This window comes from Curvibacter microcysteis (genome assembly GCF_028649455.1).
Lineage (GTDB): Bacteria > Pseudomonadota > Gammaproteobacteria > Burkholderiales > Burkholderiaceae_C > Curvibacter > Curvibacter microcysteis.
This window is the reverse complement of record NZ_JAQSIO010000001.1, coordinates 959,207-1,014,561: the sequence shown is the minus strand read 5'-3', so window position 1 is coordinate 1,014,561 and position 55,355 is coordinate 959,207. Positions and strand designations below refer to the sequence as shown.

Here is a 55,355-nt window from a genome sequence, read left to right as displayed (position 1 = left end):
GGGGGGCGGCCGCTATGCGGCCGCCCCTGAATATGGTGGCGAGGACACGGTGTCGCGCTTCACGTTGGAGCGCTTGCGCTACGCGGCGCTGCTGCAGCGCCAAAGCGGCTTGCCGATCTTGGTCACGGGGGGCTCGCCCGAAGGGGGGCGGCCGGAAGCGGCGCTGATGCAAGAGGCCCTGGAGCGTGACTTCCATGTGCCGGTGCGCTGGGTCGAGGGGGCGTCGCTGGACACGGCAGACAACGCCAGGCTGTCGGCCGCGATGTTGAAAGCGGCGGGGGTGGATCGGGTGGCGCTGGTCAGCCAGGCCTGGCATTTGCCGCGGGCGCAGCATCAGTTCGAGCTGCAGGGCCTGACGGTCATGCCGGCGCCGACGGGGTTCAGAACCCGGCCGCGGGTGAGCGCTTGGTACTGGTGGCCTTCGGCCGAGGCTTTGTACGCCAGCCAGATCGCCCTGCGCGAATGGCTGGGGCGCCTGGCGGCGACGGTGGGACAAAAAACGGGGCCGTCCTGAGGCCCGGGGAACACAGTGCTCGGACGGCCCGTTTCAAATCCGACGCTCAGAACTTGTGCACGATGCCGACTTGGAAGCCGTTGATCGTGCGGCCGTTCACGTCGGTACCCGCAAAGTTGGGCGACAGACCGGCCGAGCCCGAGGGACGGAAGCCGGCGTTCTTGTCGTTGCGCAGGGTTTCCCACATCGCCGACACCGTGGTGCGCTTGGACAGGGCGTAGTACGCACCGATCGAGCCACCGTTGGCGTTCTGGCCGGCACCCGACTTGTCGTTGATGCGACCCCACAGGGCGCCCACGCGCAGCACCGGGGTGACGTTGTAGTCGGCCGAGACTTGCAGGATGTCAAAAGTGCGGTTCACGCTGGTGCTGTTCCAGGACACGGCGCCACCCACATTGCCCAGCACGGTGCCGGCATTGGTGCCGTTGGCGTTGGAGGCGATGTTGTTGGAACGCACGTAGACCGCGTAGATCTTGCCCTTGCCGTAGTCGTAGTTGCCGTACAGGTTGTGATAGAACACATTGGCGTTCAGGGCCGCGTTTTGCGGGGCCTTGGCTTGCAGGCCGGCATAGCCCACGCGGAACGGGCCGTTCAGGTAGTCGGCGGCCAATTGGGTGATGGGCGTGCTGACTTGGGCCGTGCTGGCGCTGGCTTGCTGCTGCGCGAAGTGGCCTTCGAGTTGCAGGCCGGCCATGCGCGGCGAGATGTAAGCCAGGTCGTTGTCAAAGCGCGAGGGCACGCCGAAATTGTTGACCATCGAGCCCAGGGTGCGCGAGCTGTAGTCGATGTAGTCACCGCGGTAGAAGATGGCGGTGTTCTGGCGACCGATGCGCACTTCACCCCAGTCCTTGTCAGCGAGGCCGACCCAGGTTTGGCGGTCGAAAGCGCGGGTCGCGTCAGCGGTGGCGCCGGAGGCGCCATTGATGCCCATTTCCATCTGGAACTTGGCCGACAGGCCACCACCCAGGTCTTCCACACCGCGGAAGCCAATGCGGCTGCGCAGGTCCTTGCCGTCTTGCAGCGTGTTGAGCTTGGCGCCGCTGCTGCTGGTCATGTGGTTGAAGTACTGGTCAAAGCTGCCGTAAATGGTGACGCTGGATTGCGCTTGCGCAGCGCCAGCGAAGCCGACGGCCATGAGGGCGAGGCTGAGGTTTTTGATCTTCATGGGTTTCTCCTGTTCGATTTGGGGACGGTGCGTGGTCAATCTCGGCGTGGCGCGTGCTCCCACCTGTTTGCGTGGACAGGTGGACAAAACAGGATTCGCAGTGCGCGGCGCCTTGTGCAGCGAGCGCGCCTAGCGAATCCCTTTTGTCATGGACAGACCTTCAGCAGTGGCACCGGTGACGGCGCGGCTCCGAAGGCTCTCTGGATGGGTTCAAAATGTACGAACTCGTACGTTTGTTGTCATGGGGGTAAACCCGTGGCGTGTGGTGGCCAGCCCACAGGCTCGTGCTACGCTGAAGGGATGGACGAAATCGTACGAACAGAACAAGAGACACCGGCCGCAGGCGGTGGGAGACAGAGCCGGACCAACGACCCCGAGCGCACCATGGCCGACATCCTGAAGGTGGCCACGGCTGAATTTGCCGACAAGGGTTTGAGCGGCGCCCGCATCGATGAGATCGCCGCCCTCACGCGCACCAGCAAGCGCATGATTTACTACTACTTCGGCAACAAGGAAGGCCTGTACCTGGCCGTGCTGGAGGACGCCTACCGCCGCATCCGCGTGGTCGAGGCGCAGTTGCAGCTCGAAGACCTGCCGCCCGCCCAGGCTTTGCGCAAGCTGGTGGCTTTCACGTTTGACTACCAGCACGAGCACGAGGAGTTCATCCGCTTGGTGATGAACGAGAACATGCAGCGCGGTGAGTTCCTGGCGCAAAGCCGGGTGATTCAAGAGCTCAACACGCCGGTGATCGATGCGGTGCGCCAGATCTACGAGCGTGGCGTGAGCGAGGGCGTGTTCCGCCCGAACGTGGACCCGGTGGACATCCACCTGGCGATCTCGTCACTGTGCTTTTTCAGCGTGGCCAACCGCCACACCTTTGGCCTGATTTTCAAGTCGCAAATGGGCTCCGCGCCCGATCTGGCCAAGCGCCGCGACAACGCCTGCGAGATGCTGCTGCGCTTCGTGCAGGCCTGATCGGCAGCTTCAGCGCAAGAACGTGGCCGCCTGGGCCACGGCAGCCGCATCGGCCTGCACTGCACCGGGCGCGCCACCCTTGCCCCACAGCTCGCCACCCCAGGCCATGCCCAGGAATTGCGCGCACAGGCGATACGAGTCGAACATGGGTTGGGCCTTGGCGCGGTCGCCGCTGGTGCTGACCACGCGCAGGGTCTTGGCGGCCATCTGCTCCTTGAAGGCCACGCCCGGCGTGCGCATCCAGCCACTCCAGTGGTCCAGGTAGGTTTTCATGGGCGCCGGGATGCTGAACCAGTAGACCGGCGACACGAACACGATCTCGCTGGCCGCCAGCGTGGCGTCCAGCAGGGTTTTCAGGTCGCCTTCGGGCGCTGGGTACTGGCCCACGGTGTGGCGCAGGTCCACAAAAGGCGGCACGGACAGTTGCTGGAGTTGCAGCCAGGTTTGCTGCACGTCGCTGGGCAGGGCGGCGGCGGCCTGGCGGGCCAGCCACTCGCTGTTGCCTTGGTGGCCGGGTTCGCGGCTGGAGGTGACCAGGAACAGGATGTGACGGGACTCTGCGCCCGAAGTGGACGCTGGCGTGGAGGAGGGGGTTGGCGTGCTCATGGCCGCATGTTAGCGGCGCACGCCCCCCAACGCGGCCTCACGGCCTAGATGGGGGGTGAATCGAAGGACTGAACTCAGGCCAGCGCGGCTTGTGCGCGCGGCGCGCTCTGGCCCAGGAAGCCAAAGCGGTCGGCGATGCTGGGCAGTTCACCATGGATCAGCTCGGCCAGGGCCTTGCCCGAGCCGGCGCCATGCGTCCAGCCCAGGGTGCCGTGGCCGGCGTTGACCCACAGGCCTTGCACGGCGGTCTGGCCAATGAAGGGGATGTTGGTCGGCGTGGCCGGGCGCAGTCCGCACCAGAAGTTGGGTTGGCCACCTTCGGCTTCGAGCCGGGTGTCGCAGACGCCAGGCATCACGGTCTCGATGCGGCGGGCCAGCATCTCGCAGCGGGCGCGGGCGATGGGGCTGTCCAGCGACAGGTCGTAGCCGCCCACCTCAATGGTGCCGGCCACGCGCAGCTCGTTGCCCAGGCGGCTCATGGCGACCTTGAGTTCATCGTCAATCGCCGACACCCAGGGCGCGGCTTCGGGCTTGAGGATCTTGAAGGTCGCGCTGTAGCCCTTGCCCGGGTAGATGGGCAGGTTCACGCCCACCTGGCGCAGCAGCGGCGCGCTGTACGAGCCCGCGGCCACCACGATGGCGTCGGCCGTCAACTCACGCGCAGCCCCGCTGGCCTGGCCTTGTTCGTCCACCGGGGCCACGCGCACCGAGCGCGCCAAGCCCAGCACCACCCCCAGTTTTTGCACCTGGTGGCGGTACAGGAAGTTCACGCCCCGCTCAGCGCACAGCTTGGCCAGGCCTTGGGTGAACAGGCGGGCGTCACCGCTTTCATCGCTGTCGGTGAAGGTGCCGCCCACGATGCGGTGGGCAAAGGGCTGGAAGGCCGGTTCGATCTTCAGCAGTTCTTCGCGGCTGACCACGCGGCGCGACACGCCGTGGCGGCGCATCAACTCGGCCGCAGCGCCGGCGGACTCGAAAGCGCTGGCGTCGGTGTAGTAGTGCGCGATGCCGCGCTGCAGGCGGTGGTAGTCGATCGCGTGGGTGTTGACGATGTCTTTCAGCGCGGCGTGGCTGTAGGCGCCCAGGGCCACCAGTTGGCTGACGTTGCGTTCAAAGGCTCGGTCATTGCATTGCGCCAGAAAGCGCAGGCCCCACAGCCACTGCTGCAGGCCTTCACCCACTGGCCACTGCGGACGGAACAGCAAAGGCGCGTCGGGCTTGGTCATCCACTTCAGGACTTTGAGCGGGGCTTCGGCATTGGCCCAGGGCTCGCAGTAGCTGACCGAGATCTGGCCCGCGTTGGCAAACGTGGTCTCCATCGAGGCCTCGGACTGGCGCTCGACCACCGTGACGTCGTGTCCGCGCTCGCGCAGGTGCCAGGCGGTGCTGATGCCGATGATGCCGGCGCCAAGAACGATGATTTTCATGCCACGAAGTGTGCGACAAGCGGTACTTGCTTGAAAAGCAAAATTAAACTCTTGGCAGTTTCATCAGCATTGCTAATAATCGAGGCTTGCTGTTTTCGACCCGGTCACGAGCCGGTATCGACCCATGAATACCTTTGACCCCCACGCCCTTGAATGCCTGGCCGCCATCGTTGAAGAAGGTGGTTTTGAACGCGCCGCGCAGCGCCTGAGCATCACCCAGTCCGCCGTCTCGCAACGCCTGCGAGCCCTGGAAGCCCAGGCCGGTACCGTGCTCATCGTGCGCAGCCGCCCACTGAAGGCCACGCCGGCCGGGCAATTGCTGCTCAAGCACACCAAGCAGCTGCGCCTGCTGCGCGTTGATCTGGACCGCGACCTGCGCGACCTCACCCCGGGAGGCTCCAAGCGCGCCCGCGAGGACGAGCGCATCTCGATCGCCATCAACGCCGACAGCATCGCCAGCTGGGCCTTGCCCGCGCTGGACTCCCTCGTGCAACAGGGCCTGCCGCTGGAAATCATCACCGACGACCAGGACTTCACGGACGAGTGGCTGCGCTCCGGTCAGGTGCTGGGCTGCGTCACCACGCTCAAGCAAGCGCTGCGCGGCTGCAAGGTGGTGCCCCTGGGCGCCATGCGCTATGTGGCCGTGGCCCACCCCGAGCTGGCGCGTCAGCGCATGCCCGAGGGCCTGACCCAGCACAACTTCCGCGACATTCCCTTCGTGGCCTTCAACCGCAAGGACGACATGCAAAGCGAGTTTGTGGGCCAGTGTTTTGGCCTCAAGCGCGTCACGCTGAGCCAGTTGTTTGTGCCCAGCTCGGAAGGGCAGCTGCGTGCCGTCATGGCCGCCTGGGGCGTGAGTGTGCTGCCTGAGCTGCTGGCGCGCGGCCCGCTGGCACGCGGCGAGTTGGTCAATGTGGCGCCCCAGCACAGCCTGCCCATCCAGCTGTATTGGCACTGCTGGAACCTCGAGTCCGAGGTGCTGGACGCCTTGTCAACGGCCTTGACCCGCGCCGCTGCCCAGGCCCTGGTTTGAACCACGTTTGCGTGGGCTGTCCCTGGGCCTGACTCAGCCTCTTGTGGCAGTTTTCGGCCTTCTGTCGTGCTCCGACTAAAATCACATTGTGAATACCACCACCCCCGCCCGCGTTTCTTTCAAAGCCCAAATGCACCAGGTGCGTGAAGAGGCCATCGTTCAGACCGTGATTCGCCTGCTCGGCGAAAAAGGCTATGACGCCATGACCGTGGACGAAGTCGCGGCTGCGGTGGGCATTGCCAAGGCCAGCCTGTACAAGCACTTCCCGGGCAAGGAGCAATTGGCGGCGGCGGCCATGGTCCATGTGATCAAGCGCGCGCAAGACTTTTTGCTGCTGGTGCCGGCCGATATTTCGCCGGTGGACAAGCTCAAGTCGGTGGTGGGTTGGGCCATGTCCTTGCAACTGGCCGACGAAATGCCTTCGCTGCCCAGCCGCAATTCCACGCTGCGCTCGGTGCTCACGGGCAACCGCGATTACATGAACGGCCTGGTGGCGCTGAGCGACCAGTTGGGCGAGTGGATCACCGAGGGCCAGGCGCAAGGCCTGCTCAACCCGACCCTGCCGCCGCTGGTGGTGCTCTACACCCTGTACGCCCGAGCTTGCGACCCCGTGGTCAGCTTTCTGCGCCAGGGCTCGCAGTACAGCAACGCCCAAATCGTTGACCTGGTGCTGCGCACCTGCTTCGAAGGCCTGGCGCCGCGCTGAGGCGCCCCGCCCGCGCGGCGGGCACCTCGGTCAAGCCCGCCCAAGCGGGCTTGAGCGCGTCAGCGCACCAAGAGCACAGGCACTTTGCAGTGCGCCAGCACCTGGGTGCTGACCGAGCCCATGACCAGGTTGCCCAGCGAGCTGTGGCCGTGCGAGCCCATCACCACCAGGTCAAACTTGCCGGCTTCGGCGAACTTGGCAATCGCTTCGCCAGGCTGGCCAACCTTGCTGGCGCGTTCGGGCGCGATGCCGTGCCGGGCCAGGAACTTGGTCACGGGGGCCAGGACTTTTTCCGCTTCTTCGCGGTAGTAGTCGTCCACGATTTGCTTGCCTACCGCCGCGCGTGCGCGGGTCGGCAACTGGGCCTGCACGGTCAGCACGGTGTACTCGACCGCGCCCGAGATCAGGGCCTCGTGGGTGCTCAGGTAAGCGAGCATTTTCTTGGTGTAGGCGCTGCCATCGACGGCGAGAAGAATCTTCATGGGGTCTCCTTGATGAGTCTTCAGCTTAGGGCCGAGGGGCTGCTGGCGCCTTGATGTGTGTCAAGCGCCTGGCGTCTCAGACCTGGGCCTGCTGCGTGGGGACCTCAATGCATTGGCAAGGCTGGAAGTGCACCTGCTCGTTCTTGCGCGCATAGCCCAGGGGGTTGGCCCGCACCTCGCAGCCTTGGCTGCGGTAGTGGCTGGGAGCGTGCAAATGCCCGTGCAGCCAGAGCGCGGCCTGGGGCAGCAAGTCGTCCAGCGCGTTGCAGAAGCCGGCGGTGCCCGGCACCAGACCGTAGCGCGGGTCGGCGCTGAGCAGGCTGGGCGCAAAATGGGTCACCACCACGGTGGGGCCGGGGTGGGGCTGGGCCAGGGTGTCACGCAGCCACTGTTGGCACAGCAGGGCCTGCTCGCGGATCTCAGGCGCCAGCATGGGCTGGCCGTGCCGGGTGCTGCCGGTTTTGCGCAGGTAAAAGTTGGCGGCGCGAAAGGCCTTGTCGCGCATCTTCAGGGCCTGGGCGGTGGGGGCCTGGGCCTGCACGGCCAGGGCGTCGAAGTCGGTCCACAGCGTGGTGCCGACAAAGCGCACGCCGTCGATGAGGGTGCTGCTGCGTTCGAGCCAGATCAGGCCCAGGCGCTCGCAGGTTTCGCGCAGGCGCTGGTGGGCCAGGTCGAAGTCTTGCTGGTCGTACTCGTGGTTGCCAGGCACAAACAACACCGGCACGGGCCAGTGGCCGCCTGCGCTGCGCGGGGAAAACCGGGCCAGACCGAAGTCGGGGTCGCTGAGCAGCGAGCCGGGTTGGTAGGAGCCAATGTCGCCCGCCAGGACCAGCAGGTCGGCCTCGGGGTGGGGTTCGGGGGCGAAATGCGGGTGCACCTCCAGGTGCAGGTCGGACAGGAGCTGAAGTTTCATGACCCCCCATTGTGGCGCCCAGGCGCACAGGGCCATGCCGGCCACCGGCAGGGCCCATGCCAAAGCGGTATGGAGTTGGGCTTGCTAATTAAGGGTTAACCCTTAATCTAGAGCTATCTCTTCTAGGCACCGTTGATCGGTGATTTGTATGTTTGCCATTCTTGCCCGCCTGTTCATGACCCGCCCCCTGGCTGAAGGCCGTTTCGGCTGGCCGCAGGGCGGTATCGCCAACCGTTTGCTCGAGGGCGCTGAAGCCCGCGTGGGTTACGACCCCCAGCAAGCCCACGAACTGCGCCAAGCGGCCGCTGCTTACCTGCGCGTGGTGCGTTAAAGCGCCACGCGTTTCACAAGCGACGGGCTCAGAGTCGGGTGCCCGCCGCTTTGACGGTGGGGGCCAGCAAGGCCACCTGGTCACGCACATAGCGGCTGAAGGCCACCGACGTGCCCGGGCTGGTGGTCACGCCCAGTTCCAGCATCTTGCGCTTCACCTCGGGCTGGGCCAGCACCTCGTTGCAGGCGCTGTTGAGCTTGGCCACCAGGTCTGCAGGCAGGCCGGGTGGGCCGGACAGGCCAAAAAAATTGTCCAGCACCAGCTTGCCGTAACCAAACTCCTGCACGCTGGGCACGTCCTGCACCAGGGGCGAGCGCGCGGCTGAGGTCACCGCCAGGGGGATCAACTGCCCGCTGCGGAAGTAGGGCACGTAAGCGGTCAGCACGTCGATGCCCACCGGGATCACGCCCGAGATCAGGTCCGTGGTCATGGGCGCGCCACCCCGGTAAGGCACGTGGACCAAGTTCACGCCCATGGTCTTGCGCATCAGTTCGCCATAGATGTGGCCGATCGAGGCCGGCCCACCCGAACCAAAATCCAGCCGACCGCTTTTGCGCGCCACCGACTCCAGGTCGGCAATGGTGCGGATGGGGGCGCTGGGTGTGGCCATCAGCACGCAGGGGGCCGAGCCCAGCATGGCGATGTGGCTGAAGCCTTCCACGGGATCATAGGGTTGCTTGTCCAGGGCAAACGGGCCGATCGAGATTGGCGTGGAGTTGGACAGCATCAAGGTGTAGCCGTCCGGGCTGGCCTGGTGCACGGCCTGGCCGCCCACGCTGCCGCCGGCGCCAGGGCGGTTGTCCACCACCACGGGGCTGTTGAGCTTGCGCGCCAACTGGTCGGCCATCAGGCGCGCCACGATGTCGCTGGCGCCGCCCGCCGGGAAGGTGACCACGATGCGGATCGGCTTGTCCGGCCAGGCGGCACGCGCGGGCAGCGCGCTCAGGCCCAAGGCTGAAGCGGCCAGGCCGCTGGTGAAGGTGCGTCGGTTCAAGCGGGGCGTGGTCATGGGCGGACTCCAGGGCTGAGGGGGTCCCAGCCTCAAGCAACAACCGAGCCAAACCATGCCCGGCACGCCGGGCGGCGGCGCGCTCAGTGGCCCCGCGCAGCGCCTGTTGCCGGGTGCTGCGGGCCCCAGCGTTGCAGCCATCCCTGCGCCTCAATGTCTTGCGCGGCGACCCAGGCCTGTTGCCAGGCTTGCGTGGCGTGATCGGTCTGCCCCAACTGGGCCAGGGCCTGGGCATGCAGCCGGTGCAGGTCCATGCGGCAGTAGCGGTGCTCGTAGCTTTCGCAGGCCAGCAGGGCCTGTTCCAGCACCGGCAGGGCTTCTGCGGCGCGGCCGCTGGCTTGCAGCGTGGCACCCAGCAGCCACAGGGCGGTGGTGGTGCCGGCGCGGTAGCCCGCCAGCATGGTGTCGGCAGCCGCCATGAGGGGCTGCACATCCACTGGCTGGCCGTGGCTGCCCTGGGCCAGGGCAAGCAGCAAACCCGCGACCGCCAGCCAAAAGCCAAAGCCTTCTGCCTCGGCCGTCTGGTAGGCCTGCAGGGCCAGGGTGTGGGTGCGCGCCAGATCGTCTTGGCACCAGGCGCTGAGGGCGGCAAAGCAGTTGGCAATGCAGGGGTCCTGCCGCGTGCTGGAGCGCTCGGCCTGGGCCTGTGCTTGCTGCAGCCAGGTCTGGGAGGCCTCGTGCTCGCCCAGAAACCACAGCAGCCAGCCGAGTTCGGCCTGGGCGAACACCGACAGGTCGGAGGGGAAGAACAGCATCCGCTCGCGGGGGCTGAGCCCTGTGCCCCAGTGGATGCATTGGGTCAAGGCTTCGCGGGCCTCGCGCAGCCGGCCCATCCAGAACAAGGTGTTGCCGCGCGCCCAGCAGGCGGTCATGTGCTGCGCCGGGCTGTGTGCCGCGTCCTGCAGGGCCTGGGCATGGGCCAGCCCGTCGGCGTGGCCTCGCGAGGCCGCGCCCAGGTAGCTGAGCATCAGGCCATTGAAGCGGGTGTCGGGGTCCAGGCTGGCCAGGTCGATCGAGGCCTCGGCCACGCCATCCATCACCTGTTGCGATTCGAGCGAACCATAGCCGTCGCGCGCGATCAGGGCGTGGGCGTGCAGGATGCGGGCGCGCAAGCCGGGGGCGCCGTCCAGGTAGCCGAGCTGGGCCAGGCGCTGGCTGCTGTGGCAGGCCGCGCAGATGTCGTCCTCGGCCCAGGCGGTTTGGGCGGCCAGGAACCAGGCCTGGCGGGCCTCAACGCTTTGTTGGGCTTGCTCCCAGAGCACGGCGGCCTCGGTGTACTGGCGGCGTTGTTGCAGCAAGGCGGCCGCGTGGCGGGCGTGCTGTTGCAAGGTTTCGGCGGGGGTGACCGACAGCAGGTGCTCGCGCAGTCGGGGATGGAAGAAAGAAGCCTGTTGCGTGCCCCGCGCGACCAGCAGGCCGGAGGCCAGCGCGCGTTCGCAGGCCTGGGCGGCGACGTCGGTCCCGCACAGGGTGGCCAGGTCGTCGATGGCGAAGAGCATGCCAAACACAGCCGCAGCGGCCATGGGCGCGCGCGCGTCGCCCAACCGGTTGAGCAGGGCCTGGCAGAACTCGCTGAAGTGGCTGCTGGGGTCGGCCGCCACCGAGTCCGCCAGCAAATACAGCGGCAGGCCCCGGGCGTTGGCGATGCGACCGCGCCGGGCCTCGGGGCTCAGCAGGTCGGCGTCGGGCAAGGTGTTCAGAATGGCCTCGGCGCTGGCGTCGTCCAGCGGCGGCAGCACCCATTCCTGCAGCCCGGCCAGGCGCAGGCCGTGCTGGGTCTGGCTGCGCTGTGTCAGCACCCATTGCGTGCTGGGGTCGTTTTGAATCAAGCGGTTGAGCAGCTGGGTACTGGGCTGGTCCAGCCACTGCACGTCGTCAATCACCACCAAGGCGCTGTGCTCGCCGCGCCCACGCAAGAGGGCGCCCAAGCCCTCGGCCAAAGCGCCTTGTTGGCCTTGCGGTACGCTGGCGTGCCGGATCAGGCCCGCGATGGCCGCGTGCGCCGGTGGGCTCAGGGTGGCCCCCAGCTGCTGCGCCAGCCGGTCCAATTGCGCCTCCACTTGACCGGGGCCCGCCAACAGGCGCTGGAACAGGTCCAGCAGGCCGCGCCAGGGCTGGTCGGCGGCTTCGGGCAAGGCGCTCAGCCAGAAGGTGGGGCGGCCTTCGTTTTGTTGCTGGCGGGCCAACTCCCAGGCCAGGCGGGTCTTGCCCATGCCGGGGTCGCCTTGGACGCACAGGCCCAGCCAGCGCGCCGGCGCGGGCGCGCCCAGGCCTTGTCGGGCGCGGTCCAACCAGGCTTCACGGCCAAAGTAGCCGCCGGAGAAGTCGCCACCTGGGGGCAGCAACATGGGGCGGCGCTGGGCCAGCAGCCCGCGAAACAGGCTGTGTTCCTCTTGGAAGCCCCGAAAGCGGCGTGCCCCCAGGGCCTGGAAGCCCAGGTGCTGGGCCAGGTCCAGCAGGCTTTCGTCGCAGACCACTTCGCCGCTGTCGGCCGAGAGCGCCAGCCGTTCCACCAGGCGCTTGCGGCTGCCCAGCAACTGCAGCTGGGGCTGGCGCAGGACCAGGGTGCGGCCCGCGCTCAGGCCCATGCGCAGCTTCATGGGCGGGGCCAGCAGCTCATGCAATCCGTACGCGCATTGCAGCGCCTGCCAGCGCTGGCCGGTGTGCAGCTGGTTCAGGCCAAACACCAGGGTCAGGCCGCTGTCGCTGAGCTCGCTGATCTCGCCACCATGCAGGCGCGCCAACGCGCGCACAGCCTCTACCCACGGGCTGGGGGGCCCGGCGGGGCTGAGCCCTTGCTCGCCCTCGGGGAGGTCGGGCTCCACGCGCAACAGGGTCAGCAGGCTGATGTGGGGGCCGGCGTCCTCGTGCGCGCTGGTGACTTGCCCGGCCAGGGGCCTTGGCGCCCAGGCCGCAGCCGTGTCAGGGACGGCCTGTTTCAAGCTGTCTTCCAGGTGTTGGCGTTGGGCGTGCAGCCACTCCTGAAAATCGGCGGAGGTGCCTTGGTCGGCCTCGGCCAGCCACAGGGTGCCGCGCGCCAGTTGCTCGCGCAGGCGCTGCTCCAACGGGGCGGGCATGGCCTGACCTTGGGCGCTGGCGGCCAGGGCCGCCACGTCGGTGATCAAGCGCTCGCCAGGGCGCAAGGCCAGCCAATCGCGCTGGACTTCAAACAGCCCGTCCAGCCCCAGTTGGCGGAACACCGCAGTCAGGTCGGCCAGCACCACGCGCAAGTTGGCGCGCCCGGCCGAGGCTGAAATATCCGGCCACAGCAGCTCGGCCAGGGTTTCACGGCGAAACACCCGGTCAGCGTGCGAGGCCAAAAACCCCAACAGGCCCAGCCCTTTGCGGTATTTGAGGGACAGGGGCTGCATCCGCTGTCCGTGGATCAGCGCAGGCCGGCCAGCCAGGCTGAGAAAAGGGCGGTCCGGGGTGGAAGTGGCGGGCATCGGTCAGGGGCTTGGCGATGGGGCTTCACGCGGCGGGCTGGGGCGCGGCCTGGAAGCAGTGGGCGGCTTGGATCAGCAAACCGTGAATTATCTGACCAAATGGTCATCTGGGCTTCACGGCGGGGCTTGACTTGTCAGCGGGGTTGACGGTGAGTAAGGCGTTGGGCCGCTGTTGGCGGCCCGCACAATCGCCTTGCGCAGCCACTCATGGCTGGCGCCGTAACGCAGGCGCTTGTGCCACAGCGCGTCCACATGCACGGTGGGCACTTCCAGAGGCAGCTCACGCCAGACCAGCTCATCGGCGATGCCGGTCACGTCCACAAAGTGCCGGGGCAGCACGGTCAGCAGGTTGGAGCTGGCCACCACCCGGCCGGCAGTGAAGAACTGGTTCACGGTCAGCACGATGCGGCGCTCGCGGCCCACGGCGGTCAGGGCTTCGTCGATGAAGCCATAAGGCCGGCCCGAGAAGCTGACCAGCAGGTGGCGCGCCGCGCAGTAGCGGTTCAGCGTCAGTGGGCCAGTGGCCAAAGGGTGGTCGCGGCGCATCACGCACACGTATTCGCCGTCGTACAGGCGTTGGTGGGCGTAGGCCACGGCTTCGCCGGCCTGGCTGCGCGCGGTCAGGTCGGCCAGCACGGCCGGGAAGTAGCCGATCGCCATGTCGGCGCTTTCTTCATCGAGCAGGCGGCGCGGGTCGCGCGTGGCCAGCGGGACGACGCGGATGGAGACCCCGGGCGCGTCGCGCTCGATGGTGTCCACCAGGCCCGGAATCAGGGCGGCGGCGGTGGCGTCGGCCATGGCCAACACAAAGGTGGTGTTGGCCTGCTCAGGCAGAAAGTGCTCCGGGGCCAGGGCCGCTTGCAGTTGCTGCAAGGCCTCGCGCACCGTGGGCCACAAGGCCAGGGCCATGGGCGTGGGCTCAATGCCCTGGCCTTGGCGGCGCACCAGTTCGTCGTCCAAAGTCTCGCGCAGGCGGCGCAGCGCGTTGCTCACAGCCGGCTGGGTCAGCGACAACTTGCGTGCCGCCCGGGTCAGGCTGCGCTCGGCCATCACCTCGTCAAAGACGCGCAGCAGGTTGAGATCCAGGCCTCGGAATTTGGCTTGTTGCATGGGGTTGAACTTTACTCATCACCAATGTGAATGAAGATCATCATAAATATAAAGTTGAATCACACGGGGGTTAACCCTAGTATTCACCCATCAGACGGCCACAAGCCAAGACTCTAAGGAATACACCATGACCAGCTTTGTTCACACCGAATACTCGTTCACCCACGGCGGCGTTGCCCGCGCTGAAAAGGCCGCAGAGACCCTGCGTGACGCAGCGCAGCAATTTGACGGCGCCCGTGGCACCGCCACCCTGCTGTTGGCCGCCGTGGTCTCCGCCCTGCTGGTGGTGGCCAACCAAGTGATCGACACCTGGTCCGAAGGCCACCTGCTGGCCGCCTGGATTGGCCTGTGGACCGTGGGCTTCGCCGCCCTGGCCCTGCTGTCCACCCCCCTGCGCCGCGCCGCCCTGGGGCTGCGCGCCGGCCTGCGCTCTTGGGCTGTGGCCCGCAAGCAAGCGGCTGAGGACCACAAGCTGTGGAGCCTGGCCCTGACCGATGCCCGCGTCATGGCCGACATCAGCCGCGCCATGAGCCGCGACGCAGCCCGCGACGTTCGCGGTTACTTCTGAGTGGTGGCCGGGCATCGCCCGGCCTGACTTGGACACAGCACTTCAAGCCGTGCCCCCTGGGGTACGGCTTTTTTCATGGGCGATCGGTTCAGGCGCTGGGGCCGAGCGATGCCGTCTTGGGCGGTTGGGCCGAAAAAAAACCGCCAAACCCGGAGGGTCTGGCGGTCATGCTGACTGACAACAGCAAAGTCTCAACACCGGGGCAGGTCAATGGAGAACGCCCACCCCGGCGCTGATTCGGTGGATCAGGCGCCCAGGCGTTGCTCCAGCGCGGCCTTGGTGCTCACCAGCTCTTGGGGCAGGTGGTAGGCCAGTTGCTCGAAGTGGGCGCTGTGCAGCTTGAGTTCGTCCACCCAGGCGGCGCGGTCGATGCTGGTCACGGTGTTGAACTGGGCTTCGTTGAAGTCCAGGCCGGTCCAGTTGATTTCACCGTAAGCGGGGGCCACGCCGAAGATGGTGTCCACGCCTTGGGCTTGGCCTTCGATGCGGTCGATCATCCACTTCAGCACGCGCATGTTTTCACCGTAGCCGGGCCAGACGAACTTGCCGTCTTCGCCCTTGCGGAACCAGTTGGTGGTGAAGATCTTGGGCTGCTTGCCACCGCTGGCGGTGATCTTGGCGCCCGTGTTCAGCCAGTGCTGGAAGTAGTCGCTCATGTTGTAGCCGCAGAAGGGCAGCATGGCGAAGGGGTCGCGGCGCACCACGCCTTGTTGGCCAAAGGCCGCAGCGGTGGTCTCAGAACCCATGGTGGCGGCCATGTAGACGCCTTCGGTCCAGTTGCGGGCCTCGGTCACCAGGGGCACGGTGGTCGAGCGGCGGCCGCCGAAGATGAAGGCGTCGATGGTCACGCCAGCCGGGTCGTCCCAGGCGCTGTCCAGGGCCGGGTTGTTGGTCGCCGCCACGGTGAAGCGGGCGTTGGGGTGGGCGGCCTTGGCGCCGGTTTCCTTGGCGATGGCGGGCGTCCAGTCCTTGCCTTGCCAGTCGATCAGGTGGGCCGGGGTGTTGCCGTTGTCCTTTTCCATGCCTTCCCACCAGACGTCGCCGTCATCGGTCAGGGCGACGTTGGTGAAGATCACGTCCTTGTCCAGGCTGGCCATGCAGTTCGGGTTGGTCAGCGTGTTGGTGCCCGGGGCCACGCCAAAGTAGCCGGCTTCGGGGTTGATGGCGCGCAGGCTGCCGTCAGCTTGGGGCTTGATCCAGGCGATGTCGTCACCGATGGTGGTCACGTTCCAGCCGTTGAAAGCCGCCGGGGGCACGAGCATCGAGAAGTTGGTCTTGCCACAGGCGCTGGGGAAGGCGGCGGCAACGTGGTACTTCTTGCCTTGCGGGTTGGTCACGCCGAGGATCAGCATGTGCTCGGCCAGCCAGCCTTGCTCGCGGCCCATGTTGGAGGCGATGCGCAGGGCCAGGCATTTCTTGCCCAGCAAGGCGTTGCCGCCGTAGCCCGAACCGTAAGACCAGATTTCGCGGGTTTCCGGGTAGTGAACGATGTACTTGGTGGTCGGGTTGCAAGGCCAGGCGGTGCTGTCCTTTTCGCCGGCGGCCAGGGGGGCGCCCACGGTGTGCAGGCAAGGCACGAATTCGCCTTCCACGCCCAGCACGTCGTACACGGCGCGGCCCATGCGGGTCATCAGCTTCTGGTTGACGGCCACGTAGGCGCTGTCGGTCAGTTCCACGCCGATGTGGGCGATGTTCGAGCCCAGCGGGCCCATGCTGAAGGGCACCACGTACATGGTGCGGCCCTTCATGCAGCCGTCAAACAGGGGCTGCAGCAGGGCGCGCATTTCGGCCGGGTCTTTCCAGTTGTTCGTCGGGCCGGCGTCTTCCTTCTTGGCGGAGCAGATGAAGGTGCGGTCTTCCACGCGGGCCACGTCGCTCGGGTCGGAGCAGGCCAGGAAGCTGTTGGCGCGCTTGGCGGGGTTGAGCTTCTTGAAGGTGCCGGCGTCCACCAGCTGCTGGCACAGGCGATCGTATTCTTCGTTGCTGCCGTCGCACCAGTACACGCTCTCGGGCTTGCACAGGGCCACCATGTCCGCCACCCAAGCGATCAGCTTGGCGTTTTTGACATGGGCGGGGGTGTTGAGGGTCAGGCCCTGCATCACGGGTGAGTTCATCGGGAGGCTCCTAAGTTGAAAAGTCGTTTTTTCAAAAGGGCCTCACGGAGGGAGCAGTCGGTCCGCTGCGCTGTGCACAGAGGGCCTGGCTGTTGAGCGGCTGGCCCTGGGGGCCTCGCAAAACCTTTTGAGAAAACGGCTGGGCGGCTCAGTCGGCGGGCGGTTCACGGGGCGCACACGGAAACAAGGCTGTCCGGGCACCGCGGGTCGGCTGGGATGACGATTTTATGAAGGAGCCCGCAGAAAGTCTCGCGGTTACGGTCAAAGTTCATGCAAAACTTGCATGGGGTTATGCGCGTTGATAAGGTGCCGAAGTGTGGGCGCGTTGGCGGCACTGGCCGATGGACAGGGGGGCTTGTTGGTTCATCGCAAGGGCCGTCGTCGCAGCGATGGACGGTTTTCCAGCGCCTTGGCTGGTCGGGGGCCAGGGTCCGAGCGCTGTCTTCGGGCAAGAAAAAACCGCCTCAAGGGCGGTTTCACTGGGCGGCGCCGCCAGGGGCGGTGGCTCGTAAGGGGCTGGCGCCAGGCTCAGGCCATGGTCACGGCAATGAAGGCCAGCAAGAACATCAGCACACCGCCCACGATGGGCAGCACCACGGGGATCAGCGGCACCACGGCTTCAACCGGGTCGGTGCTGGCGTCGGTGGTGTGGGCGGAGTCGTGGTGGTTGGACATTGATTTTCCTCAAACGGGGTGAATTCTCGGATTCTAACCAGCTCACCGCCGGGCCGGGCAGCCCCTCAGTGGTGACCTTGCAACATCGCCTCCAGGCCCGCGGCCTGCAAGCGGGTCAGCAGTTCGTCGATGTGGTCAGGTCCGCGGGTCTGCACCACCAACTCGATTTCCACGTTTTGCGCCGCCAGCGTGGTGAAGGCGCGCTGGTGGTGCACCTCGTCGATGTTGGCGCCGGCCTCGGCCACCAGCGCGGTGATGCGGGCCAGGATGCCCGGCACGTCGCGTGCACTGACGCGGATGCGCGCCAACCGCCCCGAGCGCACCAGGCCGCGCTCGATGATGGCGGCCAGCAGCAGGGGGTCGATGTTGCCGCCACACAGCACCAGGCCCACTTTGCGGCCCCGGTAGCGTTCAGGCTGCTTGAGCACGGCGGCCAGGCCTGCGGCGCCGGCGCCTTCGACCAGGGTTTTCTCGATCTCGAGCAGCATCACGATGGCTTGTTCGATGTCGCCCTCGTCGACCAGCACCAGGTCGTCCACGCGCTCGGCCAGCACCGCCCGGGTGAGCAGGCCGGGCGAGCCGACCGCAATGCCTTCGGCAATCGTGCTGCTGCCCTGGGGGTGCTGGGTGCCACGCAAGGCATTGACCATGGCGGGAAAGCGCGCGGTCTGCACGCCCACCAGTTCGATCTGTGGGCGCAGGGCCCGCGCCACCGTGGCAATGCCCGCCATCAGGCCGCCACCGCCCACGGCGATCACCAGCGCGTCCAGGTCGGGCACGGCCTCCAACATCTCCAGGCCCACGGTGCCCTGGCCGGCCATGATGGCTTCGTCGTCGTAGGGGTGGACGAAGGTGAGCTGCTGCGCTTCGGCCAGCGCGTAGGCGTGCTGGCGCGCGTCTTCCAGCGTGTCGCCGTGCAGCACCACCTCGGCGCCAAAGCCGCGGGTGCGTTCGACCTTCACCCCCGGCGTGAAGCGGGGCATCACGATCACCGCGCGCAAACCCAGGCGCTGCGCGTGGTAGGCCACGCCCTGGGCATGGTTGCCCGCGCTCATGGCGACCACGCCGCGCGCGCGCTGTTCAGCGCTCAGTTGGGCCAGCTTGTTGCAGGCGCCTCGCTCTTTGAAGGAGGCGGTGAACTGCAAGTTCTCGAACTTCAGGTAAATCTGCGCCCCAGTCAGCTGCGACAGCGTGCGTGACTCGACAAAAGGGGTGTTGAGCACCTGGGCGGACAGGCGTTCGGCCGCCTGCTGGACATCTTGGAGGGAAAGCATGGCCCGCATTTTGAGCCCAGACAGGGCCTCTGTGTCCACTGGGTGACTTTGAAGCCCGCTTGATGCCCATCAAGACCCACCCTGCGGGCAGGGGCTCCAATCGGACTTGACGCAACCCAGGTCGGATCACCGACGTCATTCATGAAACTCAATTTGCCGGTCACGCCCCACGAGGTGCTGTTGCCCGAAGGTGCCGTGCTGGTCTCCACCACTGATGTTCAAGGCCGCATCACCCATTGCAACCGCGCTTTTGTCGATGTCAGTGGCTACGCCTATGACGAGTTGCTGGGCCAGCCCCACAACCTGGTGCGCCACCCGGACATGCCGGTCGAAGCCTTTGCCGACTTGTGGTCCACCATCGGGCGGGGCCGCGCCTGGTCGGGTCTGGTCAAGAACCGCTGCAAGAACGGCGACTTTTACTGGGTGCAGGCCAATGTCTCGCCCGTCATGGAGCAAGGCAAGCCCGTGGGCTACATGTCGGTGCGGCTGCGCCCCACGCGCGAGCAGGTGGCCGCCGCCGAGGCCTTGTATGCCAAGCTGGCCGTGGAGAAACGCCGCGGCGAGCGCTCCTTCCGCCTGCATGCCGGGGGCGTGCGCGGGGTGGGCTGGCGCGACCTGCCCAAGCGGCGCTTTCGCCTGAGCCTGGCGCAGCGCGTGGGCCTGGCGGCCGCTCTGGCCCAGGGCCTGGCTTGGGGCGTGGGGGTTTCGGGCTTGGCATCGGACTGGGGCGTGGCACCATGGGTGGCGCCCTTGGTGGCGGCGTCGCTGTGCTGGGGCGGGTTTCAGCTGTGGTTCTGGCGCGGCACGGCCCAGCCGCTGCAGGACGCGGCCGATCTGGCCGGCAGCCTGGCGGGCTGCAACCTGGACGGGGTGCTGGACTACGACCCCACCCACCCGATTGGCCAGATCAAACGCCAGCTTTGGCTGGTCAACCTCAACATGCGTGCCATCGTCACCGATGTGCGCGCCGAGGTGGAGGACATGGTGGCCGAGGCGCGCAGCATCCGTGACGGCACGCTGGACCTGTCGGCGCGCAGCGAGCAGCAAGCCCAGGCGGTGACCCAAACCGTGGCGTCGGTGACCGAGATCACGGCCTCGCTGCAGCACACCTGCGACACCACCACCCAACTGGCAGCGCTCAGCGACCGGGCGCGCGACAACGCCAACCAGGGCCGTCAGGCCACGGATGCGGTGTCGCAGTCCATGGGGCAGATCCACCTGTCCTCGCGCCGCATCACCGACATCATCGAACTGATGGAAACGCTGGCGTTTCAAACCAATCTGCTGGCCTTGAACGCGGCGGTGGAAGCAGCCCACGCGGGTGACCAGGGGCGGGGCTTTGCGGTGGTGGCGGCCGAGGTGCGCCTCTTGGCCCAGCGCAGCCGCGACGCGGCCTTGCAAATCCGCCAGCTGATCGACCACTCGGCCCGCGACGTGAGCCTGGGCACGGAGCGCGTCGACGAGGCCAACCGCACCATCGGCGGTGTGGTGGCCGCCGTGCAGCGCGTCAGTGGCTTGCTGCAGGACATCCAAAACGCGTCCCAGGAGCAGCTGCTGGGTGTGACCCAGGTCGACCAGGCCATGCAGGTGATTGACGATGTGACCCAGCGCAACGCCGGTCTGGCCCAGGCTTCAGCCCTGGCCACGCAGACCCTGGAACGCCGCGCTGACACCTTGCAGCGCGCGGTGCGCATCTTCCGCGTCAAGCCCAGGTGAGGCGCCGCACCTCAGGCGCTGGTGCACACGCGCAGCACCTCGGCGCCGTAGGCCTCGAGCTTGCGTGCGCCCAGGCCGCTGATGCCTTGCAGTTCTTCCAGCGTGGCGGGCTGGCGCTCGGCGATGGCGGCCAGTGTGGCGTCGTGAAAGATCACATAGGCCGGCAGGTTGTGCTCGCGCGCCACCTCGGTGCGCCAGGCCTTGAGCGACTCAAAGCGGCGCAGCGCGCCGCCTTCCAGGGCGATGGCGGCTTTGGCGGCGCTGCCACTGCCGCTGGCGCCGCGCTTGCTGCGGCTGGCCGGGGCACTGGCGGTGGCCTGGCGCAACAGGATGGGGACTTCGCCGCGCAGCACCGCGCGTGAGGATTCGGTCAGCTGCAAGGTGTTGAAGGCCTGGGCGTCCACCGCCAGCGCGCCGATGGCGATCAGCTGGCGCAGCACGCCGCGCAGTTGCTGTTCGGAGAACTCGGCGCCAATGCCAAAGGTGCTGATCTGCTGGTGGCCGAATTGGCTGATCTTGTCGCTGGTCTTGCCGCGCAGGATGTCCATGATGTGGCCGGCACCAAAGCTGATGCCGCTGGCCTGCTGCACGCGGTAAATGGTGGACAGCAACTTGCGCGCCGCGTCGGTGCCGTCCCAGACGGCGGGCGGCGTCAGGCAGTTATCGCAGTTCCCGCAGGGCGTGCTGGCTTGGCCAAAGTAGCTCAGCAGGCGGACACGCCGGCAGTCGATCGCCTCGGCCAGGCCCAGCAGCGCGTCGAGCTTGCCCACCATGACCTGCTTGAACTCTTCGCTGGCCGGGCTCTCGTCGATCATGCGGCGCTGGTTCACCACGTCCTGCAGGCCATAGGCCATCCAGGCGTTGGCGGCCGCGCCGTCGCGCCCGGCGCGGCCGGTTTCCTGGTAATAGCCTTCGATGTTCTTGGGCATGTCCACATGGGCGACAAAGCGCACGTCGGGCTTGTCGATGCCCATGCCGAAGGCGATGGTGGCGCACATGATGATGCCCTCCTCGCGCAGGAAGCGGTCCTGGTGCTGTTGGCGCACCGCCGCGTCCAGGCCCGCGTGGTAGGGCAGGGCGTTGAAGCCGTTTTCGCACAGGGTCTGGGCCAGCTCTTCGACCCGTTTGCGCGACTGGCAATACACCACGCCGGCGTCGTGCCCCTGCGGCGTGCTGTGCTCGCGCTCGATGAAGCGCAGCAGCTGCTGGGTGACCTCTTTCTTCTCGACGATGGTGTAGCGGATGTTGGGGCGGTCAAAGCTGCTCACGAACTGGCCCGCGTCCTGCAGCTGCAGGCGCTCCACGATGTCGGCCCGCGTGGTGGCGTCGGCCGTGGCCGTCAGCGCCATGCGCGGCACGCCGGCGTAACGCTCGTGCAGCACGGTCAGGGCCCGGTACTCGGGGCGGAAGTCGTGCCCCCACTGGCTCACGCAATGCGCCTCGTCGATGGCGAACAGGCTCAGCATGCCGCGCTCGTGCAGCGAGTCGAGTTGGGACAAAAAGCGCGGCGTGGTGATGCGCTCGGGCGCTGCGTAGAGCAGGGTGATTTCGCCGCGCAGCAGGCGGCGCTCGACGTCGCTGGCCTCGTCGTAGGACAGGGTGGAGTTGAGGAAGGCGGCCTCCACGCCAGACTCGTGCAGGGCGCCCACCTGGTCGTGCATCAGCGCAATCAGCGGCGAGACCACGATGGTGATGCCCAGGCCCGCGCGCTGGCGCACGATGGCGGGCACCTGGTAGCACAAGGACTTGCCGCCCCCCGTGGGCATCAGCACCAGGGCGTCGCCACCGTCCACCACATGGTCAATGATGGCTTGCTGGGGGCCGCGGAACTGCTCGTAGCCGAACACCTCGCGCAGCACGGTGTGGGCGGCAGACAGGGCGGTGGGCGCGGCGGAGGTGGGCAAGCTGGACTCAGGATGGGGTGGAACAAAAACAAGGCCGGGCGGTGCAGTGGCCGCAGGCCCGAAACAGGCGCGGCGCCCAAGGCGCCGCGCAGTCGGTCGGGGGCGGATTATCTCAGGCCAGGGTCAATGTGCTCTCCAGCACCTCGATGTCCTGCGCGTGGGCCAGACCAACGCGGTTGCGCCCCTGGTGTTTGGCGCGGTAGAGCGCGCTGTCGGCGCGCTGCATGAAGGCGTGGGCTGTGGGGTCGCGTCGGGGGTCGAACTCGGCCACGCCGAAGCTCAGGGTCAGGAGCTTGCCATTGGGCGAGGTGGCGTCGGGCAGGCCCCGGTCGTGCAGGGCTTGCTGGATGCGCTGCACCAGGTCCAGGCCACCGGTCAGGCGGGTGTTGGGCAGCACCAGGGTGAATTCTTCACCGCCATAGCGGGCCACCATGTCGGTGGCGCGTTGGATCACGCCACCCAGCACCTGGCCCACCTCGCGCAAGCAGTCGTCACCAATCAGGTGGCCATAAAAGTCATTGAAGGCCTTGAAGTGGTCGATGTCGCACATCACCACCGCCAGCGGCTCGCTCAGGCGCAGGGCGCGCGCCACCTCGCGCTCCAGGATGACGTCCAGTGCGCGGCGGTTGAGCAGGCCGGTCAGCCCATCCTGCCAGGCCAGTTGGCGCAGTTCGGCGTTGTCCGCCAGCAGGGCGTGTTCCTTGTCTTTGCTGGCCGTGATGTCGGTCAGGCGCAGCACGCAGCCATCCAGCAAGGGATCGATGTGCACGCTGTACCACTGGCTGCCCTCGCCCCGGCGTTGCTCCAGTTCGCGGCGGCAGGGCTGGCGGGTCTGCACCACGGCGCGGCAGTCGGCCTCCAGGCCCAGTTGCTCCCACAAAGGCACGGATTCGTGCACCAAGTGACCACGCAGGTTGGGCAAGGTGCAACCGCCCAAGCGGGCAAACGCGCGGTTGGCCACGGTGATCAGCCAGCGGTGCTGCACGCCCAGCGGGTCGCGCAGGCTGCGCAGGGTCAGGATGGCGTCGCTGGCGCTGTCCAGCACGGTTTCGAGCAGGCGTGCCCGTGACTCGAGCGGGTCGTTGAAGACCAGCACCCAGGGGCGGCCGTCGTCTGCGCGCACGGGCATCACCAGGCGCTCCCAGGTCAGCACCCAGGGATTGGTGTGGCTGGCGTGCAGCACGTACACGGCCTGGCCGCGTTGTGCGGCTTGGTTGAAGTGGTCCCGCTGGAAAGCGGCGATCTCGGGCTCTTGTTGGCTCAGGCGCTGGCCGGTCGGGTCGCCGCGCGCATCGTGGCGAAACTGCTCGCCGCAGTAGCGGCCGAGGTAGTCCCCGTCGGGCAGGGCTTCGTAGGCCGTCATGCGGGCGGCGAAGGGCGCCAGCGGCCCCTCCATGGACAGCGCAGCCAGGCTGGGCAAGTGCCCCGGCTGGCCTCCTTGCAGGCGGCTCCACAGGCGGTGCAGCGCCAGGACATCGGGGTTGTCCACCGCGCTGTCGATTGAGCTCCAGACTTGCTTGTGCCAGATGGCCATGCGATTCCTTGATGCGAAGGTCGGCCCCGAGGGGCACCGGAATGCCTGCGAACGTGGGCAGGCTTGAGCATTCAAATCTGCACCAAATAACCATCCAGTCTAGCAAAGAAGCTTTATTTGTAACAGGGGGTTTCAAGCTGGCGGCGCGGCCAGGCGCGCCATCGCAAAACCCTGTTGTCTGGGCGGCCCGGGCGGGTTTTCTACAATCGGGGGATGAAACCCGTTGTCTACACGCGCGCCCAGGCGCTGCCCGAAATCCTGTCCCGCCGCATTGCCATCCTGGATGGCGCCATGGGCACCATGATCCAGCGCTTCAAGCTCTCCGAAGAGCAGTACCGGGGCGCCGGCTACACCGGGGCAGGTCACCAGGGTGAGCGCTTCACTGGGTTTCACAAAGACATCAAGGGCAACAACGAATTGCTCAGCCTGACCCGCCCGGACGTGATCAGCAGCATCCACGAAAGCTACCTGGCTGCGGGTGCCGACCTGATCGAGACCAACACCTTTGGCGCCACCACCGTGGCCCAGGCCGACTACGACATGGCGCCGCTGGCGCGTGAGATGAACCTGGTCTCGGCCCAACTGGCGCGCGCTGCCTGCGACAAGTACAGCACGCCCGACAAGCCGCGCTATGTGGCTGGCGCCCTGGGCCCGACGCCCAAGACCGCCAGCATCAGCCCCGATGTGAACGACCCCGGCGCACGCAATGTCAGCTTCGAGGAGCTGCGCGCCGCCTACTACGAACAGACCGAGGCCCTGGTCGAGGGCGGCGCTGACGTGCTGCTGGTCGAGACCATCTTCGACACCCTCAACGCCAAGGCCGCGCTGTTTGCCATCGACGAGTTCTTCGAGGCCAGCGGCGAACGCCTGCCGCTGATCATCAGCGGCACCGTCACCGACGCCTCGGGCCGCATCCTCTCCGGCCAGACCGTGACCGCGTTCTGGCACAGCGTGCGCCACGCGCAACCGCTGGCCATTGGCTTGAACTGCGCGCTCGGCGCCACCTTGATGCGCCCCTACATCCAGGAGCTGAACCGCGTCGCGCCTGACACCTTCATCAGCTGCTACCCCAACGCCGGTCTGCCCAACCCCATGAGCGACACCGGCTTTGACGAAACGCCCGACGTCACCAGCCGCCTGGTGCATGAGTTCGCGGCCGAAGGCCTGGTCAACATCGTGGGCGGCTGCTGCGGCACCACGCCCGACCACATCGGCGCCATCGCCCAGGCCGTGCAGACCGTGCCCTCGCGCGTGCTGCCCGTGGCCGGGCGCTTTGGCGCCTACCGCGAAGCAGCCTGAGGCTGGGGCGCTAAGCCGGGCGAGGCAGGGCCCACCCCGGGCGTCCCCCGGCCCCCGAGCCGGGCCTTCCTGGGCCAGACGACTTCGTAGCCCATGCAAGGCAGCACATTGTGCTGCGCTGGGTCGTCATCGAAACGGTTGGTGCTGAACGCCTCTTCGTTGGCATAGAAGAAGAGGTACCAGTACCCGGTGTCGGGGTCAGCCGGTTCGACCACTTCGATGACGGTGACACGGCATTGGGCGGTGGCGCGGGGCAGGTGGAAGACCTGGCTGCGGGTGCCGAACAAAGGGATGTCGGGCCGCGAAATGGCCTCTTCGCGGTAGCGGGTGTAGCGGCGGTTCAGGCAGTTCAGGGTTTGAGAGCGAAAGCTCACCTGGCGGTCGGTGGCGTGGAAGTGGCCGTGGCAGACGCGGCCCTGGGTCTCCAACTGGGGCACCAGAACGCGCGGGGCCGTGAGGCCGGGCTGGGCAGCCAGTGCCGCCATTGCGATGAGTGGCCAAAGACGGCTCATGGTGCTGCTTCAGGGCGAGCCGTGGGCGGCCTTGCCACCCGACGGTGGGGTCGGCCTGGGCCAGACGACTTCGTAGCCCATGCAGGGCAGCACATTGTTCTGCGCCGTGTTCTCGTAGAAACGGTTGGTGCTGAACGCCTCTTCATTGGCATAAAAGAAGAGGTACCAATACCCGGCGTCGGGGTCAGCCGGTTCGACCACTTCGATGACGGTGACACGGCATTGGGCGGTGGCGCGGGGCAGGTGGAAGACCTGGCTGCGGGTGCCGAACAAAGGGATGTCGGGCCGCGAAATGGCTTCTTCGCGGTAGCGGGTGTAGCGGCGGTTCAGGCAGTTCAGGGTTTGAGAACGAAAGCTCACCCGGCGGTCGGTGGCGTGGAAGTGGCCGTGGCAGACGCGGCCCTGGGTCTCCAACTGGGGCACCAGAACGCGCGGGGCCGCCGCTGAGGACAGGGCCATCAGCGCGGCCAGCGCGACTGGCCTCAGCAGACGTGTTGGGCGCTTCATGACATCAGGCCGTACAGGTGGCCCAGGTGGAGGAGCTCGACGACATAGCGGATCTTCTGGGCGTACATGGGGTCGCCCCGACCGTTGTAGAGCGCCAGCGTTTCGGGCGTGAAGTCGCGCCAGCCCGTGATGACCCTCACGGTGCGCACACACTGGGCGCGAAAGGCCTGACCAGGCTGCAGGGCGGTGTTCAGTGTGGGGTTGAGGGCGTGGAGGTGGTCCACGGAAGACCTGTGTCGGGAGGCCATCCGGGGCCAGGTGTCCCCCGGGCGCACCACGTCGTTCACCACGGGTGCCTCCGGGGCTGCTTCGGTGCGCAGTTCAGAGAGGGCCAGGCGATTGAGCAGGTAGGCCAGTCCGGCGCGCAGGTTGAACACGGGGTCTGTGGTGATTGCCTCCCGGCTCAGCCCTTGCCGGGCCGCAGGTGGCAGGATCAGGTCGATCTTTTCTTTGCCGCCCAGCACCACGTCGATTCCGGGGTCGTCGTACAGGCCGATCTGCATGGGGTTCGTGTACCAGTGCTTGACTTCACCGCCGGTTTCAGTCCAAAGCATGGCCTTGATCAGGTGCCAATCCAGCGGAGGCATGCGGGTGGGGTGCAGTCTTTCCTGGAATTCGCGCACGAGGTCTTGTATCAGTCCGTCGTATTGACCCCAGCGCGTGGGGTCGTCCAGCGCCTTCATGATGCCCATTCGCCAAGGCCTGTGGAGGCCGCTGTGAACGCTGTTGAGCATGCGCAAAGCGCCCAGCAGGTCGCGTCGGGCGTCCTGGCCCAGGCCCGACAGTTTCAGGGTCGGTAAGGAATGGTCGTCCATGTGCAGCCCTCAAGCTGAGCGCCCCAAAAACCAGGGCTTGAAGGGTCACCATGTTGCAAGCCCAGGGTCGGATGCCTGACGCCGTTGACTGAGTGAAGCGCGCCTGCTGTCCAGACCCCCGGGACCGGTTGTCAAGCAGGCCGCCGCTGCGCCCACAAGGGCGGTGCGCGGCGCGCGTGACCGGCGTCCACGTGGCGCTGGTTCTGGGCCTCAAGCCCGTGGGGGGCGCCCGTCCTGCGCCTGAATCAGCTCAATGAAGCGCCGCGCGCCCAGGCCCAGCGGGCGCTCTTTGGACCAGACCACGTCCACCCACAGGGTCAGGCCGTTGGTGAGGTTCTCAAATGGCAGCTCGACCAGGGTGCCCGCCGCCAGTGGCGAGCGCACAAAGGACTGCGGCAGCCAACCCCAGCCCAGGCCGGCCTCGATCAGGCGCAGCGCAGCGACCTGGTTGTCGGTGCGCCAACAGTGGCGGCCAAACACGAAGCGCGGGTCGCTCTGGGCCAGGTCGCGGCTGGCCACCACGATCTGGCGCAACTCGGTCAGCAGGTTTTCCCGAAACGCATCCGGGGCCGCGGCAGGGTCGGACCCCGCCCTTTGTCGCAGGGCGGGGTGGCTGGGCGCCAGCACGGCCACCAGGGTTTCGCTGCCCACTTCCTGAAAGCCTTCGCGGCCATCCAGGCTGGGGCGCTCAAAGACCAGGGCCAGTTGGGCGCGGCCGCTGTGCAGCAGCTTGAGGGCATCGGTTTGGGGCGCGGCCAGCACCTCGACCTGCAGCAGCGGGTGCTCGGCCGCCAGCGTGGCCAGTGGGCCGCTCCACTGCGCGGCCAGCAACTCGGGCGCAATCGCCAGCGTCAGGCGCTCTTCCAGGCCCTGGTTCAGTGCCAGGGCCTGGGTGTTGAGCTGGCGCAGCTGGGCCGCGAGCTGGCGCGCCTGCGGCTCCAGGGCGCGTGCGGCTGGGGTGGGGCGCGGTTCGCGGCTGCTGCGGTCGAACAGGCTCAGGTCCAGTTCGGCCTCCAGCTGGGCCATGGCCATGCTCACGGCCGAGGGCACCCGGCCCAGGGCGCGGGCAGCGGCCGAAAACGAGCCCCGGTCCAGCACGCTGAGAAAGACGTCGATGTTGTCGGAGCTGAAGGCCATGGCTTTGATATGTCAGAAATTCTGAAAGGAGCTGACTTTAAGTATCAACCATGAGCACATAAAGTAGCGGCCATGTCCACGCCTTTGCCCCCCTCTTTGCCCACCGCCCCGACGGCGGCCCCCATTGCTCCCCGCGCTGGGTGGGTCGTTTTGCAGGGTTGGCGCCGCCGCCTGGTGTTTGTCTCTTGCTACGAGGGCCTGGCCATCGTGTGCTCCAGCTGGGGCCTGGCCCAGATGTCGGGCGACGGCCTGGGCCATGCGGGGGTGATGGGGGTCGCTTCGTCGGCGATTGCGGTGCTGTGGAACCTGGTGTTCAACGCCTTGTTCGAGCGCTGGGAGGCCCGTCAGGCGGTGCGTGGGCGCAGTTTCGCGCGGCGTGCGGCCCACGCGGTGGGCTTTGAGGGCGGCTTGCTGCTGTTTTTCGTGCCCCTGTTTGCCTGGTGGTTCGAGGTCAGCCTGTGGCAGTCCCTGGTCATGGATGTGGGCCTGCTGGTGTTTTTTCTGGTCTACACCCTGGTTTTCAACTGGGTGTTTGACCGCGTGTTTGGCCTGCCCGCGTCCGCCGCACCCTGAGTGCGGGTTGGCTGGGCTCAGGACGGGATCAGGCGGTCCATCTCCTGCTGCATGGTCTGGATCAGCGCGGCGTAGCTCTTGAGTTTGTCGGTGCGTTCGCGCACCCGGTTACTCATGTGCACGCCAATGGCCAGCAGCAGTTTCACGCCCAGCGTGGGGTCTTCTTCCAGCAAATCGCCCAGGGCCTGGCGGGTCAGCTTGGCCGCCAGCACATCGGTGCAGGTGGTGCAGGTGGCCGAGCGGGCCGAGCCATCCAGCAGGCCCAGTTCACCCACCAGGGCCCCGGCGCCGATCACGGCGGTGGTGATGGGGGTGCGGCGGCTGACGATGAAGTTCTCCACCATCACATCGCCCTCAAGGATCAGCAGCATGTAGTCCGTGTCCTCGGTCTGGCCTTCGCGCATGAAGCACTGGCCGGCCAGCAGGCGGTAGGGCTCCATGTAGCTCACGACGCGGCGGGCATCGTCGGCGGAGAGCTGGATCAGCGCCGCGGGCGCGTGCAGCATTTGCGCGGCCAATTCGGCCGCCGGCGAGTCCTGCACCGACAAGCGCCGGCGCTTGCGGGGATGGAGCCGGTTCATCAAGGATTCGAACATGGTGGGGCGTTTGGAACAGGGGGCGATCAGGGGAAATGCTTGACGCAGTAAAATCATGGTATCTCAAGGAGCGTTGCAGCAGGCCCCCCGGGGCCTGTCAGGCTTGAGGCTTTTCGTGATTTCAACGACGCTCACCTGATCCCAGCCGTCCCTCCAGGTGAGTCTCATGCCCGAAAAGTCCCTCGTTTCTGTTCCCCCCATGCTGCTGTCGGGTCTGGAGCCCGTTCGCATTGGCGAGGGCACCTTGTTCGTCAACATCGGCGAGCGCACCAACGTCACCGGCTCCAAGGCCTTCGCTCGCATGATCCTGAACGGCCAGTTCGAGGAGGCCCTTGCCGTGGCGCGCCAACAGGTCGAAAACGGCGCGCAGGTGATCGACATCAACATGGACGAGGCCATGCTCGACAGCCAGGCCGCCATGGTGCGCTTTTTGAACCTGATCGCATCCGAGCCCGACATCGCCCGCGTGCCGATCATGATCGACTCCTCCAAGTGGAGCGTGATCGAGGCCGGCCTGCGCTGCATCCAGGGCAAGGGCATCGTCAACTCAATCAGCATGAAGGAAGGCGAGGCCGCTTTTCTGCAGCAGGCCAAGTTGCTGCGCCGCTATGGCGCCGCCGCGGTGGTCATGGCCTTCGATGAAAAAGGCCAGGCCGACACCTACGAGCGCAAGATCGAGATCTGCGAGCGGGCCTACCGCCTGCTGGTCGACGCGGTGGACTTTCCGCCCGAAGACATCATCTTCGACCCCAACATCTTTGCCATCGCCACCGGCATCGAAGAGCACAACAACTACGCGGTTGACTTCATCAACGCCACGCGCTGGATCAAGCAGAACCTGCCGGGCGCCAAGGTGTCGGGCGGCGTGTCGAATGTCTCCTTCAGCTTCCGCGGCAATGACCCGGTGCGTGAGGCCATCCACACCGTGTTCCTGTACCACGCCATCCAGGCGGGCATGGACATGGGCATCGTCAACGCCGGCATGGTCGGTGTCTACGATGACCTGGAGCCAACGCTGCGTGAGCGCGTCGAAGACGTGGTGCTGAACCGCCGCCCCGATGCGGGCGAGCGCCTGGTTGAAATCGCCGAGACCGCCAAGAGCGGCGCCAAGGACGAGAGCAAGCGCCTCGAATGGCGCGCGGGTACGGTCGAGCAGCGGCTGTCGCACGCGCTGGTGCACGGCATCACCGAATTCATCACCGAAGACACCGAAGAGGCCTACCAGGCCATCCTGGCCAAGGGCGGTCGCCCGCTGCACGTCATCGAAGGCCCCTTGATGGACGGCATGAACGTGGTCGGTGACCTGTTCGGCCAGGGCAAGATGTTCCTGCCCCAGGTGGTCAAGAGCGCGCGCGTGATGAAGTCCGCCGTGGCCCACCTGATTCCCTACATTGAGGAAGAAAAGCGCCAGGACGAGGCCGCTGGCCGCGATGTGCGCTCCAAGGGCAAGATCATCATCGCCACCGTCAAGGGCGATGTGCACGACATCGGCAAGAACATCGTCACGGTGGTCTTGCAGTGCAACAACTTCGAGGTCGTGAACATGGGCGTGATGGTGCCCTGCCACGAGATCCTGGCGCGCGCCAAGGTCGAGGGCGCGGACATCGTGGGCCTCTCGGGCCTGATCACGCCCAGCCTCGAGGAGATGCAGTACGTGGCCGCCGAGATGCAAAAGGACGACCACTTCCGCGTCAAGAAGATTCCGCTGCTCATCGGTGGCGCCACCACCAGCCGCGTGCACACGGCGGTCAAGATCGCGCCGCACTACGAAGGCCCGGTGGTCTACGTGCCCGACGCCTCACGCAGCGTGAGCGTGGCGCAAAGTCTGCTGTCCGACAACGCCCAAGGCTATGTGGACGAGCTCAACGCCGATTACGACAAGGTGCGTCAGCAGCACGCCAACAAGAAGCAGACCCCGCTGTGGCCCTTGGCCAAGATCCGCGCCAACAAGACCCCGCTGGACTGGGCCGCCTACACCCCGCCGGTGCCCAAGTTCATTGGCCGGCGCGTGTTCAAGAACTTTGACTTGGCCGAGCTGGCCAAGTACATCGACTGGGGCCCCTTCTTCCAGACCTGGGACCTGGCCGGCCCTTACCCGGCCATCCTGGACGACGAGATTGTGGGCGTCGAGGCGCGCAAGGTGTTTGAAGACGGCAAGCGCATGCTGCAAAAAATCATCGAGGGCCGCTGGCTCAACGCCAGCGCCGTGATGGGCATTTACCCGGCGCAGCGCGTGGGCGATGACGACATCGTGCTCTACACCGACGAGAGCCGCAGCCAGGTCGCGCTGACCTGGTACGGCCTGCGCCAGCAGACCGAAAAGCAGGCCGTGGACGGCGTGATGCGCCCCAGCCGCTGCCTGGCCGACTTTGTGGCCCCGCCAGACAGCGGCCGCGCCGACTACGTGGGCGTGTTCGCCGTCACCGCCGGCCTGGGCGTGGAAAAGCGCGAGCAGGCCTTCATGGACCAGCACGACGACTACTCCGCCATCATGCTCAAGGCCCTGGCCGATCGCCTGGCCGAGGCCTTTGCCGAATGCCTGCACCACCGCGTGCGCAGCGACCTCTGGGGCTATGCCGCCGATGAGGCCCTGAGCAATGAACAGATGATTGCCGAACAGTACCAGGGCATCCGCCCCGCGCCGGGCTACCCGGCCTGCCCGGACCACAGCGTCAAGCGCGAGCTGTTTGCGCTGCTGCAGTGCGACGACATCGGCATGGGCCTGACCGAGAGCCTGGCCATGACCCCGGCCGCCAGCGTCAGCGGCTTCTACTTGAGCCACCCGGACAGCACCTACTTCAACGTGGGCAAGATCGCGGAAGACCAGCTGCAGGACATGGCCCAGCGCCGCGGTCTGCCTGAGGACGCGCTGCGCCGCCTGCTGGCGCCGCAGCTCTGAAACCCGCGCACCGACGCGGTTTTTGCCCGGCTTTGACGCGAAGTTCACGCTTTGTCAGCAAGCTGTGACCTGAGCCTCTTAAATTGCCACCTGATGTTGAGCGGGTCTGTTCGGGCCCGCCTTGAAGAAGGGTTTGCCATGGCTGTCTCTGTCCACGCTTCGCCGCTGCCGCCTGCGGGCAACAGGCCTTCCTGGCCCCGCTGGTGGACTTCAGTCCTGCCTTGGCTGGGCGTGGTGGGCCTGGCCTTGCTGGCCACGGTGATCCACATCCAGACCCGGCCCGCTGAGCCTGTGCCACCGGCCTTGCCGCAGCGGTCACCGGCCCCAGCAGCGCCTGAGGCGGCCTGGCCGCCCGTGGTCACGGCTCCAGCCTCGCGCCCTGAGGCGCCAGGGGCCCGTGTCGACGATGCCCCCCGTTCTGGCCCGGCCCTGCCACCGCCCCCCGCATTGTTGCGTCCACCGGCCCTGCCGCCCCAGGGCGAGCCGCCGCGTGCCCTGCAAGGCGTTTACGGCACGGCCCCGGCCTGCCCGAACTGCGGTTGGGTGGAGTCGGTGCAGGCGATCAGCTCGGGCGGTTTGCCGCCGGGGGCGGCCTGGGCTGCCGGTGCGGCGGTGGGGGCGCAAGCCGGCGCGGGTTATGGCACCTCGTCTGCTCGTCCTGGCGGTCACAACGTGGCTGCCACCGCCGCTGGCGCCGTGGTCGGGGCCTCGGCCATGGCGGGCCAGCCTCAGGGCGGCTACCAAATCCGCATCCGCATGGAAGACGGCAGCCAGCGCGACCTGCAGCAGGCCGAGCCCTTGCCTTTGGGCGCGGCGGTCGTGCTGGAAGGGGGCGTGGCCCGTCTGAGCAGCGCGCGTTCAGGCGCCACCACGGGCACCAGCAGCGCGGCCAACGCCAACGCCTCACCGGCCGCCACGGGCAAGAGCTACGGCACGCGCTGAGCAGGCGTGTTCAAGCCTGACCCGGGGCGCCGTGTGCTGCGTGTGAGGGGGGCTCAGCGCGGCGGCGTGTGCTTCACAGCGCCGCGTAGACCAAGGCGGGCCACAGCTCGATCAGGTGGCGCAACTGGCCCGGGGCCTGGGTCAGCAAGACGGCCAACAGGTCTTCGGCGGGATCGACAAAGAACACCGTACCGCCCAGGCCGCTCCAGCTGTACTGGCCGGCCGAGCCTGGGCGCGCGGCCAGGCCGGTTTCACGGCGCACCGCCACGCCCAGACCAAAGCCGTGGCCGGGTGCCAGGATGTCGCCCGCCACCGGGCGTGGACCCAGGTGGTCGGTGGTCATGAAGCGCAGGGTGGCCGGGCTGAGCAAGCGCAGCGTCTGCCCAGTGGTGGGCTCGTGGCGGCTGCCGCCGCCCAGCATCAGTTGCAAAAAGCGCGCGTAGTCACTGGCGCTGGACACCAGGCCCCCGCCGCCTGACTCAAACACCGGCGGCTGGCTCACATCGATCAGTTGCACGGGAGCGCCGGTTTGCGGGTCGCGCTCAAAAGGCTCGGCCAGGCGGTGCTGCTGGCCGGCGGGCACGCAAAAGCCGGTGTCGTCCATGCCCAGCGGGCCCAGCACCAGGGTGTTGAGCGCCTCGCCCAGGGTTTGGCCAGTGACGACCTCCAGCACCGCGCCCAGCACGTCGGTGGCACGGCTGTATTCCCAGGTGCTGCCCGGCTGGTGCTGCAAGGGCAGGGGGCCCAGGGCGGCCACCAGTTGTTCATTGCTGTGCCGGCGCGAGCCGATGCGCGCCCCGAGGTAGGCCTCGGCCACCGGGCCGGGCTCCCAGGCATAGCTCAGGCCGGCGGTGTGGCGCAGCAGGTCGTGCAGGGTGGCGTCGCGCTGCACCGGGACCAGGCCTTGCGGCGTCCACACCTGCTGCTGGGCAAAGCTCGCAACGTAACGCGACACGGGGTCGGCCAGTTGCAGCCGGCCTTGTTCCATCAGCCTCAGCACCGCCAAGGACACGATGGGCTTGGTCATCGAGTAGATGCGGAACAAGGTGTCGCGCGCCATGGGGGGGCCGCTGGGGCGCTGCGCGCCCAGGGCCTCGAACAGCACGGTGTCCCCGCGTTGCTGGATCAGGGCCACCGCCCCGGGCAGCAGGCCTTGGTCGATGAGCTGCTGCAAATGGGCTTGCAGCTGGTGCAGGGCAGGGGCGTGCATGACAGGTCTCCGCGCCCGCAGAGGTGGGGCGCTGCGCGATTCTAGGAAGCCCTGCCCAGGGCTGCCGTCGCCTGGGCGATAGCGCCGTGCCCCGCTTGCCTGCCCCTCAGCGGGGTTCAGTGCGCGCCGCTGAGGACCACCGGGATCTCGGTGGCCGGCGGCGTGTTGCGGCTGCGGCCACAGCGCACCAGGCCGTCGATCATCACCATGCCGATGCCTGGGATGTCGCCGAGCTCGACACTCTCCAGCAAGGTCTTGCCGGCGGTGTGCTGGGCCCGGTCCATGAAGACAAAGTCAGCGGCCCGGCCCACCTCGATCAGTCCGCAGTTCAGGTTTCGGATGCGCGCCGTGTTGCCGGTGGCAAAGCAGAACACCAGCTCGGCCGGGATGTTGGCGAAGCTCGAAATCAGCGCAATCATGCGCAGCATGCCCAGGGGCTGCACGCCCGAGCCGGCGGGCCCGTCGGTGCCCAGGATCACGCGGTGCGGACACTTCAGTTCCATCGCGGCCCGCGCGGCCTGGATGGCGATTTTTTCATTGCCGTTGTGCACCAGTTCGATGGCGCGCGAGGACTTCTCGCACAGCTCGCAGACATGCTTCCAGGGCAAGGAGGTGTGGCCGCCGTTGATGTGACCGATCACGTCGGCATCGGCCTCCAGCACCACGTCCTTGTCGATCAGGCCCGAGCCCGGGATCGAGGGGCCGCCGGTGTGGATGGTGCTCTGGATGCCGTGTTGCCGCGCCCAGGCCACCATTTGCTGGGCTTCGTAGCCGGCCTTGACCGAGCCCAGGCCCACTTCGCCGAGCAAGGTCACGCCCGCGTCGGCCAGGTCTTTGAAGTCCTGCTCGGTCATGCCTTTTTCAATCACCGGCGCGCCCGCGATCACCTTCACACCGCCAGGGCGGAAGTTGTCAAACGAGCGCTGCGCGGTGATGGCCAGCGCCTTCAGACCGACGATGTCCTTGGGGCGGCCAGGCAGGTGCACTTCGCCGGCCGAGACCATGGTGGTCACGCCACCGTTCATGGTCGAGTCGATCCAGCCGATCTGGTTTTGCCGCGGGGTCCAGTCGCCAAACACCGGGTGCACATGGCTGTCGATCAGGCCTGGCGCCACGCAGGTCTGGCGTGCGTCGATGACGGTTTGCGCGCCCTCGGTGTCGCAGTCCTTGTAGCGGCCCACGGCCGTGATCAGGCCGTCATGCACGACCACGGTGTCAGCGTCGAGGATCGGGTGATCGAGATCGCCTGACAGCAAGAGGCCGATGTTCTGGATGACGACTTTGCCGGACTTGGCGCCGGCGGCGGGTTCTGCCATGGTGTGCTCCTGTGGGGGTGAGGTCGGAAGACCCCCACCCCGGCGGGGCGGCGGGTCAGGCAAGGGTCGGGTTCAGGCGCTGGCGGCTGGTGGCCTGGTGCTGGCACGCGATCGCGCAGGGGTGGGCGCGGCCAACGGGGGGTGCGGGGCCACGGCGCGCAGCACGGTGTCGATGACGAATTCTTCCCAGTGCGCCAGGGCCTCGGGGGCTTCCAGGTCTTCGCCCAGAAAGGCCGACAGCGTGTGCCGGTTGGACATGTAGAAGTAGCCGTTGGCGGCGATCAGCAGGTACAGGTCGCGCGCGGCCATGTCGGGCCGGAACAGGCCCTGGGCCTGGCCACTGGCCAGCAGTTGGCGGATCACTTCGATCGCGGGCGAGGAGTACTCGCGGGCGCGCACCGATTTGACGATGTGCTTGCCCTTGTGCAGGTTCTCGGTGTTGAGCAGGGTGACGAATTCGGGGTTGCGCCGGTAGTAACCGACCACAAAACGGATCACCGCCTGCAAAGCGTCCACCGGCTGATCGGGATCGAGATCAAGCTTGGCCTCGGCCTCGTTCATGCGGCGGTAGATTTCTTCGATGACCTCGATGTAGAGACCTTCCTTGCTACCGAAGTAGTAGTAAATCATGCGGTCGAAGGACTTCGCCGCTTTGGAGATCTTCTCCAGGCTGCCCCCATCGTAGCCATAGCGGGCAAACACCTTGATGGCCGCTTTCAAGATGTTGTCGCGGGTGGTTTGAGCCGCTTGCTCGCGCACGCCCGGGCGGCGCGCCAGGGGGCTTGACTTCGCTGCGGTCCGGGTCTTTCTGGGGGTGGCAGACATGGTGGATCCAGAGCAAGGGATGGGCCAGCCGCCGCAGCGGCTGCAAAAAAAAGTGGGCCCGTGCCTCCGTGGCGGGGCCCACCGGGCCGTTCACTGGTCGGCAAAGGCGCGTTCGATCACGAAGTCGCCGGGTTTGGTGGTGTTGCCTTCTTTGAAGCCGCGCGCTTCCATCATGTGCTTGAGGTCGCGCAGCATCTCGGGGCTGCCGCAAATCATCACGCGGTCTTCGACCGGGTTCAGCGCGGGCAGGCCCAGGTCGGCGGCCAGTTGGCCGTTTTCGATCACGGTGGTCACGCGGCCTTGGTGCTTGTAGGCCTCGCGGGTCACGGTGGGGTAGTACTTGAGCTGCTGGCTGACCATCTCGCCCAGGAACTCGTGCTGGGGCAGTTCTTGGGTGATGTAGTCGTGGTAGGCCAGTTCATTGACTTGGCGCACGCCATGCACCAGCACGACTTCTTCGAACTTCTCGTAGGTCTCGGGGTCGCGGATCAGGCTCATGAACGGGGCCAGGCCGGTGCCGGTGGACAGCATGTACAGGCGCTTGGCAGGCAGCAGGTAGTCGATCAGCAAGGTGCCGGTGGGCTTCTTGCCCACCACGATCTTGTCACCCACCTGGATGTGCTGCAGGCGCGAGGTCAGCGGGCCTTCGGGCACCTTGATGCTGAGGAACTCGAGGTGTTCTTCGTAGTTGGCGCTGGCGATGCTGTAGGCGCGCAGCAGCGGCTTCTCGTTCACGCGCAGGCCGATCATGGTGAAGTGGCCGTTGGAGAAACGCAAAGCAGTGTCGCGGGTGGTGGTGAAGGAGAAGAGGCGGTCAGTCCAGTGGTGGACGGACAGCACGGTTTCTTCAAGAAAGGCACTCATGGTGTTCAGGTCACAAAGTTGAATAAAGGGGTGAAGGCAGGGCGCTGGGGCGGGGGATTTTCCGATTTTTTGGCCGGGCAGGCGACTGGCTCACGCCCCTCCATTGTTCCGCAAGTTGCATGGCCCTCTTTTTTGGGCGCTGTCAGGGTGGGCTGGCCGGGGGCACCGAAGCGGGGCGCTGAGCGGGGTGTGCATCAAATCGGGGCTCCTGATGCCCCCTTTTTGGGAGCGGAAAAATACCGTTGCGGGGCTGCAGTGAATGCGCTACATTGACCTCCAATGTAGTGAACGCCACATTTTTGTTAAGTGGATGCTACACAAAATGAAATGGCTGCACAAGCTGTCTTTTGGCCCCCACAAACCAATCTTCAGAGATGACTGAACACACCAAGACCGATGGATTGCCGGGACTCGATGCCCCGGGTTTGCCGCAGGTGATGGAGCGGGCCCGGCCCCGCAATGAGCGCATGAACAGCGCCAAGGTCGAGTGCAATGCCTGCCCCGTGTTGTGCCAAATCTCCGAAGGCCGCGCCGGCGCCTGCGACCGCTACGCCAACCATGGCGGCACCCTGGTTCGCCTGGATCCGGTGGTGGTCTTGCGCCGCAGCCTGGACGCCGGTGAAGCAGCCCTGGTCCCCTTTGCCGGGCGCAGCGCCGAGGTGGCGGCATCCGACACGGCAGCCCCCATGCCAGCCTGGTCCGGCGACCTGCTGCACAGCGAGCAGGTGTTTGTCACCGGTGTGGGCTCGTCCACCACCTACCCCGACTACAAACCCGCGCCCTTCATTGTCGGCTCTCAGCAGCAGGGGGTGGACATGGTGACGGTGGTCACCGAGGGCATCTTCAGCTACTGCAGCTTCAAGGTGAAGATCGACACCGACCGCTTTCTGGGCGCCGAGCAGGCCAATGTGCGCTGCAAGGGCGAGGTGGTGGGCCACGTCACCACGGCCGAGTACGGCTCGCAAATGCTGTCGCTCGGGGGGGTGCACCACCTCACCGGCGGCAGCAAGAAAGAAGGGCGCATCACCGCCGAGATGATGCAGGCCCTGGGCAACAAGCAAGCGGTTGAGTTCACCATCGACGGCGGCTCGCAGATCGTCATCCAGGCGGGGCGTGCCCCCATCGTCAATGGCGTGGCCGAGCAGCGCATGCGCGTGGGCTGCGGCTCCGCCGCGGTGGGCATTTTTGCGCGCCAGTTCTTTGGTCTGGTGGACGAGGTGGTGGTGGTGGACGACCACATCACCGGCGTGCTGACCGAGCACCAGGCCGGGCGCTGCCTGGACATGAAGCCTTCGGGGATTGCCATGCGCGGGCGCAAGTCCACGCCGGGCCGCTACTTCCAGGTGGCCAACCCGGGCAATGGCTGGGGCGGCACCGACATTGCCGAGCCCTTGTCCATCCTGGACCCGTGGGACCCGGTGGTGGCCTGGCCCGGCCTGCGCTTGCTGATGACGTCCACCACCGGCGAACACGCCAGCTGGTACGTGCTGGACGCGCAGTTGCAGCCGGTCGAAACCGAGATGCCGGCCGAAGTGCGCCGCATCGTCGACCGCATCGGCGAGAACTGCGAGCCCTCGCTGTCCACCGTGCTGTTCTTGGCGGGGGCGGGCGGCAGCCTGCGCGCGGGCGTCACTGAAAACCCCGTGCTGCTCACGCGCTCCATCAAGCAAGCGCTGGTCAATGTCACCGTGGGGGGCGCGCCCGCCTACGTGTGGCCAGGTGGCGGCATCACCGTCATGGCCGACGTGCTGCGCATGCCCGACAACAGCTTTGGCACCGTGCCCACGCCCGCCATCGTGGCGCCCATCGAGTTCAGCATGCGGCGCAGTGATTACGAGGCCCTGGGCGGGCACATGGGCCAGATCCGTGGCTTGCAAGAGGTCTTGCAGCGCGGCGCCTGGCACAACGACGGCGCGCCGCAGTCCCTGCAGTGGTTGACCCTGCCCGAGGCCAACCCGTGGCCGCTGGGCCAGCCACCGCTGCTGGGCTGAGCCACCGTCTCCACCGCACCCACCCATGCACGCCACCCGCCACCTGCTGCCCGACGCCCGCTGGCATTTTCAGCACGGCCCCATCGACCTGGTGATCGGCGCCGAGGGCGACGCCCCGGCGCTGGCGGCCGCGCACGAGCGCGCCTGGCAGCGCTTTGAACAGGTGCTGCCCGAGCTGGTGGCCGAGCTGCCCACGCTGCGCCAGCCCGTCGGCACGCACTGTGCGCTGCAAGGTCCGGTGGCGCGCCGCATGTGGCAGGCCTGCCTTCCGTTTGCACCGCAGCAATTCATTACCCCCATGGCGGCGGTGGCGGGCGCGGTGGCGCAAGAGATCGTGGCCGCTTACGCCGTGCCCGGTGTGCGCCGCGCCTGGGTCAACAACGGCGGCGACATCGCCTTGCACCTGCAACCCGGTCAGCGCGCCCGCATCGGCTTGTTTGCCGACCTGGCCCGGCTGGACCTGCCGCAGCTGCGGCAAGGCCTGCAGCTCGATGGCCAGTTCGAGCTGCCCGCCGAGTGGCCGGTGCGCGGGGTGGCCACCAGCGGCTGGCGCGGGCGCAGCCACTCGCTGGGCATTGCCGACAGCGTCACCGTGCTGGCCGCCACAGCGGCCCAGGCCGATGCGGCGGCCACGGTGATCGCCAACGCCGTCAATGTGGACCATCCCGGCATCGAGCGCCGCCCGGCCGGCGAGCTGCGCGACGACAGCGACCTGGGGTCGATTCCCGTCACGGTGGCGGTGCCTCCCCTGCCCGAGGCGCTGCTGCGCCAGGCCCTGCACCGGGGCTTGAAAAAAGCGGAAGAATTGAGGGCTGCGGGGCTGGTATGGTTCGCCCTGCTGAGCTGCCAGCAGCAGGTGCTCAGCACCGAACACCCAGGCGCGCTCAGCAGGCCCGAAAATAGCCCGGCGCCATGGCTCAAAAATGAAGTTGGTTCAGTATTTGCTTAACGAAATGCACAGGCACCAGACATGATCGACATCCGACGCGTTTTCACCCATGTTGAAGAAATCCGGCACGAATTCGGGCCGCCGGCGGCCGTGCCGCTCCAGCGTGGTGCCATTGGGGCCGTGCTCACCAACCCCTTTGCTGGCCGCTATGTGCAAGACATCCTGCCCATGATGGACGCGCTGCAGGCGGTGGGCATCGACATGGCACAGCGCCTGCGCGCCGCCATGGACGTGCCCGTCGAGCGCATCGAAGGCTACGGCAAGGGCGCCATCATTGGCGCCGCCGGCGAACTGGAACACGGTGCGCTGTGGCATGTGCCCGGCGGCTACGCCATGCGCGAACTGCTGGGCTGGAAGGGCGACCGCGACGCCTACAAAAAAGGTGCTGCCGAGGTCAAGACGGGCCAACCTGGCAACGCCTTGTCCATCGTGCCCTCGACCAAGAAGGTCGGTGGCCCGGGCGCCGCACTGGACGTGCCGCTGACCCACATCAACGCCAGTTATGTGCGCAGCCACTTTGACGCCATCGAGGTGCGCGTGCCCGGCGCACCGCTGCCCGACGAGATCGTCTTCATCCTGGCCATGAGCACCGGTCCCCGCGTGCATGCCCGGGTGGCCGGCCTGGCCGCCGACGCCATCAGCCAATGGGACGGCCTGCGCTGAGCGCCGCCGCCCGCACCGCCCCCAACGAGAACCGATTCGAGGAACAGAACATGAGTGCCAAGATCCGCAAAATCATCGTGCAGGTGGACGAAGTCCGCGTCGAGATGGGCCGCCCCGTGAACCCGCCGGTGCGCAAGGCGCTGGCCATGGCCGTGATCGACAACCCCTTTGCCGGCCGCTACGAAGAAAACCTCGACGCCCTGGTGGCCATCGGTGAAGAACTCGGCGGCCTGCTGGGCCGCCGCTGCGTGCAGGCCTTGGGCATTGAGCCTGGTCAGGCCCACAGCTACGGCAAGGCCGCCATCGTGGGCGAGGCCGGCGAGCTGGAGCACGCCGCCGCCATCCTGCACCCCAAACTGGGCGCCCCCTTGCGCGAAGCGGTTGAAAAAGGCGCGGCCCTGGTGCCCTCGTCCAAGAAACGCGGCGGTCTGGGCACCGCCATCGACGTGCCCCTGGGCCACAAGGACGCCGCCTACGTGCGCAGCCACTTTGACGCCATGGAGGCGCGCGTGGCCGACGCACCGCGCGCCAACGAGATCGTGGTCGCCGTGGTGGTCACCGACGGGGGCCGTCCGCTGCCCCGCATCGGCGGCTTGCAAGCCCATGAAATCAAAGGCCAGGACGGCCTGCGCTGAAGCCGCGCCGACCGCCCCCGCTTCCCCCACCAGCTCCCGCTCACTCACTCACCCCCACCCACCCACAGGAGTGCTTCCCATGCCGCTGACCCCTTCCCTCATGCGTGCCACCGCACTGGCCGCCCTGGCCACCAGCCTGGGCCTGGCCCATGCCGACAACGTCATCAAGATCGGTGAAATCAACAGCTACAAGGCGCAGCCCGCCTTCCTCGAGCCCTACAAAAAAGGCATGGAGCTGGCGATCTCCGAAATCAACGCCGGCGGCGGCTTGCTGGGCAAGAAGGTCGAGCTGATCACGCGCGACGACAACGCCAACCCCGGCGACGCCGTGCGTGTGGCCGAAGAGCTGCTGTCGCGTGAAAAAGTCGACGTGCTGACGGGCTCCTTCCTGTCGCACATCGGTCTGGCCCTGACCGACTTTGCCAAGCAAAAGAAGGTCTTCTTCCTGGCCGGTGAGCCGCTGACCGACAAGATCGTCTGGCAAAACGGCAACCGCTACACCTACCGCCTGCGCCCGTCCACCTACATGCAGGTGGCCATGATCGTGCCCGAGGCCGCTGCACTGAAGAAAAAGCGCTGGGCCCTGGTCTACCCCAACTACGAGTACGGCCAGTCTGCAGCCGCCACCTTCAAGACCCTGCTCAAGGCGGCCCAGCCCGATGTCGAGTTCGTGGCTGAACAAGCCCCGCCGCTGGGCAAGGTCGACGCCGGCAGCGTGGTGCAGGCCCTGGCGGACGCCAAGCCCGATGCGGTGTTCAACGTGCTGTTCGGTGCCGACCTGTCCAAGTTCGTGCGCGAAGGCAACACCCGTGGCCTGTTCCAGGGCCGTGAAGTGGCCAGCCTGCTCACGGGCGAGCCCGAGTACCTGGACCCGCTCAAGGACGAAAGCCCGAACGGCTGGATCGTCACCGGCTACCCCTGGTATGGCATCCAGACCCCAGAGCACAAGACCTTCCTGACGGCCTACCAAGCCAAGTTCAACGACTACCCCCGCCTGGGCTCCATCGTGGGCTACAGCGCCATCAAGTCGCTGGCCGAAGGCATCAAGAAGGCCGGCTCCACCGACACCGAGAAGCTGATCACCTCCTTCAAGGGCCTGCAGGTGCCGACGCCGTTTGGCCGCATCACCTACCGCCCCGAAGACAACCAATCGACCATGGGCGGCTACATCGGGCGCACCAAGAACGACGGTGGCAAGGGCGTGATGGTGGACTACCGTTACCTCGATGGTGCCAAGTTCCAGCCCACGGCCGAAGAGGTCAAGAAGCTGCGTCCCGCCGACTGAGTTGGACCTTGTTTGACGGCGTGCCGGACGGGAGTCCGGGCGCCGCTGTGGCCGCCCGCCAGCTGGGTGGCGCACTTCCCTAAAGGATTTGGCATGGGTGTTTCGAGCTTTGTGGTGCAGCTGCTCAATGGGCTGGCGGGGGCGTCCTCGCTGTTCCTGGTGGCGGCGGGGCTGTCACTGATCTTCGGGGTCACGCGCATCGTGAACTTTGCGCACGGTTCCTTCTTCATGGTCGGCATCTACCTGGCCTACAGCCTGGTCGGCAAGTTCGGCGCCAGCCTGGGCTTTTGGCCCGCGCTGCTGCTGGCCGCCGTCATCACCGGGGTGCTCGGCGCGCTGGTGGAGATGGTGCTGCTGCGCCGCATCTACAAGGCGCCCGAGCTGTTCCAGCTGCTGGCTACCTTTGCGCTGGTGCTGGTGATCAAGGACGCCGCGCTGTGGATCTGGGGACCCGAAGAACTGTTGGGCCCCCGCGCCCCAGGGCTGGCGGGTTCGGTCGACATCCTGGGCCGCAACTTCCCGGCCTATGACCTGTTCCTGATTGTGGTCGGCCCGTTGGTGCTGGGCGCGCTCACCCTGCTGCTGACCCGCACCCGCTGGGGCACGCTGGTGCGCGCCGCCACGCAAGACCGCGAGATGGTCAGTGCGCTTGGCGTCAACCAGGCCTGGTTGTTTACGGCGGTGTTTGCCCTGGGCGCGCTGCTGGCCGGTCTGGGTGGGGCGCTGCAACTGCCGCGTGAACCCGCCACGCTGGAGATGGACCTGAACACCATCGGCGCCGCCTTCGTGGTGGTGGTGGTGGGCGGCATGGGTTCGATCCCGGGCGCCTATGCGGCGGCCTTGTTGATTGCCGAGATCAAGGCCATCTGCATCTGGCTGGGCGTGGTGGAGCTGTTTGGCGTCAGTGTGTCGTTTTCCAAACTGACCCTGGTGGTCGAATTCCTCGTCATGGCCGTGGTGCTGGTGGTGCGGCCCTGGGGGCTGATGGGCAAGGCCCAGGCCAACAGCCGGCACACCGGCCTGGCCGAGGCGCCGCTGCGCCACCCCGGGCGCTGGTTCAAGCTGGGCGGTGCCGCGCTGATGGCCGCCCTGGTGCTGCTGCCCTGGCTCACGGCGGGCTCGCCTTACCTGTCGGTGTTGATGATCGACCTCATGATCGCCGCCCTGTTTGCGGCCAGCCTGCACTTCATCATGGGCCCGGCCGGCATGCACTCGTTCGGTCACGCGGCTTACTTTGGCCTGGGTGCCTATGCGGCCGCGCTGCTGGTGCGCTCGGCCGGCATCCCCATGGAGCTGGCCCTGGTGCTGGCGCCCTTTGCGGCGGCGGTGGGCGCCCTGATCTACGGCTGGTTCTGCGTGCGCCTGTCAGGCACCTACCTGGCCATGCTGACCCTGGCCTTTGCCCAGATCACCTGGGCCATCTGCTACCAGTGGGATGGCTTCACCGGCGGCAGCAATGGCCTCACCGGGGTGTGGCCGGCGGCCTGGCTGGCGGACAAGGTCAACTACTACTACCTGACCCTGGCACTGGTCACCGGGGCCGTGCTGCTGCTGCGCCGCGTGCTGTTCTCGCCCTTCGGCTATGCCCTGCGCGCGGGCCGGGACTCGGCGCTGCGCGCTGACGCGATTGGCATCGACGTCAAGCGCATGCAGTGGGTGGGCTTCATCATCGCGGGAGGCTTTGCCGGCTTGGGCGGCGCCTTGTTTGCCTTCTCCAAGGGCAGCATTTCGCCCGAGGCCCTGGCCGTGGGCAAGTCGGTGGACGGCCTGGTCATGGTGCTGCTGGGCGGGATTCAAACCCTGTCGGGCCCGGTGGTGGGCGCGGTCACCTTCACCTGGCTGCACGACACCGTGGCGCGCAACACCGACTACTGGCGCGCCATGCTGGGCGCCATCATTTTGTTGCTGGTGCTCTTGTTCCCGCAGGGCATTGCGGGCTCGATCAAGCACCTGATTGACAGCTGGCAAGAACGCCGCCGCCACCGCGCGGCAGCCGCCATCCACACCACCACCAAGGAGCAGGCATGAGCTTGTTGAAAGTTGCCGGCCTGGGCAAGGCCTTTGGCGGCGTCAAGGCCGTGGATGGCATCCACTTCGAGCTGGCCGCAGGCGAGTTGCTGGCCTTGATCGGGCCCAATGGCGCGGGCAAGTCGACCACCTTCAACATGGTCAACGGGCAGTTGCCGGCCGACAGCGGCTCCATTTTGCTCAACGGCCAGGAGCTGGTCGGCCGCAAGCCGCGCGACATCTGGCGCATGGGCGTGGGCCGCACCTTCCAGATCGCCGAAACCTTTGCCTCGCTGAGCGTGGTGGAGAACGTGCAGATGGCCTTGCTGTCGGTGGACGACCGCTTGTTCTCCTTCTGGCGCAAGGCCTCCGAGCACAAGCGCGACCAGGCCCTCGACCTGCTGGCCCAGGTGGGCATGCGGGCCCAGGCCGACCGGCCTTGCAGCGAGCTGGCCTACGGCGACGTCAAGCGTGTCGAGCTGGCCATCGCCATGGCCAATTCGCCCAAGCTGTTGTTGATGGACGAGCCCACCGCCGGCATGGCCCCGAAAGAGCGCAATGACCTCATGGCCCTGACCAAGCAACTGGTGGTCGACCGGGGCATGGCCGTGCTGTTCACCGAGCACAGCATGGACGTGGTGTTCGCCTACGCCGACCGCATGATCGTGCTGGCGCGGGGCCGCCTGATTGCCGAGGGCAAGCCCCTCGAACTGCGCGACCACCCCAAGGTGCAGGAGGTGTACTTCGGCTCCGGCAAGACCTTCGAGAAAAACCAAGCCCCCGATCCCGCAGCCGCGTCTGCGGTGGAGTCTGTTGCATGAGCGCTGCCGTCCCTTCTTCCACCCCCTTGTTGCAGGCCCAGGGCCTGGCCGCCTGGTATGGCGCGGCGCAAATCCTCTACGACGTGGACCTGGAGGTGCGCCGTGGCGAAGTCGTGGCTTTGATGGGCCGCAACGGCGCCGGCAAGTCCACCACCTTGAAGGCCTTGATGGGCATGTTGGCCAAGCGCCGAGGCCAGATCCACTTCATGGGCCAGGACATCTCGCGTGGCGAACCGCACACCGCCGCGCGCCTGGGCCTGGGCTTTGTGCCGGAAGACCGGCGCATCTTCACCGACCTCACCGTCACCGAGAACCTGGCCGTGGGCCGCCAGCCGCCGCGCCGCTGGCCCGATGGCAGTGCCGCGCCCGAATGGACGCCCGAGCGCCTGTTCAAGCTCTTCCCCAACCTCGGCGAGATGCAGCAGCGCCCCGGCGGCCGCATGAGCGGCGGCGAGCAGCAGATGCTGACCGTGGCGCGCACCCTCATGGGCAACCCCTACCTGGTGCTGCTCGATGAGCCCTCCGAGGGCGTGGCCCCGGTGATCGTCGAGCAGATGGCCCACATGATCCTCGAGCTCAAGGCGCAGGGCGTGAGCATTCTGCTGTCCGAGCAGAACATGCACTTTGCCGAGCTGGTGTCCGACCGCGCCTACGTGCTGGAAAAAGGCCAGATCCGCTACCAGGCCAGCATGGCCGAACTGGCCGAGAACGAGGCCGTGCGCCGGGCCTACCTGAGTGTTTGAAGGCGGCACGGCTTCTGCTTGAGGCTGTGCGCTTTCGTGTTGTTTTGTCAGTGCCCTCAACTTTCCAGGAGTGATGCCATGTCTTTGATCTCTCAGCGCCGCCAGTTCCTGCAGTCCGCCGCCCTCATGGGCCTGGCCGGCAGCGCCTTGTCCACCCGGGCCTGGGCCGCCGGCCTCAAGCCCGGCGCTGACAGCGCCCTCATCGTGGTCGACGTGCAGAACTGCTTTGTGCCCGGCGGCACGCTGCCGGTGGCCAAGGGCGACGAGGTGGTGCCGGTGATCAACCGCATCGCCGCCGCGTTTGAGAACGTGGTCGTCACCCAGGACTGGCACACCCAGGGCCACGCCTCGTTCGCCAGCAGCTACGAGGGCAAAAAGCCCTTCGAAAGCACCAAGCTTGCCTACGGCCAGCAAGTGCTGTGGCCCGACCACTGCGTGCAAGGCACCGACGACGCCGCGCTGCACAAAGACCTCAAGGTGCCGCAAGCCCAGGTCATCCTGCGCAAGGGCTTCCACAAGCATGTGGACAGCTACTCCGCCTTTGAAGAAGCCGACCGCAAGACCGCCACCGGCCTGGCCGGTTACCTGAAGGCGCGCGGCATCAAGACCGTCTACGTGACCGGGCTGGCGACCGACTTCTGCGTCGCCTGGACCGCGCTGGATGCGCGCCGCCTGGGCTTCAAGACCTATGTGGTCGAAGACGCCTGCCGCGCCATCGACCTCAATGGCTCGCTGGCCGCGGCCTGGAAGCAAATGGGCGCCAAGGGCGTCAAGCGCATCCAGTCCAGCGACATCGAACTCGTCTGATCGTTCGAGCGAGCCCCGCATGACCGGCTGCGCCGCCCCCTGCCTGAGCGTCAACGGCCAGGTCTGCACCCTGCCCGAGGGCGCCGCCGACGCCAGCCTCCTGCATTGGCTGCGCAACGACCTGGGCCTCAACGGGCCCAAGTACGGCTGCGGCCTGGGCCAGTGCGGCGCTTGCACCGTGCTGGTGGATGGGGTGGCCGCACGCGCCTGCGTGATCCCGGCCGTGGGCGTGGCGGGCCGCGAGGTCACCACGCTGGAGGGCCTGGCCCCGCCCGGCCAGTGGCACCCGGTGCAGCAAGCCTTTGTCGACGAGCAGGCCGCCCAGTGCGGCTACTGTTTGAACGGCATGGTGATGATGGCGGCGGCCCTGCTGGCGCGCCAGCCCCAGCCCAGCGAGGCCGACATCCGCCGCGAGCTGTCGCACAACCTGTGCCGCTGCGGCACCCACCTGTCCATCCTGCGCGCGGTGCAAAAAGCGGCCCTGCTGATGGCGAACCGCAGCACCAGCGCCGCCCCGGCCGGAGCCTCCCGATGAGCGCCGTGCCCCCCGCTGACCACCCCGCCGTCCCGCGCCGCGCCACCCAGCCCCTGACCCGGGCCGACTTCTGGGCTGCCAGCGGCGTGCTGCTGGTCTGGCGCGACCCGCTGCCCGCCCCGCCGCCCGTCAAAGGCCAACCCGCCTTCGTGAGCAGCCACCCGGCCGAAGGGCCCGAGCCGCTGCTGGCCCTGTGGGACGACGGCAGCGTCACCGCGCTCAGTGGCCATGTGGACTTGGGCACGGGCATCCGCACCGCGCTGGCCCAGATCGTGGCCGAAGAGCTGGACCTGCCCCTGAGCGACCTGCACATGGTGCTGGGCGACACCACCCGCGCGCCCAACCAGGGCGCGACCATCGCCAGCACCTCGATCCAGATCCACGCCCAGCCCCTGCGACTGGCGGCGGCCCAGGCGCGGCAGTGGCTGCTGGCCCAGGCCGCCCAGCGCTGGCGCCTGCTGCCCGAAGCCTTGCAAGTGCGGCCTGGTGAGGTCGTGGTGGCCGCCCAGCCCGAGCGTCGCTTGCCCTGGGCCGAGCTGCTGGGCGGGTCCCAACACGCGCTGCGCCTGGACCCGGACACGCCCCTCAAACCCAGCGCTGATTACCGCCTGGTGGGCCAGTCCGCGCCGCGCCTGGACATCCCCGCCAAGGTCAGCGGCGAGCTGGTCTTTGTGCACGACATGCGCGTGCCCGGCATGCTGCACGGCCGCGTGCTGCGACCGCCATACGCGGGCGCCGACCACGGCGACTTCATCGGCAACACGCTGGAGTCGGTGGACGAAAGCTCGGTGGCCCACATCCCCGGCCTGCGCGCCGTGGTGGTCATCCGTGACTTTGTCGGCGTGGTGGCCGAGCGCGAAGAACACGCCGAGCAAGCCTTGCGTGCGCTGCGCGTACGCTGGAAGTCCTGGCCCGGCTTCCCCGACCAGTCCAGCCCCGAAGCGTTGAGCCAGGCCATCCGCAACAACCCCGCGACCCAGCGCCGCCTGGTCGACGAGGGCGATGTGGATGCCGCCCTGGCGGGCGCGGCCCAGCCCATGGCGCGCAGCTATGTCTGGCCCTACCAGCTGCATGGCTCGATCGGCCCGTCCTGCGCGGTGGCCGACTGGCGTGCCGGGGAGGGCGGGGCCGAGGCGCGCATGACGGTCTGGGCCGGCACGCAAAACCCCCATGTGCTGCGCGCCGACCTGGCCCGCTTGACGGGCCTGCCCGACGTCGCCATCGACCTGATCCGCATGGAGGCCGCCGGTTGCTACGGCCGCAACGGCGCCGACGACGTGGCCGCCGACGCGGCCCTGCTGTCACGCGCGGTGGGGGCCCCGGTGCGGGTGCAGCTCACGCGCGAGCAAGAGCACCTGTGGGAGCCCAAGGGCACGGCCCAGCTGATGCAGGTGCGCGGTGGGCTGAATGCCGACGGCTCGGTCGCCGGCTACGACTTCGAGGCGTCCTACCCCAGCAACGGCGCGCCCACCCTGGCCCTGCTGCTGACCCGCACGGTCGAGCCCCTGGCCCAGGCCTACGAGATGGGGGACCGCACGGCGCGCCCGCCCTACGACTACCGCGACCTGCGCGTCGCGGTGAACGACATGCCGCCGATCATCCGTGCCTCGTGGCTGCGCGGGGTGTCGGCGCTGCCGAACTCGTTTGCCCACGAGTCCTTTGTCGATGAACTGGCCACCGCGGCTGGCGTCGACCCGGTCGCGTTCCGTCTGCAGCACCTGAGCGACCCGCGCGCGGTCGAGCTGGTGCAGTCCACCGCCGAGCGCGCCGGCTGGCGCCCCCACACCGGCCCGCAGCAGCGCCGCGAGGGGGACTGGCTGCAAGGCCAGGGCTTTGCCTATGCGCGCTACGTGCACAGCAAGTGGCCCGGCTTTGGTGCCGCCTGGGCGGCCTGGGTGGCCGATGTGGAGGTCAACCAGGTCACGGGTGAGGTGCACGTCAAGCGCGTGGTCGTGGGACACGACGCGGGCCTGGTGGTCAACCCGGCGGGCATTGAGCAGCAAATCCACGGCAATGTGCTGCAGACCACCAGCCGGGCCTTGAAAGAACAGGTGCAGTTTGAGCCCCTGACGCCCCAGCCCACCGCGTCGCCCACGTCCCCGGCGTCCGGCCCGCTGGTGGCCGCGCCCCAGGCCCTGGCCAGCCGCGACTGGGGCAGCTACCCGATCCTGAGCTTTCGCGAGGTGCCGGTGGTCGAGGTGCTGCACATGCCGCGCCCTGGCGAGGCCCCGCTGGGCGCGGGCGAGTCGGCCTCGGTGCCCGGCACGGCGGCCATTGCCAACGCCATTTTTGATGCCACCGGTGTGCGCTTTCGCGCGCCGCCCTTCACCCCCGAGGTGGTGCGCGCCGCGCTCAACCCCTTGCCCGGCCCGGACGGCCCCGACGGGCCGCAGCGGCCAGGTGCCACCGACACGGGCCCGCGTGCCACGCCGGAGCCTCAGCTCGCCCAAGCCTGGCCCGAATCCGCTTTGGCCCCGCGTTCGCGCCGCCGCTGGGCCCGCGTGGGCGCCTTGCTGACGGCGGCGGTGGGCATCACCTTGGGCCTGCTGGGCGCGCGCTCGGCGATCGCACCGGTGCAGCCGGCCAGTGGCTCCATCTACACCCAGGCCACGCTGGAGCGCGGCCGCCTGCTGGCCGCCGCCGGCGACTGCGCCGTGTGCCACACCGCGCCGGGTGGTGTGCCCAACGCCGGCGGCCGGGCCATGGACACGCCCTTTGGCACCATCTACACCACCAACCTCACGCCCGACCCCGACACGGGCCTGGGCCGCTGGTCCTTCAGTGCCTTCCAGCGCGCCATGCGCGAGGGCGTGTCGCGCGACGGCCACCACCTGTACCCGGCCTTCCCCTACACCTCCTTCGCCAAGATGAGCGACGAGGACCTGACCGCGCTTTACGCCTGGCTCATGGCCCAGCCGCCCGTGCCCGCGCAGGCGCCCCAGACCCAGCTGGCCTTCCCTTTCAGCCTGCGCCCGCTGATGGCCGGCTGGAACGCCTTGTTCCATGACCCCAGCCCCTGGCAGCCCGAGCCCAGCCGCTCGCCCGAATGGAACCGCGGCGCCTACCTGGTGCAGGGCGTGGGCCACTGCGGCGCCTGCCACACCCCGCGCAACGCGCTGGGCGCCGAGCGCGGCGGCCCGGCCTATTTGTCGGGTGCGCTGGTGGACGGCTGGGAGGCGCCCGCGCTGACCGCCTTGTCACGCGCGCCTGTGCCCTGGACCCAGGCCTCGCTCTACCAGTACCTGCGCCACGGGCACAGCGCCGAGCACGGCAGCGCCAGTGGCCCCATGGCGCCCGTGGTGCGCGAGATGGCCGCTTTGCCCGATGCCGATGTGCAGGCCATGGCCACCTACCTGGCCAGCTTCAACACCCCCGCGCCCGAGGCGCCGGCCCAGGCCCAGCGCCAGGTGGCCCAGGCCGCTGCGCGCGCGCCGCTGGGCAGCCCGGTGTCGCGCTTGTTTGAAGGGGCGTGTGGCGCCTGCCACCACGACGGCGACGGCCCGCGCCTGCTGGGCGTCAACGTGCCCTTGTCGCTCAACAGCAACCTGCACAGCGCGCGGCCAGACAACCTGCTGCAGGCCATCGTGCACGGCCTGCGCCAGCCGGCCTCTCCCGCTTTGGGCTTCATGCCGGCTTTTGGCGACACCTTCAGCGACGCCCAGATCACCGAGTTGGCCGGCTACATGCGTCAGCGCTTTGCGCCCGACCAAGCTCCCTGGACCGATGTGCCCGCCGCCCTGGCGCGGGTGCGCGCGGGACCCGCCCACCCCTGAGAGGCTTCTCAGGCGCCCAGGACGGTTTGCGCGCGCAAGTGCAGGCGCTGTGCCTGCACCAGGGCCAGCACGGCCAGCACCGCCACCCCCAACAAGAACAGCAAGCCGTTGCGGTAGCCGGTGTCGGCCTGCCACATCAGGCCCAGCAACAGCGGCGCGGCGGCGCGCGCCAGTGCACTGGGCAGGCCCAGCGCCCCATTCAAGGTGGCGGCGTGCTCGCGGCTCACGTATTGGGCAATGGCTGTTCCTTTGACGATGGTCAGCATGCCGTTGCCCATGCCGTACAGCGCGGCGAACAGCAAGGCCATGGCCGTCATGCCGTGGCCCAGCAGCAGCACCGCCAGGCCCAGCGGGATCAGGCAGGGGATCAGCCGGTTCGCCAGGTGCAGGTCAAAGTGCTGCTCAAAAAAGTACAACAGCAAGCGCCCCAGCACCTGCACGATGCCCATGCTGGCGGGCAGGGCCACCACCCAGGCGGGCGACAGCCCGCTTTCGCGCAGCAGCGGCACCATGTGGGCCGGCACGGCGGTGGTGACCGACATCAGCAGCACGCTGAAGCAGGCCACCAGCCAGAAGGTGGGACTGCGCAGCAACTGCGCCACGCCGGGCTGGTCACTGTGGCTGGCCGCCAGCTTGGCCGCAGCTGGGGGCGGCGCGTCGCGCAGCAAATGCAGGTGCAGCGGCAGGCACACCAGCAGCTGCAGGGCGCCCAGCCAGGCCACGGCCCAGCGCCAACCCAGCGCGTTGATCAGCCAGTCGGTCAGCGGAATGAACACCGTGCTGGCCAGCCCGCCCAGAAAGGTCAGGGTGATGATGGCGCGCCGAAAGTCGTGTGGGTAGCGCCGCGTCACCACGGCAAACGAGGGCATGTACAGCGCGCACGCCATGCCCCCGCCCAGCAGGGCCCAGACCGCGTAAAAGCCCGCCACGCTGTGCACCTGGCTGTGCAGCAGCAGGCCGGCGGCCAGCAGCAGCGAGCCACCGGCCATCACGCGGCGCTCCAGGCCCCGGTCGATCCAGCGGCCCACGGGCCAGGCCATCAAGCCTTCGACCAGCAGGGCCAGGCTGAAGGCCAGCGAGGACTCGGCGCGCCCCATGCCCAGTTCGCGCTCCAGCGGCTCCATCAACAAGGCAAAGCCGTAGAACACGCTGCCCCAGCTGATCAGCTGCGGCAGGGACAGCCAGGCGACAAAGCGGGCGCGCTGGGTGTCGGGGGCGGCTGGGGGCAGGGGGGCGGGTGCGGCTGGCATGAGGACAAAGGGCCGGATGGCGGCCTTAGGCGGCAAAGCCCCTCAGTGTGCCCGGCGGGGCGGGTTTTGTCGCGCGGGCGCTGTCCAGCAGGCGTCAGCAGGGCCGGGGCGTGCGGGGCGTGAGCGCCCCGGCCTCACGGCCCCTCAACCCCCTTGACCTGGTCCGCGCCGGTACTGCACGGCTTCGGCCAGGTGGGGGATGGCGATGTCGGTGGCGCCCTCCAGGTCGGCCACGCTGCGTGCCACCCGCAAGACCCGGTGCAGGCTGCGCGCGGACCAGCCCAGGCGCTGGGCCACGGCCTCGATGAAGCGCTGGGCCTCGGCGCTCAACTGGGTGTGCTGCTCCAGGGCCTGACCTTGCAGTTGCTGGTTGGGCAGGCCCTGGCGTTGCAGGGCGCGGTCGCGGGCGGCCTGCACGCGCAGGCGCAGCTCCGCGCTGCTGGGGCTGGGCGGGGCGTTGAGCAGCTCGCTGGGGCTCAGCGCGGCCACCTCCACATGCAGGTCAATGCGGTCCAGCAGCGGGCCGCTGAGCCGGCCCTGGTAGCGCGCGATCTGGTCAGGGCTGCAGCGGCAACGCCCACTGCCGGCACCGTGGTAGCCGCAGGGGCAGGGGTTGAAAGCGCCCACCAGTTGAAAACGGGCCGGGTAGTCCGCCTGGCGCGCCGCGCGTGAGATGCTGATGCGCCCGGTCTCCAGCGGTTCGCGCAGGGCTTCGAGCGCGGCGCGTGGGAATTCCGGCAGCTCGTCGAGGAACAGCACGCCATGGTGGGCCAGGGAGATTTCCCCGGGGCGGGGCGGCGAGCCACCGCCCACCAGGGCCACGGCGCTGGCCGTGTGGTGGGGCTGGCGCGTGGGGCGCACGGCCCATTGATCCAGCGGAAAGTGCCGCTCCAGGCTGCGCAAGGCGGCGCTTTCCAGGGCCTCGTCCAGCGTCATGCTGGGCAGCAGGCCCGCCAGGCGCTGGGCCAACATGGACTTGCCGGCCCCGGGCGGGCCGCACATCAAGAGGCTGTGCGCGCCGGCGGCGGCGATCTCCAGCGCCCGGCGGGCCCCGGCCTGGCCTTTGACCTCGCTCATGTCGGGGTAGTCGGGCTGAGCGGCGGGCGGCTGGCCTTCGACGCGGGCCCAGTCGGTGGCCTCGGCGGGCGGGGGCGCATCCGGCTGGGGCGGGGCAAAGGCCTGCACCACATCCAACAGGTGGCGCGCGCGCCAGACCTGGGTGCCAGGCGCCAGGGCGGCCTCTTCGGCGCTGCCCGGTGGCAGCACCAGTCGGGTCGGGCGGGCTGTGTGGCGCAGCGCCAGGCTCATGGCCAGGGCGCCGCGCACCGGGCGCAGCTCGCCCGACAGCGACAGCTCGCCAGCGAACTCCCAGCCGGCCAGGCGCGCGCCGTCAATCTGGCCGCTGGCCGCCAGCAGGCCCAGGGCCATGGGCAGGTCAAAGCGCCCCGAGTCCTTGGGCAGGTCGGCGGGCGCCAAGTTGACGGTGATGCGTTTGTTGTGCGGAAACTCCAGCCCCGCGTTTTGCAGTGCCGAGCGAACGCGCTCTCGCGCCTCCTTCACCTCCACCTCGGCCAGACCGACCAGCGTGAAACTCGGCAGCCCATTGGCCAGATGCACCTCCACGGTGACCGACACCGCCTCAAAGCCCAACAGGGCTCGGCTTTGCACCAAAGAAAGACTCATGTGCGTTGTGCTCCCAATTCAATAGCCCCCAGACAGGTGCATTGAGGACCAGATCGGCGTACGCTGGGGCCGTTTGCACCATTTATGTGCATTTGTCACCGCCTTGTGACAAATTGGGCGACCGTTTTGGGGCGCGCTGCAGGGGCATGGGGGCGAAGCGCAGGACTTCAAGCAAGCTGGCACGAAGTCTGCATAAGTGGAGCGTCAACCCGATGATTTTTTTTAACAGGAGAACTCTGTGAAACTCGACGCCAAAAAAACAATGATCCTGGCTGCCCTGGCCGTGGCTGGTGCTTCTGCGTTTGCCCAGACGGCTGCCCCCGCTGCAGCCCCTGCAGCGGCTGCCCCTGAGAACACCTTGGCGTTCAACGTCAGCGTGGCTTCTGAATACCGTTATCGTGGCATTTCCCAAACCCGTTTCAAGCCGGCTGTGCAAGGCGGCGTTGACTTCACCCACACCAGCGGCTTCTACGTCGGTGCCTGGGCTTCGACCATCAAGTGGATCAAGGACGCTGGCGTTGCCACCTCCACCCCGGTCAAGGGCCCGATCGAGCTGGACCTGTACGGCGGCTACCGTGGCGAGATCGTCAAGGACGTGGCCTATGACGTCGGTTACCTGCGCTACCAATACCTGAACAACACCTACCGCAACGTGTCGGGCGCCAATGCCAACACCGACGAGCTGTATGGCGCCATCACCTACAACGTGGTCACCGCCAAGTACTCGCACAGCACGTCCAACCTGTTCGGCACCCCGAACAGCAAGAACAGCGGCTACCTCGACGTGTCGGCCACCTTCGATCTGGGCGATGGCCTGACCTTGGTTCCGCACATCGGTCGCCAAGTTGTCAAGAACAACGGCTTCTTCTCTTACACCGACTACGCCCTGACCCTGAACAAGGACCTGGGCAATGGCTTCGTGGTGTCCGGCGCCCTGCAAGGCACCGATGCCAAGTCTGGCGCCTACGTCTCCCCCACGGGCAAGAACCTGGGTCGCGACGGTCTGGTCGTGAGCGTGAAGTACAACTTCTGATCCGCGCCCCGCACTAGGAGAACGCATGAAACTCGTTACCGCCATCATCAAGCCGTTCAAGCTGGACGAGGTGCGTGAAGCACTGTCGAGCATGGGCGTGCAAGGCATCACCGTCACGGAAGTGAAGGGCTTTGGTCGTCAAAAAGGCCACACCGAGCTGTACCGCGGCGCTGAATACGTCGT

Annotated in this window: 48 protein-coding genes and 1 riboswitch (2 of these 49 running past the window's edge); of the genes, 24 read left to right on the top strand and 24 right to left on the bottom strand. The window is 67.5% G+C overall.

Going from position 1 to position 55,355, the window contains the following annotated elements; all coding sequences use genetic code 11:
* Positions 1-514: the 3' portion of a YdcF family protein gene (locus PSQ39_RS04570; protein ID WP_273925489.1), read on the top strand. It extends 254 nt beyond the left edge of the window; 514 of the gene's 768 nt are visible here — the last part of the coding sequence; its start codon lies beyond the left edge, outside the window; its stop codon occupies positions 512-514.
* A gap of 46 nt (positions 515-560) precedes the next feature.
* On the opposite strand, the gene PSQ39_RS04565 is transcribed toward PSQ39_RS04570, so the two are convergent.
* Positions 561-1,679, bottom strand: coding sequence for a porin (locus PSQ39_RS04565; RefSeq protein WP_273925488.1), 1,119 nt, complete (start codon positions 1,677-1,679; stop codon positions 561-563).
* A 384-nt stretch (positions 1,680-2,063) separates the two neighbouring features.
* Between PSQ39_RS04565 and PSQ39_RS04560 the strand changes: the two genes are divergently transcribed.
* Positions 2,064-2,654 (top strand): TetR/AcrR family transcriptional regulator, encoded by a 591-nt coding sequence (locus PSQ39_RS04560; RefSeq protein WP_409241983.1) that lies wholly within the window; start codon positions 2,064-2,066, stop codon positions 2,652-2,654.
* A gap of 9 nt (positions 2,655-2,663) precedes the next feature.
* Here PSQ39_RS04560 and PSQ39_RS04555 read toward each other — a convergent pair whose 3' ends face one another.
* Both PSQ39_RS04555 and PSQ39_RS04550 read right to left on the bottom strand, forming a co-directional pair.
* A complete protein-coding gene (locus tag PSQ39_RS04555) occupies positions 2,664-3,260 on the bottom strand; it encodes a flavodoxin family protein (protein WP_273925486.1) in 597 nt (198 codons plus the stop codon).
* Positions 3,261-3,334: 74 nt separating this feature from the next.
* Positions 3,335-4,687 (bottom strand): D-amino acid dehydrogenase, encoded by a 1,353-nt coding sequence (locus PSQ39_RS04550; protein ID WP_273925485.1) that lies wholly within the window; start codon positions 4,685-4,687, stop codon positions 3,335-3,337.
* Between the two features lie 124 nt (positions 4,688-4,811).
* On the opposite strand from PSQ39_RS04550, the gene PSQ39_RS04545 reads away from it, so the two are divergent.
* Both PSQ39_RS04545 and PSQ39_RS04540 read left to right on the top strand, forming a co-directional pair.
* The gene (locus PSQ39_RS04545; protein WP_273925484.1) at positions 4,812-5,720 is read left to right on the top strand and encodes a LysR family transcriptional regulator ArgP; all 909 of its coding nucleotides are present in this window, start codon (positions 4,812-4,814) and stop codon (positions 5,718-5,720) included.
* Between the two features lie 88 nt (positions 5,721-5,808).
* A complete protein-coding gene (locus PSQ39_RS04540; protein ID WP_273925483.1) occupies positions 5,809-6,426 on the top strand; it encodes a TetR/AcrR family transcriptional regulator in 618 nt (205 codons plus the stop codon).
* A gap of 59 nt (positions 6,427-6,485) precedes the next feature.
* Here PSQ39_RS04540 and PSQ39_RS04535 read toward each other — a convergent pair whose 3' ends face one another.
* On the bottom strand, positions 6,486-6,908 hold the full coding sequence (locus tag PSQ39_RS04535) for a universal stress protein (protein ID WP_273925482.1): 423 nt from the start codon (positions 6,906-6,908) through the stop codon (positions 6,486-6,488).
* Between the two features lie 76 nt (positions 6,909-6,984).
* On the bottom strand, positions 6,985-7,821 hold the full coding sequence (locus PSQ39_RS04530; RefSeq protein ID WP_273925481.1) for a metallophosphoesterase: 837 nt from the start codon (positions 7,819-7,821) through the stop codon (positions 6,985-6,987).
* Between the two features lie 148 nt (positions 7,822-7,969).
* On the opposite strand from PSQ39_RS04530, the gene PSQ39_RS04525 reads away from it, so the two are divergent.
* Positions 7,970-8,152: a hypothetical protein gene (locus tag PSQ39_RS04525; RefSeq protein ID WP_273925480.1), complete on the top strand. Its 183-nt coding sequence runs from the start codon at positions 7,970-7,972 to the stop codon at positions 8,150-8,152.
* 28 nt (positions 8,153-8,180) lie between these two features.
* Here the strand turns inward: PSQ39_RS04525 and PSQ39_RS04520 are convergent, their stop codons facing one another.
* The 3 genes from PSQ39_RS04520 to PSQ39_RS04510 all read right to left on the bottom strand — a co-directional run bounded on the left by PSQ39_RS04520 (position 8,181) and on the right by PSQ39_RS04510 (position 13,717).
* On the bottom strand, positions 8,181-9,161 hold the full coding sequence (locus tag PSQ39_RS04520; protein WP_273925479.1) for a Bug family tripartite tricarboxylate transporter substrate binding protein: 981 nt from the start codon (positions 9,159-9,161) through the stop codon (positions 8,181-8,183).
* Positions 9,162-9,244: 83 nt separating this feature from the next.
* Complete coding sequence (locus PSQ39_RS04515; protein ID WP_273925478.1) at positions 9,245-12,607, bottom strand: AAA family ATPase; 3,363 nt, start codon at positions 12,605-12,607, stop codon at positions 9,245-9,247.
* Between the two features lie 114 nt (positions 12,608-12,721).
* Positions 12,722-13,717 (bottom strand): LysR family transcriptional regulator, encoded by a 996-nt coding sequence (locus PSQ39_RS04510; protein WP_273925477.1) that lies wholly within the window; start codon positions 13,715-13,717, stop codon positions 12,722-12,724.
* Between the two features lie 127 nt (positions 13,718-13,844).
* Here PSQ39_RS04510 and PSQ39_RS04505 point away from each other — a divergent pair, with 127 nt between their 5' ends.
* A complete protein-coding gene (locus PSQ39_RS04505) occupies positions 13,845-14,285 on the top strand; it encodes a hypothetical protein (RefSeq protein WP_273925476.1) in 441 nt (146 codons plus the stop codon).
* Positions 14,286-14,530: 245 nt separating this feature from the next.
* On the opposite strand, the gene PSQ39_RS04500 is transcribed toward PSQ39_RS04505, so the two are convergent.
* The 3 genes from PSQ39_RS04500 to PSQ39_RS04490 form a co-directional block, all read right to left on the bottom strand.
* Complete coding sequence (locus PSQ39_RS04500) at positions 14,531-16,399, bottom strand: phosphoenolpyruvate carboxykinase (GTP) (RefSeq protein ID WP_273925475.1); 1,869 nt, start codon at positions 16,397-16,399, stop codon at positions 14,531-14,533.
* Positions 16,400-16,927: 528 nt separating this feature from the next.
* On the bottom strand, positions 16,928-17,074 hold the full coding sequence (locus tag PSQ39_RS04495) for a hypothetical protein (RefSeq protein WP_273925474.1): 147 nt from the start codon (positions 17,072-17,074) through the stop codon (positions 16,928-16,930).
* Positions 17,075-17,139: 65 nt separating this feature from the next.
* The gene (locus tag PSQ39_RS04490; protein ID WP_273925473.1) at positions 17,140-18,348 is read right to left on the bottom strand and encodes a threonine ammonia-lyase; all 1,209 of its coding nucleotides are present in this window, start codon (positions 18,346-18,348) and stop codon (positions 17,140-17,142) included.
* Positions 18,349-18,489: 141 nt separating this feature from the next.
* On the opposite strand from PSQ39_RS04490, the gene PSQ39_RS04485 reads away from it, so the two are divergent.
* Complete coding sequence (locus tag PSQ39_RS04485; protein ID WP_273925472.1) at positions 18,490-20,064, top strand: methyl-accepting chemotaxis protein; 1,575 nt, start codon at positions 18,490-18,492, stop codon at positions 20,062-20,064.
* Between the two features lie 11 nt (positions 20,065-20,075).
* Here PSQ39_RS04485 and recQ read toward each other — a convergent pair whose 3' ends face one another.
* Both recQ and PSQ39_RS04475 read right to left on the bottom strand, forming a co-directional pair.
* The gene (gene recQ, locus PSQ39_RS04480; RefSeq protein WP_273925635.1) at positions 20,076-21,941 is read right to left on the bottom strand and encodes a DNA helicase RecQ; all 1,866 of its coding nucleotides are present in this window, start codon (positions 21,939-21,941) and stop codon (positions 20,076-20,078) included.
* Positions 21,942-22,080: 139 nt separating this feature from the next.
* The gene (locus tag PSQ39_RS04475; protein WP_273925471.1) at positions 22,081-23,502 is read right to left on the bottom strand and encodes a GGDEF domain-containing protein; all 1,422 of its coding nucleotides are present in this window, start codon (positions 23,500-23,502) and stop codon (positions 22,081-22,083) included.
* Between the two features lie 213 nt (positions 23,503-23,715).
* Between PSQ39_RS04475 and PSQ39_RS04470 the strand changes: the two genes are divergently transcribed.
* The gene (locus PSQ39_RS04470) at positions 23,716-24,801 is read left to right on the top strand and encodes a homocysteine S-methyltransferase family protein (protein WP_273925470.1); all 1,086 of its coding nucleotides are present in this window, start codon (positions 23,716-23,718) and stop codon (positions 24,799-24,801) included.
* On the opposite strand, the gene PSQ39_RS04465 is transcribed toward PSQ39_RS04470, so the two are convergent.
* From PSQ39_RS04465 to PSQ39_RS04450, 4 genes are all read right to left on the bottom strand, one after another.
* Positions 24,783-25,313, bottom strand: a complete 531-nt coding sequence (locus tag PSQ39_RS04465) for a hypothetical protein (protein WP_273925469.1) — start codon at positions 25,311-25,313, stop codon at positions 24,783-24,785. The two genes, PSQ39_RS04470 and PSQ39_RS04465, sit on opposite strands and share 19 nt — an antisense overlap.
* A gap of 9 nt (positions 25,314-25,322) precedes the next feature.
* Entirely contained in the window at positions 25,323-25,820 is a 498-nt protein-coding gene (locus PSQ39_RS04460) for a hypothetical protein (RefSeq protein WP_273925468.1), read from the bottom strand.
* A complete protein-coding gene (locus tag PSQ39_RS04455) occupies positions 25,817-26,635 on the bottom strand; it encodes a LysM peptidoglycan-binding domain-containing protein (protein ID WP_273925467.1) in 819 nt (272 codons plus the stop codon). The genes PSQ39_RS04460 and PSQ39_RS04455 overlap by 4 nt, the downstream gene beginning before the upstream one ends.
* Before the next feature lie 210 nt (positions 26,636-26,845).
* A complete protein-coding gene (locus PSQ39_RS04450; RefSeq protein ID WP_273925465.1) occupies positions 26,846-27,772 on the bottom strand; it encodes a LysR family transcriptional regulator in 927 nt (308 codons plus the stop codon).
* Between the two features lie 150 nt (positions 27,773-27,922).
* Between PSQ39_RS04450 and PSQ39_RS04445 the strand changes: the two genes are divergently transcribed.
* On the top strand, positions 27,923-28,345 hold the full coding sequence (locus PSQ39_RS04445; RefSeq protein ID WP_273925634.1) for a PACE efflux transporter: 423 nt from the start codon (positions 27,923-27,925) through the stop codon (positions 28,343-28,345).
* A 17-nt stretch (positions 28,346-28,362) separates the two neighbouring features.
* Here the strand turns inward: PSQ39_RS04445 and PSQ39_RS04440 are convergent, their stop codons facing one another.
* Positions 28,363-28,941 (bottom strand): cyclic nucleotide-binding domain-containing protein, encoded by a 579-nt coding sequence (locus tag PSQ39_RS04440; RefSeq protein ID WP_273925464.1) that lies wholly within the window; start codon positions 28,939-28,941, stop codon positions 28,363-28,365.
* Between the two features lie 59 nt (positions 28,942-29,000).
* Positions 29,001-29,081, top strand: a riboswitch (S-adenosyl-L-homocysteine riboswitch).
* A gap of 26 nt (positions 29,082-29,107) precedes the next feature.
* On the opposite strand from PSQ39_RS04440, the gene metH reads away from it, so the two are divergent.
* Positions 29,108-31,840 carry a methionine synthase gene (metH, locus tag PSQ39_RS04435; protein ID WP_273925463.1) on the top strand — a complete coding sequence of 911 codons (2,733 nt, stop codon included), beginning with the start codon at positions 29,108-29,110 and terminating at the stop codon, positions 31,838-31,840.
* A 138-nt stretch (positions 31,841-31,978) separates the two neighbouring features.
* A complete protein-coding gene (locus PSQ39_RS04430) occupies positions 31,979-32,782 on the top strand; it encodes a hypothetical protein (RefSeq protein WP_273925462.1) in 804 nt (267 codons plus the stop codon).
* A 73-nt stretch (positions 32,783-32,855) separates the two neighbouring features.
* On the opposite strand, the gene PSQ39_RS04425 is transcribed toward PSQ39_RS04430, so the two are convergent.
* From PSQ39_RS04425 to PSQ39_RS04410, 4 genes are all read right to left on the bottom strand, one after another.
* On the bottom strand, positions 32,856-33,992 hold the full coding sequence (locus PSQ39_RS04425) for a serine hydrolase domain-containing protein (RefSeq protein WP_273925461.1): 1,137 nt from the start codon (positions 33,990-33,992) through the stop codon (positions 32,856-32,858).
* Between the two features lie 116 nt (positions 33,993-34,108).
* The gene (locus tag PSQ39_RS04420; protein ID WP_273925460.1) at positions 34,109-35,308 is read right to left on the bottom strand and encodes an amidohydrolase family protein; all 1,200 of its coding nucleotides are present in this window, start codon (positions 35,306-35,308) and stop codon (positions 34,109-34,111) included.
* A gap of 72 nt (positions 35,309-35,380) precedes the next feature.
* A complete protein-coding gene (locus tag PSQ39_RS04415; protein WP_273925459.1) occupies positions 35,381-36,133 on the bottom strand; it encodes a TetR family transcriptional regulator in 753 nt (250 codons plus the stop codon).
* A 90-nt stretch (positions 36,134-36,223) separates the two neighbouring features.
* Complete coding sequence (locus tag PSQ39_RS04410) at positions 36,224-36,997, bottom strand: ferredoxin--NADP reductase (RefSeq protein WP_273925458.1); 774 nt, start codon at positions 36,995-36,997, stop codon at positions 36,224-36,226.
* Positions 36,998-37,371: 374 nt separating this feature from the next.
* Here PSQ39_RS04410 and PSQ39_RS04405 point away from each other — a divergent pair, with 374 nt between their 5' ends.
* The 11 genes from PSQ39_RS04405 (at position 37,372) to PSQ39_RS04355 (ending at position 51,206) form a co-directional block, all read left to right on the top strand.
* On the top strand, positions 37,372-38,988 hold the full coding sequence (locus tag PSQ39_RS04405) for a 6-hydroxynicotinate reductase (protein WP_273925457.1): 1,617 nt from the start codon (positions 37,372-37,374) through the stop codon (positions 38,986-38,988).
* Positions 38,989-39,013: 25 nt separating this feature from the next.
* Positions 39,014-39,937 (top strand): UPF0280 family protein, encoded by a 924-nt coding sequence (locus tag PSQ39_RS04400; protein WP_273925456.1) that lies wholly within the window; start codon positions 39,014-39,016, stop codon positions 39,935-39,937.
* A 21-nt stretch (positions 39,938-39,958) separates the two neighbouring features.
* Positions 39,959-40,600, top strand: coding sequence for an amino acid synthesis family protein (locus PSQ39_RS04395; protein ID WP_273925455.1), 642 nt, complete (start codon positions 39,959-39,961; stop codon positions 40,598-40,600).
* 50 nt (positions 40,601-40,650) lie between these two features.
* A complete protein-coding gene (locus PSQ39_RS04390) occupies positions 40,651-41,235 on the top strand; it encodes an amino acid synthesis family protein (RefSeq protein ID WP_273925452.1) in 585 nt (194 codons plus the stop codon).
* A 79-nt stretch (positions 41,236-41,314) separates the two neighbouring features.
* Entirely contained in the window at positions 41,315-42,520 is a 1,206-nt protein-coding gene (locus PSQ39_RS04385) for an ABC transporter substrate-binding protein (RefSeq protein WP_273925450.1), read from the top strand.
* A 93-nt stretch (positions 42,521-42,613) separates the two neighbouring features.
* On the top strand, positions 42,614-44,548 hold the full coding sequence (locus tag PSQ39_RS04380) for an ABC transporter permease (RefSeq protein WP_273925448.1): 1,935 nt from the start codon (positions 42,614-42,616) through the stop codon (positions 44,546-44,548).
* Positions 44,545-45,348, top strand: coding sequence for an ABC transporter ATP-binding protein (locus PSQ39_RS04375; RefSeq protein WP_273925446.1), 804 nt, complete (start codon positions 44,545-44,547; stop codon positions 45,346-45,348). The genes PSQ39_RS04380 and PSQ39_RS04375 overlap by 4 nt, the downstream gene beginning before the upstream one ends.
* Positions 45,345-46,091: an ABC transporter ATP-binding protein gene (locus PSQ39_RS04370; RefSeq protein ID WP_273925445.1), complete on the top strand. Its 747-nt coding sequence runs from the start codon at positions 45,345-45,347 to the stop codon at positions 46,089-46,091. The genes PSQ39_RS04375 and PSQ39_RS04370 overlap by 4 nt, the downstream gene beginning before the upstream one ends.
* Positions 46,092-46,169: 78 nt before the next feature.
* A complete protein-coding gene (gene pncA / locus PSQ39_RS04365) occupies positions 46,170-46,898 on the top strand; it encodes a bifunctional nicotinamidase/pyrazinamidase (protein WP_273925443.1) in 729 nt (242 codons plus the stop codon).
* A 19-nt stretch (positions 46,899-46,917) separates the two neighbouring features.
* Positions 46,918-47,433, top strand: a complete 516-nt coding sequence (locus PSQ39_RS04360) for a (2Fe-2S)-binding protein (RefSeq protein WP_273925441.1) — start codon at positions 46,918-46,920, stop codon at positions 47,431-47,433.
* Entirely contained in the window at positions 47,430-51,206 is a 3,777-nt protein-coding gene (locus PSQ39_RS04355; RefSeq protein WP_273925439.1) for a molybdopterin cofactor-binding domain-containing protein, read from the top strand. Before PSQ39_RS04360 ends, PSQ39_RS04355 begins: the two co-directional genes overlap by 4 nt.
* An 8-nt stretch (positions 51,207-51,214) precedes the next feature.
* Here the strand turns inward: PSQ39_RS04355 and PSQ39_RS04350 are convergent, their stop codons facing one another.
* On the bottom strand, positions 51,215-52,456 hold the full coding sequence (locus tag PSQ39_RS04350; RefSeq protein WP_273925438.1) for an MFS transporter: 1,242 nt from the start codon (positions 52,454-52,456) through the stop codon (positions 51,215-51,217).
* 144 nt (positions 52,457-52,600) lie between these two features.
* Entirely contained in the window at positions 52,601-54,139 is a 1,539-nt protein-coding gene (locus PSQ39_RS04345; RefSeq protein ID WP_273925436.1) for a YifB family Mg chelatase-like AAA ATPase, read from the bottom strand.
* 262 nt (positions 54,140-54,401) lie between these two features.
* Between PSQ39_RS04345 and PSQ39_RS04340 the strand changes: the two genes are divergently transcribed.
* Together PSQ39_RS04340 and glnK are read left to right on the top strand one after the other, a co-directional pair.
* Positions 54,402-55,172, top strand: coding sequence for a TorF family putative porin (locus PSQ39_RS04340; protein WP_273925633.1), 771 nt, complete (start codon positions 54,402-54,404; stop codon positions 55,170-55,172).
* Between the two features lie 25 nt (positions 55,173-55,197).
* Positions 55,198-55,355, top strand: partial view of a P-II family nitrogen regulator gene (gene glnK, locus PSQ39_RS04335; protein WP_273925434.1) — the 5' portion only. 181 nt of this gene lie beyond the right edge of the window; 158 of the gene's 339 nt are visible here — the first part of the coding sequence; it begins with the start codon at positions 55,198-55,200; the stop codon falls past the right edge of the window.

What these genes read in the sequence shown, in the direction of transcription:
- PSQ39_RS04565 (WP_273925488.1), bottom strand. Translation starts at nt 1,679, where the DNA reads ATGAAGATCAAAAACCTCAGCCTCGCCCTCATGGCCGTCGGCTTCGCT.
- PSQ39_RS04560 (WP_409241983.1), top strand. Translation starts at nt 2,064, where the DNA reads ATGGCCGACATCCTGAAGGTGGCCACGGCTGAATTTGCCGACAAGGGT.
- PSQ39_RS04555 (WP_273925486.1), bottom strand. Translation starts at nt 3,260, where the DNA reads ATGAGCACGCCAACCCCCTCCTCCACGCCAGCGTCCACTTCGGGCGCA.
- PSQ39_RS04550 (WP_273925485.1), bottom strand. Translation starts at nt 4,687, where the DNA reads ATGAAAATCATCGTTCTTGGCGCCGGCATCATCGGCATCAGCACCGCC.
- PSQ39_RS04545 (WP_273925484.1), top strand. Translation starts at nt 4,812, where the DNA reads ATGAATACCTTTGACCCCCACGCCCTTGAATGCCTGGCCGCCATCGTT.
- PSQ39_RS04535 (WP_273925482.1), bottom strand. Translation starts at nt 6,908, where the DNA reads ATGAAGATTCTTCTCGCCGTCGATGGCAGCGCCTACACCAAGAAAATG.
- PSQ39_RS04530 (WP_273925481.1), bottom strand. Translation starts at nt 7,821, where the DNA reads ATGAAACTTCAGCTCCTGTCCGACCTGCACCTGGAGGTGCACCCGCAT.
- PSQ39_RS04525 (WP_273925480.1), top strand. Translation starts at nt 7,970, where the DNA reads ATGTTTGCCATTCTTGCCCGCCTGTTCATGACCCGCCCCCTGGCTGAA.
- PSQ39_RS04520 (WP_273925479.1), bottom strand. Translation starts at nt 9,161, where the DNA reads ATGACCACGCCCCGCTTGAACCGACGCACCTTCACCAGCGGCCTGGCC.
- PSQ39_RS04515 (WP_273925478.1), bottom strand. Translation starts at nt 12,607, where the DNA reads ATGCCCGCCACTTCCACCCCGGACCGCCCTTTTCTCAGCCTGGCTGGC.
- PSQ39_RS04510 (WP_273925477.1), bottom strand. Translation starts at nt 13,717, where the DNA reads ATGCAACAAGCCAAATTCCGAGGCCTGGATCTCAACCTGCTGCGCGTC.
- PSQ39_RS04505 (WP_273925476.1), top strand. Translation starts at nt 13,845, where the DNA reads ATGACCAGCTTTGTTCACACCGAATACTCGTTCACCCACGGCGGCGTT.
- PSQ39_RS04500 (WP_273925475.1), bottom strand. Translation starts at nt 16,399, where the DNA reads ATGAACTCACCCGTGATGCAGGGCCTGACCCTCAACACCCCCGCCCAT.
- PSQ39_RS04495 (WP_273925474.1), bottom strand. Translation starts at nt 17,074, where the DNA reads ATGTCCAACCACCACGACTCCGCCCACACCACCGACGCCAGCACCGAC.
- PSQ39_RS04490 (WP_273925473.1), bottom strand. Translation starts at nt 18,348, where the DNA reads ATGCTTTCCCTCCAAGATGTCCAGCAGGCGGCCGAACGCCTGTCCGCC.
- PSQ39_RS04485 (WP_273925472.1), top strand. Translation starts at nt 18,490, where the DNA reads ATGAAACTCAATTTGCCGGTCACGCCCCACGAGGTGCTGTTGCCCGAA.
- PSQ39_RS04475 (WP_273925471.1), bottom strand. Translation starts at nt 23,502, where the DNA reads ATGGCCATCTGGCACAAGCAAGTCTGGAGCTCAATCGACAGCGCGGTG.
- PSQ39_RS04470 (WP_273925470.1), top strand. Translation starts at nt 23,716, where the DNA reads ATGAAACCCGTTGTCTACACGCGCGCCCAGGCGCTGCCCGAAATCCTG.
- PSQ39_RS04465 (WP_273925469.1), bottom strand. Translation starts at nt 25,313, where the DNA reads ATGAGCCGTCTTTGGCCACTCATCGCAATGGCGGCACTGGCTGCCCAG.
- PSQ39_RS04460 (WP_273925468.1), bottom strand. Translation starts at nt 25,820, where the DNA reads ATGAAGCGCCCAACACGTCTGCTGAGGCCAGTCGCGCTGGCCGCGCTG.
- PSQ39_RS04455 (WP_273925467.1), bottom strand. Translation starts at nt 26,635, where the DNA reads ATGGACGACCATTCCTTACCGACCCTGAAACTGTCGGGCCTGGGCCAG.
- PSQ39_RS04450 (WP_273925465.1), bottom strand. Translation starts at nt 27,772, where the DNA reads ATGGCCTTCAGCTCCGACAACATCGACGTCTTTCTCAGCGTGCTGGAC.
- PSQ39_RS04440 (WP_273925464.1), bottom strand. Translation starts at nt 28,941, where the DNA reads ATGTTCGAATCCTTGATGAACCGGCTCCATCCCCGCAAGCGCCGGCGC.
- metH (WP_273925463.1), top strand. Translation starts at nt 29,108, where the DNA reads ATGCCCGAAAAGTCCCTCGTTTCTGTTCCCCCCATGCTGCTGTCGGGT.
- PSQ39_RS04430 (WP_273925462.1), top strand. Translation starts at nt 31,979, where the DNA reads ATGGCTGTCTCTGTCCACGCTTCGCCGCTGCCGCCTGCGGGCAACAGG.
- PSQ39_RS04425 (WP_273925461.1), bottom strand. Translation starts at nt 33,992, where the DNA reads ATGCACGCCCCTGCCCTGCACCAGCTGCAAGCCCATTTGCAGCAGCTC.
- PSQ39_RS04420 (WP_273925460.1), bottom strand. Translation starts at nt 35,308, where the DNA reads ATGGCAGAACCCGCCGCCGGCGCCAAGTCCGGCAAAGTCGTCATCCAG.
- PSQ39_RS04415 (WP_273925459.1), bottom strand. Translation starts at nt 36,133, where the DNA reads ATGTCTGCCACCCCCAGAAAGACCCGGACCGCAGCGAAGTCAAGCCCC.
- PSQ39_RS04410 (WP_273925458.1), bottom strand. Translation starts at nt 36,997, where the DNA reads ATGAGTGCCTTTCTTGAAGAAACCGTGCTGTCCGTCCACCACTGGACT.
- PSQ39_RS04405 (WP_273925457.1), top strand. Translation starts at nt 37,372, where the DNA reads ATGACTGAACACACCAAGACCGATGGATTGCCGGGACTCGATGCCCCG.
- PSQ39_RS04400 (WP_273925456.1), top strand. Translation starts at nt 39,014, where the DNA reads ATGCACGCCACCCGCCACCTGCTGCCCGACGCCCGCTGGCATTTTCAG.
- PSQ39_RS04395 (WP_273925455.1), top strand. Translation starts at nt 39,959, where the DNA reads ATGATCGACATCCGACGCGTTTTCACCCATGTTGAAGAAATCCGGCAC.
- PSQ39_RS04390 (WP_273925452.1), top strand. Translation starts at nt 40,651, where the DNA reads ATGAGTGCCAAGATCCGCAAAATCATCGTGCAGGTGGACGAAGTCCGC.
- PSQ39_RS04385 (WP_273925450.1), top strand. Translation starts at nt 41,315, where the DNA reads ATGCCGCTGACCCCTTCCCTCATGCGTGCCACCGCACTGGCCGCCCTG.
- PSQ39_RS04380 (WP_273925448.1), top strand. Translation starts at nt 42,614, where the DNA reads ATGGGTGTTTCGAGCTTTGTGGTGCAGCTGCTCAATGGGCTGGCGGGG.
- PSQ39_RS04375 (WP_273925446.1), top strand. Translation starts at nt 44,545, where the DNA reads ATGAGCTTGTTGAAAGTTGCCGGCCTGGGCAAGGCCTTTGGCGGCGTC.
- PSQ39_RS04370 (WP_273925445.1), top strand. Translation starts at nt 45,345, where the DNA reads ATGAGCGCTGCCGTCCCTTCTTCCACCCCCTTGTTGCAGGCCCAGGGC.
- pncA (WP_273925443.1), top strand. Translation starts at nt 46,170, where the DNA reads ATGTCTTTGATCTCTCAGCGCCGCCAGTTCCTGCAGTCCGCCGCCCTC.
- PSQ39_RS04360 (WP_273925441.1), top strand. Translation starts at nt 46,918, where the DNA reads ATGACCGGCTGCGCCGCCCCCTGCCTGAGCGTCAACGGCCAGGTCTGC.
- PSQ39_RS04355 (WP_273925439.1), top strand. Translation starts at nt 47,430, where the DNA reads ATGAGCGCCGTGCCCCCCGCTGACCACCCCGCCGTCCCGCGCCGCGCC.
- PSQ39_RS04350 (WP_273925438.1), bottom strand. Translation starts at nt 52,456, where the DNA reads ATGCCAGCCGCACCCGCCCCCCTGCCCCCAGCCGCCCCCGACACCCAG.
- PSQ39_RS04345 (WP_273925436.1), bottom strand. Translation starts at nt 54,139, where the DNA reads ATGAGTCTTTCTTTGGTGCAAAGCCGAGCCCTGTTGGGCTTTGAGGCG.
- PSQ39_RS04340 (WP_273925633.1), top strand. Translation starts at nt 54,402, where the DNA reads ATGATCCTGGCTGCCCTGGCCGTGGCTGGTGCTTCTGCGTTTGCCCAG.